The organism is Pseudarthrobacter sp. O4, assembly GCF_050157025.1.
Classification (GTDB): Bacteria; Actinomycetota; Actinomycetes; order Actinomycetales; family Micrococcaceae; genus Arthrobacter.
In genome coordinates, this window is the sequence record NZ_CP189591.1 from 3736244 (window position 1) to 3792679 (window position 56436).

The following is a 56436-nucleotide window of genomic DNA, read 5'->3' on the forward strand; positions in this document are numbered from 1 at the left end:
CGTCTTCATCTCGCACAAGCTCCGCGAGGTCAAGGAAGTCTCGGACACCATCACGGTGATCCGGCGGGGCAAGGTGGTCGGCACCGCCAATCCCGACGCCTCGACGACGGAACTCGCCTCCATGATGGTGGGCCGGGCCGTCAACCTGACCCTCGACAAGGCTCCGGCCCAGCCAAAGGAAAAGACCTTTCAGATCACGGACCTCACCGTCATTGCGGCCAGCGGCCAGCACGTGGTGGACGGCATCAGCTTCGACATCGCCCGGGGCGAGATCGTCGCCGTCGCCGGCGTCCAGGGGAACGGCCAGACGGAACTGACGGAGGCCATCCTGGGCCTGCAGGACCGCGTGCACGGCTCCATCCTGCTCGACGGCGAAGAGCTCGTGGGACGCAGCGTCAAGGAAGTCCTCGGGGCCGGCGTCGGCTTCGTACCGGAAGACCGCTCGGTCGACGGCCTGATCGGGACCTTCTCCATCGCCGAGAACCTGATCCTTGACCGGTACGACCAGGAACCGTTCGCCAAGGGCATCAGCATGAGCCCGGCCAAAGTCCTGGAGAACGCCAGGACCCGGATCGAAGAATTCGATGTGCGCACCCCGTCCGGCTCTCTCGCCGCCGGCACCTTGTCCGGCGGCAACCAGCAGAAAGTCGTCATGGCGCGGGAGCTTTCCCGGCCGCTGCGCCTCTTCATCGCCTCCCAGCCCACCCGCGGCGTGGACGTGGGATCCATCGAGTTCCTGCACAAGCGCATCGTGGCCGAGCGGGACCACGGCACCCCCGTGATGATCGTCTCCACCGAACTGGACGAGGTGATTGAGCTCGCCGACAGGATCGCAGTGCTCTACAAGGGCAAGCTGGTGGGCATTGTCCCGGCCGGCACCGGACGCGACGTCCTCGGACTGATGATGGCCGGGCTGTCCCCGGCCGACGCCCACGCCGACACCGTCAGTAAGCAGCACGCAACAACCCCGGCATCGATCCCGGCGCCCGCCGCCCACCCCGCGCAGGAGCCCGGCTCCGGCGCCGTAGGAGAGCACCATGACTGAACAGAACCCGCCACGACACCCGGCCGAGCAGGGCCCGGACAAGGGCCCGGACGAAGCTCCGGAGACCCAGGCTCCGGACGAAGCTCCGGAGGCGCCCGCCACAGCGCGCGAAACGCCGGCGGCGGCTGCCGCGGCGGCCATCTCGCTCGACACCGCGGGCGGCGCGCTGGCGCCGTCGGCCGTGCCGGTCTCCGCGCAGAGCGGCACGATCCCCGGCGGTCCCGACTCCGTGCTGCGAAGGATCTTCACCGGCGGCGGCCTGGTGTCCGTCCTGGCGGTGCTGCTGGCACTGATCCTCGGCGGGCTGCTGATCGCGAGCACCGACAAGGCTGTCACCACGACGGCCGGTTACCTGTTTGCCCGGCCCGCTGACTTCCTGTCCGCCGTCTGGAACGCCGCCACGCGCTCCTACATCGCCCTCTTCCAGGGCTCGGTGTTCAACCCCCGGGGCACCGGCGTGGCCGGCCAGTTCGCCCCGCTGATGGAAACCCTCACCATTTCCACCCCGCTGATCACCGCCGGTCTGGGCGTGGCTCTGGCCTTCCGTGCAGGCCTGTTCAACATCGGTGCGCAGGGCCAGATCATCATGGCCGGCATCCTCGCGTCCTGGGTGGGCTTCGCCCTGCACCTCCCGCTGGGACTGCACCTGCTGCTGGTCCTGCTGGCCGGCATCGTCGGCGGCGCCGTCTGGGGCGGCCTCGTCGGTTTCCTCAAGGCACGCACCGGCGCCCATGAAGTGATCCTGACGATCATGTTCAACTACATCGCGCTGTACTTCCTGCGGTACCTGCTCAACACTCCGGCCTTCCAGCGCCCGGGGGAGAGCAACCCGATCTCGCCCATCCTGGATCCCAGCGCGGTGTACCCGCAGATCTTCGGCAGCCAGTACCGGCTGCACCTGGGTTTCGTCCTCGCCATCGCTGCCACGTTCCTGGTCTGGTGGATCCTGAACCGCTCCACGATCGGCTTTGAGTTCCGTGCTGTGGGCGCCAACCCGAAGGCAGCCCTGACGGCAGGCATCAACGTGCCGCGGGCCACCATCCTCGTGATGGCGATCGCCGGCGCCCTCGCCGGCATGTCCGGCGTCGCGCAGGTCGCGGGTACCGAAAAAGTGCTCACCGACGGCGTCGCCGCCACCTACGGCTTTGACGCCATCACGGTGGCGCTGCTGGGACGCTCGACGCCGTGGGGCACCTTCGCCGCCGGCCTGCTCTTCGGCGCCTTCCGCGCTGGTGCGGTCCAGATGCAGATCCAGACCGGCACCCCGATCGACATTGTCCTGGTGGTCCAGTCGCTGATCGTGCTGTTCATCGCCGCCCCGCCGCTGGTGCGTGCGGTCTTCGGGCTGAACCCGCGTCAGAAGAAGGCCGCGTCCGCCGGCAAATCCCAGAAGGCAGCAACCACCGGAGGTGCAGCATGAGCACAACAGCAACATCGCCCGTTCCGGGAAAGCCCCAATCGGGAAAGCCCCAATCGGGAAAGCCGCAATCGGGAAAACCGCGGCCGGGAACCCCGCCGGTCAAGGAACAAACACCCGCGGTCACCGCCAAGCCCGTGACCTGGAAGCTGCCGGTGACCCTGCTGGTCCTGGCAGTCGTGGCGTTCGTCTTCTTTGGCCTGCTCGGTCCCCACCAGAGCGCGAAGTTCGGGATTTCCACCGGCAGCGACTTCTTTCAGCTGCCGGCGATCGAAGTTCCGGCCTTCTTCGGCGGGATCGTCCTCTCCGTGTTGATGCTGGCCCTCGCCGGCTATGCCGTCTTCCTCAAGACCAAGAACCGGATCACGCCCGGCTGGTTGACGGTTGTGTTCATCGTGCTGTTTGTCGCGGCCTTCCTGATCTGGGTTGTCGGCGGCGCGCGCTCGACCAGCATTTCCCTCGCCGGGCTCATCGCGGGATCGGTGACACTGGCCGTGCCCCTCGTTTTCGGGTCCCTTTCGGGTGTGCTTTGCGAGCGCGTCGGCGTCGTGAACATCGCGATCGAAGGCCAGCTCCTGGGCGGTGCGTTCACCGCAGCGATCGTTGCGACCCTGACGCACAATGCGTTTATCGGCCTGCTGGCGGCCGCGATGGCCGGAGCCCTGGTTTCCATGGTCCTGGCCTTGTTCAGCATCAAGTACCTCGTCAACCAGATCATCGTCGGCGTCGTACTCAACGTCCTGGTCTCCGGTCTGACCGGCTTCCTGTTCAGCACCGTCATGCAGGCGGACAAGACGAAGTTCAACTCGCCGGCCCACCTGGACCCCATCCCGATTCCGCTGCTTGCGGACATCCCGCTGATCGGTCCGATCCTTTTCAAGCAGTCCCTGATCGGCTACCTGATGTACATCGCGGTCATCGTGGTGTGGGTCGGGTTGTTCAAGACCAAGTGGGGCCTGCGGGTCCGTGCCGTCGGCGAGCACCCGCAGGCGGCGGACACCATGGGGATCAAGGTCAATGCGACCCGGTTCTGGAACGTCACGCTCGGCGGCGCCATCGCAGGCATCGGCGGGTCCTTCTTCACGCTGGTGGCAATCGACAGTTTCACCAAGGAGATCTCCGGCGGCCGCGGGTTCATTGCCCTGGCCGCACTCATCTTCGGGCGCTGGAACCCGATCGGCGCCTTCTTCGCCGCGCTGCTGTTCGGCTTCGCCGACAACCTGCAGAGCATCGTGACGATCATCGGAACGCCCGTGCCGAGCCAGTTCATGGCGATGCTGCCGTACCTGGTGACGGTGCTGGCCGTGGCCGGACTCGTGGGCCGCTCCCGCCCGCCGGCCGCGAGCGGCATACCGTACGTCAAGGGCTGACGGGCGTGGGGAGCAACGACGTCGACTGGGCGGTCCTCGAGGCCGCGGCGGTCGCCGCCATGAAGAACGCGTACGCGCCGTATTCGAAGTTCGCGGTGGGGGCGGCAGCCCTCACCGCGGACGGCCGGATCGTCAGCGGCTGCAACGTCGAGAACGCGAGCTACGGACTCACCCTGTGCGCCGAGTGCGCCCTCGTGGGCAATCTGCACATGACCGGCGGCGGGCTGCTGCGCGCCTTCTACTGTGTCGACGCCGGCGGCAACGTCCTGATGCCGTGCGGACGCTGCCGGCAGCTGCTCTACGAATTCCGGGCTCCCGGCATGGAGCTCATGACCACGCAGGGAATCAAGAACATGGACCAGGTCCTTCCCGATGCCTTTGGCCCCCAACACCTGGAGGAACCCCGGTGACACAAACCCCCAACAAGACCGAAGCGTTCGACGCCGTCGACATCATCCGCATCAAGCGGGACAAGGGCGTACTCAGCCCCGCCCAGATCGACTGGACGATCGACGCCTACACCCGCGGCGCGATCGCCGACGAGCAGATGGCCGCCCTGAACATGGCCATCCTGCTCAACGGCATGGACCGGGCCGAGATCTCCCGCTGGACTGCCGCGATGATCGCCTCCGGTGAGCGGATGGACTTCTCCAGCCTGCGCCGGTCCGACGGCTCCGTGTTGCCCACGAGTGACAAACACTCCACCGGCGGCGTGGGGGACAAGATCACCCTCCCGCTGGCCCCCCTCGTGGCGGTCTTCGGCGTGGCTGTGCCGCAGCTCTCCGGCCGCGGCCTGGGCCACACCGGCGGCACGCTGGACAAGCTCGAATCGATCCCGGGCTGGCGCGCGGCGCTAAGCAACAAGGAAATGCTGGCCCAGCTCCAGGACGTGGGCGCCGTCATCTGTGCCGCGGGCGCCGGGCTGGCCCCGGCCGACAAGAAGCTCTATGCGCTGCGGGACGTCACCGGAACGGTCGAGGCCATTCCGCTGATCGCCTCCTCGATCATGAGCAAAAAGATCGCCGAAGGCACCGGCTCGCTGGTGCTCGACGTCAAAGTGGGCAGCGGTGCCTTCATGAAGGACGAGGCCCGGGCCCGCGAACTGGCCGAGACCATGGTGGCCCTGGGCAAGGACGCCGGTGTGAACACGGTGGCACTGCTGACCAACATGCACACGCCCCTGGGCCTCACCGCGGGCAACGCGATCGAGGTCGAGGAGTCCGTCGAAGTGCTCGCCGGCGGGGGCCCGGAAGACGTCGTCGAACTCACCGTCCGGCTCGCCGAGGAGATGCTGGCCTGCGCCGGGGTCCGCGACGCCGACCCCCGGGCGGCGCTGCGGGACGGCCGGGCCATGGACGTCTGGAACCGGATGATCGAGGCGCAGGGCGGGGACCCCCGGGCCAAGCTGCCGGTCGCGAAGGAATCAGAAGTCATCTACGCCCCGGCCGACGGCGTGCTGGTGGAACTCGACGCCATGGCCGTCGGTGTCGCGGCCTGGCGCCTTGGGGCCGGCCGCGCCCGCAAGGAGGACCAGGTCCAGGCCGGCGCCGGGGTGCGGATGCACGCCAAGCCCGGCGCCACGGTCAAGGCCGGCGAGCCGCTCATGACCCTGCTGACCGACACCCCGGAGAAGTTCGAGCGGGCCAGGGAGGCACTCGAGCACGCCGTGATGATTGCCCCGGAGGGTTCCCGCCCGGCACAGCGGCTGATCATCGACCGCATCGCCTGAGGACCCTGCCGCCGGCCCCCCGGTTGCCCTATCACCTATGGTCGCCAAACCCGCCGTTTAGCCGCCGCATCTGATAGGGCAACCAGTACACTGGCACCACAGCAGTACTCCCAGGCCCGGCCGTGTGATAGGAAACCGTGCAGGCAATCAACGATTTCATCCTGGCAGCCGCAGGCCAACCCTGGGTCCTCTTCGTCGTGTTCGCCTGCTGCGTGATTGACGGCTTTTTCCCGCCCATCCCGAGCGAATCCGTGGTGGTCGGGCTGGCCGCCGTCGCGGCCACGGCAGACGTACCCAATCCGCTCTTCCTGATAGCCACCGCAGCGGCGGGCGCCTTCCTCGGCGACAATACCGCCTACCTGATCGGCCGGCGCACAGGCACCCGCCGCTGGGCGTGGATGCGGGGCCCGCGTATGCAGAAGGCCTTCTCCTGGGCCGGCACGGAACTGCACAAGCGCCCGGCGTCGCTGATCCTCGTGGCGCGGTTTGTTCCCATCGGCCGGGTAGCCGTGAACTTGGCCGCCGGCGTCACGCACTACCCGCGGCCCCGGTTTGTGGGGCTGACAGTCCTCTCGGCGCTGCTCTGGGCCGGGTATTCCGTCGCGATCGGACTGTTCTTCGGGCAGTGGTTCGAACACAACCACCTGCTCGGCGTCATCGTCGCCGTCATCTGCGCGATCGGCCTCGGAATCGTTGTGGACCTTGGCATCAGCCGGCTGCGCGGAAAGGTCCCGGCAGACGCGGACCGGACGCCGCCGCCGGCGGAGGGCTAGGCCGGCAGTGAACCTCCGCGAAACCGTAGCGAAGCGTGCCATCGCCATGGGACACTTAGGAGCGATTTACGTCACTTTCCGCTGGCAGATGTTGTGCCACATTTTCGTCTAGGAGCCATGCCCGCGTGGAGTTCATTAATGAGGTCGTGCTCCACGCAGCTGGCCAGTGGTGGATATACCCCCTCCTCCTGGTCTTCTTCTTTGTGGACGGCTTCGCGATGGTGGTCCCGAGTGAGACCCTGATTGTTGCCCTCGCGGCGTTCTCCGTGCGCGGCGGTCAGCCCAATCTCTGGATCCTGGGCCTGACAGCCCTGGTCGGCGCCATCGCGGGTGACAACATGGCGTACCTGCTGGGCCGGAAGATCGGCCTCGAGCGGTTCCGCTGGATGCGCAAGCCGAAAGTCCAGAAAGCCTTCGGCTGGGCGCGCTACGAACTGGAGAAGCGCGGCGCAGTCCTGATCTTCACCGCCCGTTACATCCCGTGGGGACGCGTCGCCGTCAACTACGTTGCGGGCACCACGGGCTTCCCGCACCGGAGATTCTTCTTCCTGGACGCCTCTGCCTGCGCCACCTGGGTGGTCTATTCCATCGGCATCGGCGTCCTGGCGAGCTCCTTCCCCTGGCTGCATGACAACCCGTTGCTGAGCGCCGGCATCGCAGTGGTGTTTGCGATCGTGCTGGGTGTGCTGATCGATCACGTCCTGCGCTGGTGGCACAAGCGGCTCGGGCGCCACGACGCCGAGGTCGTGGACGAGTGGCTCGACGGCGGGCCCACGCACGAACCGGCCGCCGCCTCCGTCCCTTCACCGATGATCGCCTCCGGGGATGCCGAGGCCGGCAGAAAGTAGCGTCCGGCGCCCTCCGACCCTAAGGTTGGAACGTGACTGAGACTATTCCTGACGCTGCCCCTGACCTCGACTTCGACCTGAAGGGCCTTCCCAAGGTTTCCCTTCACGACCACCTGGATGGCGGGCTGCGTCCGGCCACCATCATTGAGCTTGCAGAGGCCGTGGGCCATACGCTGCCTTCGACCGACCCTGTCGCGCTGGGGGAGTGGTTCCGCGAATCAGCCGACTCCGGCTCGCTGGTCCGCTACCTCGAGACCTTCGACCACACCATCGCCGCCATGCAGACCAAGGAAGGTCTGTTCCGCGTCGCCAAGGAGTTCGTCGAGGACCTGGCCGACGACGGCGTCGTGTACGGCGAAGTGCGCTGGGCACCCGAACAGCACCTGCAGAAGGGCCTGAGCCTGGATGAAGTGGTCGAGGCCGTGCAGGCAGGCCTCGAAGCCGGCGTGGACGCCGTGGCCGAGACCGGCCGCGATATCCAGGTCGGCCAGCTGATCACGGCCATGCGCCACGCCGACCGCGGCCAGGAGATCGCCGAACTGGCCGTCCGCCACCGCAACAACGGCGCCGTCGGCTTCGACATCGCCGGTGCCGAGGACGGCTTCCTGCCCTCCCGCTTCAAGGACGCCTTCACCTACCTGGCCCAGCACAACTTCCCGGCCACCGTCCACGCCGGCGAGGCTGCCGGCCTGGAAAGCATCCAGTCGGCCCTCGTCGACGGCCGCGCCCTGCGCCTGGGCCACGGCGTCCGGATCGCCGAAGATGTCACCGTTGAGTTCGAGGAGGACGAAGACGGTGCCGAATTCAACGACAGCAGTGATGAGGTCAACGACAACATCGGCCTCGTGACCCTCGGCGAGCTGGCCAGCTGGGTCCGCGACCGCGGCATCGCCCTGGAGATCTGCCCCTCCTCCAACCTGCAGACCGGCGCCATCGCCGGCTTCGGTGAGGGAATCGAAAGCCACCCGCTGGACATGCTGTACCAGCTCGGCTTCAACGTCACCATCAACACGGACAACCGGCTGATGAGCGGCGTCACGCTGACGGACGAGTTCGAACTGCTGGTGGAGACCTTCGACTACGACCTCGATGACCTGCTGGAGCTGACGCTCAACGCAGCCGAGGCGGCCTTCCTCCCGCTTGAGGAGAAGGAAGCCCTCGTCGAATACATCAACGAGGCCTACTCCGACCTTGGCTAACGACTCCAACGCGATGGACGCGCTGGTCGGTGTCATTGCCGAGCTGCGCGCCCACTGCCCCTGGATGGGCGCCCTCACCCACGAATCCCTCGTGGAGTACCTCCTCGAGGAGGCTTACGAGGTGGCGGAGACCATCGAGACGGGCGGCGGCGACGCCGAGCTGAAGGCCGAACTGGGCGACGTCCTGCTCCAAGTGGTCCTGCACGCCCGCCTGGCCGAGGAGCACAATGCCTTCGACCTTGACGACGTCGCCCGCGGCCTCAGCGCCAAGATGATCCGCCGCAACCCGCACGTCTTCCGCCCGGACGGCTCCCTGCAGGACTCGTTCCCGGCGACGGTGGAGGAAATCGTTGCGACGTGGGATGCCGTCAAACGCTCGGAACAGGTCCTGCACTCCGGGGTCCCACACTCCGGACCCTTCGACGGCGTCCCCGCCGCCCTTCCGGCGTTAGCGCGGGCGCAGAAGCTGCTGGACCGCGCCGAACGGGCCGGAATCCCGGCGGGCGTGAGCGAAACCGCCGTCGACGCCCCGGCCACGGAGGCGGAGCTCGGTGAGCTCCTGTTAGGCATCGTCGCGGCCGCCCGCCGCAACGGGCTCGACGCCGAACGTGCCCTCCGCGGGGCCGCGCGCCGCTTCCAGGACGGCCAGGCGTCCGCGGCATCGCCATGATGACGTCCGGGGGCCGGATAGGTTTCCGTAACCTGTACCACTCTCGACTAGGCTTAGGCGGACGAGGACGTCGGTTTCAGCTTGATTCCCAGCTAGAGTCCCAGCAGTCAGATTCCCAGCAGACCGCTTCACCCAAAGGAGCCTATCCATGGCGCTTATCGATGCCATCCACGCCCGCGAGATCCTCGATTCCCGCGGCAACCCGACCGTAGAAGTTGAAGTTCTGCTGTCCGACGGCCAGATCGGCCGCGCAGCAGTTCCCTCCGGAGCCTCCACCGGCGAGCACGAGGCCGTCGAGCTCCGCGACGGCGACAAGGGCCGTTACCTCGGCAAGGGCGTCCAGAAGGCCGTCGACGCCGTCATCGACCAGATCGCCCCGGCCCTGATCGGCTTCGACGCCACCGACCAGCGCAGCATCGACCAGGCCATGATCGATCTGGACGGCACCGCCAACAAGAGCAAGCTCGGCGCGAACGCCATCCTGGGCGTGTCCCTGGCCGTCGCCAACGCGGCAGCCGCCTCCGCCGACCTGCCGCTGTACAAGTACCTGGGCGGCCCGAACGCCCATGTCCTGCCGGTCCCGCTGATGAACATCCTCAACGGCGGCTCGCACGCCGATTCCGACGTCGACATCCAGGAATTCATGGTTGTTCCGCTCGGCGCCGAAACCTTCTCCGAAGGCCTGCGCTGGGGCGTCGAGGTCTACCACGCACTCAAGGCCGTGCTGCAGGAAAAGGGCCTCTCCACGGGCCTCGGCGACGAGGGCGGCTTCGCGCCGAACCTGCCGTCCAACCGTGCCGCCCTGGACCTCATCCAGGAAGCCATCAAGAACGCCGGCTACACGCCGGGCAAGGACATCGCCCTGGCCCTGGACGTCGCCTCCTCGGAGTTCTTCACCGACGGCGCCTACCAGTTCGAAGGCAAGGCCCTCAGCTCCGCCGAGATGAGCGCGTACTACGCCGAACTCGTTGCCGACTACCCGCTGGTTTCCATCGAGGACCCGCTGGACGAGAACGACTGGGACGGCTGGAAGGCCCTCACCGACGCCATCGGCGACAAGGTCCAGATCGTCGGCGACGACCTCTTCGTGACCAACCCCGAACGTCTGCAGACCGGCATCGACTCACGCACCGCCAACTCGCTGCTGGTCAAGGTCAACCAGATCGGTTCGCTGACCGAAACCCTCGACGCCGTGTCCCTCGCCCAGCGCGCGGGCTACACGACCATCACCTCGCACCGCTCCGGCGAGACCGAGGACACCACCATTGCTGACATCGCCGTTGCCACCAACGCGGGCCAGATCAAGACCGGTGCCCCGGCCCGCTCCGAGCGCGTCGCCAAGTACAACCAGCTGCTGCGCATCGAAGAAGAACTCGACGACGCCGCACGCTACGCCGGCCGCAGCGCCTTCCCGCGTTTCAAAGGCTAGTAGCGACAAAATCCGGTAACCGGTGGCTATGGTTGAAAAACCATGGCCGCCGGTTCTTTTGGCACCGGGTTGGCGCCTGAGTTGGTGCCGGGTTGGTGCCGCCGGTCCCGGTCACGGTTGTCAGTATGAGTCCAGCATGCCAGCCCAGCAAGGACCGGGCATTACAGGAGTGACATGGCTACCCGCCGCCCTAAGGTACCCCGGGCCACGCCGTCGGCCCCGAAGTCTACGGACACGGGCGACGGCGGCGACGTCATCCTCGCTGATTTCGGCGGCCGTGCGGCCCCGGGCGACGCTGCCGGCACGGCTCCCGGTTCCCGGCACGACGCGCCCCGGCACGACGCCGGCAGAGCTACATCCGGCACAGCCACACCGCACGCGCGGACCACCCCGGCCAAGAAGAGCACCACCAAGTCCAGCGATGCGAAGTCCAGCGATGCGCAGTCCGGCGACGCCAGGACGAGCACTGCCAGGACCCGCGGGACCAAGGACGGCGGCGGCACCAAGCAGCCCGCAGCGGGGCCGGAGGAGACGCCCGTCCCCGCCAGAGCCTTCTCCGGACGCATGCTGGCCCTGTTCGTGGTCATGATTGCCATCACCATCATGCTGGCGCCCACCGTCAAGATCTTCTTCGAGAAACGCGCCGAAATCGCCGCACTTCAGGGCGATATCTCCGCGAAGCAGTCGCAGCAGAACGACCTCAAACGCCAGGTCTCCCGGTGGCAGGATCCGAACTACGTTAAGCAGCAGGCCCGCGACCGGATTAACATGGTTATGCCCGGAGAGACGGGCTACTGGGTATTCGGCAGTGATCTTCCTGCCGGAGAGCCCGGTGGCACAGCCGGAGCAGCATCAACACAAGACCCGGCCAAGCTGCCGTGGGTGGACACTCTCTGGGAGTCCATCCGGCGTTCGGCAACAGACTAAAGCGGCGCCCGCCGCCGGCTTATCCGACCGATAAGCCAGACAGGGCAGGAAAGGTGCCGCGCCAGTGGACGAGAACCGAGTGGACGAGAGCCTCATGGCAGGGGCCGCGGCGGCAGGAAACCCCGATGCAGCCAGCACGTCAGCCGCGCCACAGGAATCCCGCCAGCCCTCACCGCACGACCTTGACGTACTGAGCCGGCAGTTGGGACGCCCCGTCCGTGACGTCGTCGAAATCCCGGCCCGGTGCGTCTGCGGCAACCCGCTCGTCGCGGCCACCTCACCCCGGCTGAGCAACGGCACGCCGTTCCCCACCACTTTTTATCTGACGCACCCGGTCATCACTTCCGCAGTCTCCCGGCTTGAGGCGGCCGGGCTGATGAACGAGATGAACGAGCGGCTGGGCGGCGATGAGACGCTGGCCGCCGGCTACCGTGCAGCCCACCAGGCCTACCTGGCCTCCCGGGCGGAGATCGGCGCCCGGTCCGGCATCGGAGCGGTGCCCGAGATCGACGGCATCTCCGCCGGCGGTATGCCCACCCGCGTCAAATGCCTGCACGTCCTGGTGGGCCATTCCCTTGCCGCCGGACCCGGCGTGAATCCGCTCGGCGACGAAGCCATTGCCGCCATCGCCGAATGGTGGACCAAGGACCGCTGCTACTGCGCCGGCGCCTGGGACACCGGCGGCGAGGTCCCCTCGCAGGACCTCAGCCGGCACGGACCGCAGGGCCTTCCCGAGATCGTGGGCCGGCCGGCCCCCGTCCGCAGCGCCCGCGCGGAGAACGCCGGCAGCGCCGCGTCGCCGGAGGCCGGCCAGTGACCCGCGTCGCCGCCGTCGACTGCGGCACGAACTCCATCCGACTGCTCATCGCAGACGTCCACACTGGGGCCGGCAGTGCCGTGCCGCGGCTCACGGACGTCGTGCGTGAAATGCGTGTCGTCCGGCTGGGCCAGGGAGTGGACGCCACCGGCGAATTCGCCCCGGAAGCCCTGGACCGCACCTTCGCCGCCACCCGGGAGTACGCCGAACTGATCCGCCGCCACGGTGCCGGGAGAATACGTTTCGTCGCGACCTCGGCCACCCGGGACGCCGGGAACCGGCAGGCCTTCATCGACGGGATCCGCGAGCTCCTTGGCGTCGAACCCGAAGTGATCACGGGCGACGAGGAAGCAGCCCTGTCCTTCGCCGGTGCCAGCAGCGTGCTGCCCTCCCGGGGACAGGACCCGGTGCTTGTTGTCGATCTCGGCGGCGGCAGCACGGAGTTCGTGCTGGGAAACGCCGACGGCGTCATCGCCGCCAGGAGCGTCGACGTAGGCTGCGTCCGGATGACGGAGCGCCACCTCCGCAGCGACCCGCCGACGGCGGAGCAGATCGCCGCGGCGGAAGCCGACGTCGACGCCGCCATCAGCGAGGCTGCACGGACCGTGCCGCTGGACCGCGCCACCGCCGTCGTCGGGGTGGCGGGATCCGTCACCACCATCACAGCCCATGCCCTGCACCTTCCCGAGTACTCCCCGGAGGCAATCCACGGCACCGAGCTCCCCCTGGCTGCCGTCCGTCGGGCGTGTACCGAACTGTTTGAAATGACGCGGGCGGAGCGTGCCGCCCTGCCGTACATGCACCCCGGCCGTGCGGACGTGATCGGCGCAGGCGGACTGGTTTGGCGCCGCGTCCTGGAACGCCTGGCGGAAGTCACAGGGGGAAGGATCACCACGGCCGTCTCCAGCGAACACGATATCCTTGACGGCATTGCCCTCAGTATCAGCTAGCCCGGGCATCAGCCGGATCCGCCGTCAACCGGATCTACGTACCGGCCGGACCGGCCGACCGCTCCAACTTGCCGCAGCGCCTCCCGGCCGCGGTGCAACCGCTGTACCGCCGATAGGACCCGAATGACCAGAGCAACAGCCCGGCCCCGCCGGACCGCCTCCGCGTTGATGGCCTTGGCCCTTGTGGGCGGCACCCTCACGACAGCGCTGGCCGGGGTCCCCGCGGCCCACGCCGATTCCTGGCGCGACAAGGAATACTGGCTCGCAGAATCGGGAATCACCAAGGCCTGGGAAGTCTCCAAGGGTGCCAACGTCAAGGTCGCCGTGATTGACAGCGGCGTGGACGGCAGGCACCCGGACCTGGCGGGAGTCCTGGCCGGGGGAGTTGACATCTCCGGTGCCGGCAGCCCGGACGGGCAGACGAGCATCGGTGCCAAACCGGAGCACGGCACCCTCGTGGCCACCATGCTCGCCGGCCGTGGCCACCAGCCCGCAGGATCCACGCCGAGCCCCAGCCCCAGCGCCAGCGCCAGCGCACGGCCCCGCCCCACCGTCGGGCCGGACGGGATCGTCGGCGTTGCCCCCGAGGCCCAGCTGCTTTCCGTCTCCACCTGGCTCGGATCCGCCAACCCCGGCGGCAAGAGTGACCAGGACCAGATCCCCGAGGCGGTCCGCTGGGCCGTGGACAACGGCGCGCGCGTCATCAACATTTCGCTTGGCAGCACCTCCCCGGAGTGGCCGCAGAGCTGGGACGCGGCATTCCTCTACGCCGAGCAGAAGGACGTCGTGATCGTGGCCGCCGCGGGCAACCGGGTAGGCGGCAACGTGCAGGTCGGTGCCCCGGCCACCATCCCCGGCGTGCTGACCGTGGCCGGGCTGGACCGCAAGGGGACGGCCAGCATCGATTCCTCCTCGCAGGGCATCAGCATCGGCGTCGCAGCCCCGGCGGAGAACCTGGTCGGGGGCGTGCCCGGCGTCGGCTACGCCGAATGGGCCGGCACCTCGGGCGCCACCCCCATCGTCGCCGGCGTCGCCGCCCTGATCCGGTCCAAGTGGCCGGACATGACCGCCAGCCAGGTCATCAACAGAATCGTCAGCACCGCGAAGGACGCCGGCGCGCCTGGGAAGGACCCGCTCTACGGCTTCGGTGTGCTTGACGCCGAGGCGGCACTCAAGGCCGATGTGACCGAAACCAAGGCCAACCCGCTGGGTTCCATTTCGGAGTGGATCCGCGTCCACCGGCGCGGGAACCTGGCGACGACGCCGGCCGCGGCAGCCCCCACCCCGACGAGCGCCGCGCCGACCCTGCCCGAGGCAACGGTGCCGGTGGCGGAGCAGCCCTCGCAGCTGGACAGTGCCGTTCCGGCTGTCGTGATCCTGGGCTTCGGCGGATTGTTCCTGTGCATCGTCGGGGCTGCGGTCTTCCAGCTCCGCCGGGCCGTGCGGAACCCTCCGGGGGTTCCGGACGGCTCCGGCGGGCCGGAAACCGGGGTGCTGGATTCGGTGGATTCCGGCAAGCCCAACTAGCCCGCAGTAGTTGTCGTTATGAGCGCTCAAAGCGGCAACTACTGCGAGTCGGTTGGGGGAAATCAGGAGTTAGTGAAGTTTTTCACAAACTACGGTATCCTTGACCAATGGCATCCTCCCCTCAGCTCCAGGACCGTCCCAGGGTACTCGTCGTCGGCGGCGGGTACGTCGGCCTGTACGTAGCCCTCAAACTGCAGAAGAAGATCGCGAATGCCGGTGGCATCGTCACCGTCGTTGATCCCCTGCCCTACATGACCTACCAGCCCTTCCTCCCCGAAGTTGCCGGCGGCAACATCGAGGCACGCCACGCGGTGGTCTCGCACCGTCAGCACCTCAAGCAGACCGAGCTCATCCAGGGCCGGGTTCTCTCCATCGACCACGCCAACCGCACCGCTGTGGTTGCCCCGGCCGACGGCGGCGAAAACTTCGAGGTTCCCTACTTCGACGTCGTCGTTGCTGCCGGCGCGATCACCCGCACGTTCCCGATCAAGGGCCTCGCGGACAAGGGCATCGGCCTCAAGACCATCGAGGAGGCCGTCGCCCTGCGCAACGGTGTCCTGGAGCGCATTGAAACCGGCTCCCTCATGACGGACCCGGCCGAACGCGCCCGCGCGCTGACCTTCGTCGTCGTCGGCGGCGGCTTCGCCGGCATCGAGTGCATCACCGAAATGGAAGATCTCGCCCGCGCTGCCGTCAAGAACAACCCGCGCGTCAAGCAGGAGGAAGTCCGCTTCGTCCTCGTCGAGGCCATGGGACGCATCATGCCCGAGGTCACCGCCTCGCAGGCCGACTGGGTGGTCGAGCACCTGCGCAGCCGCGGCATCGAGGTCCTGCTCAACACCTCCCTCGACAACGCCGAGGGCTCCCTGAAGCTCATCAACCTGCCGGACAAGACCCCCGCCCAGGAATTCGAGTCCGATACCCTCGTCTGGACTGCCGGTGTGCAGGCCAACCCGATGGTCCGCTCCACCGACTTCCCGCTCGAGCCGCGCGGACGCGTCCGTGTCCTCCCGGACCTGCGCATCGCCGGCGACGAAGGGATCATCGAGAACGCCTGGGCTGCCGGCGACGTTGCGGCCGTGCCGGACCTCTCGGGCAGCGGCCTGCCGGACGGTACCTGCGTCCCGAACGCCCAGCACGCGCTGCGTCAGGCCAAGCGACTGGCCAAGAACCTGTGGGCTTCCCGCTGGGACAAGCCGCTGAAGGACTACAAGCACAAGAACCTGGGCGCGGTTGCCGGTTTCGGCGAGTGGAAGGGTGTTGCCAACATCAACCTCCTGGGCCGCATCGGGCTCAAGGGCCCGCTGGCCTGGGTGGCGCACCGCGGCTACCACGGCCTGGCCATCCCGACGTTCGAGCGCAAGATCCGCGTCATCTCCGGCTGGTTCTGGGCCCTCTTCTTGGGGCGCGACACCACCCAGCTGATGGACCTGGACAACCCGCGCGGCGCCTTCGTGACAGCAGCAACCCCGGCACCCAAGCCGGCCGCGGCCCCCGTTGCCCCGGTTGCCCCGGTTGCCCCGGTTGCCGGCAAGTCGGCAGCAGACGCTGCCAGGACCGAAACCAAGGAAGCTGTCCCGGCCGACTCCAAGTAGCCAGCGCCAGCCTTTCGACGGCGGCCGTTCCCCTCCGGGGAGCGGCCGCCGTTTTCGTTTGGGCAGCCGCCGGCAGCTGTTGGAGGACGGCCGGGCACGCCGCGCACCTAGACTGGCTGCATGAGCGCTGACAAGGACCTGAACACTCTTCTGGCTACCATGCGCCCCGAACTCCGCGCGGGCGAGTTCGTCTACGTCCTGTGGCCACATGGTAGACCCCTGGCCGGCGCGATCGCGGCAGCCGTCCGCGAGGCGGAAGGCCTCACCGTGGTGTTGCCGCGGGCCGACGCGGACGGCCAAGGGCTGTCCTATGACTTTGTCGGGGCCTGGATCACGCTCCAGGTGCACTCTTCGCTCGAGGCAGTGGGCCTGACGGCAGCCGTCAGCGCAGCGTTGACCGAGGCGAAAATCAGCTGCAATGTCCTGGCAGGCTTCCACCACGACCATCTGCTGGTCCCCGTGGCGGACGCCGACCGTGCGCTGGAGGTTCTGCACGAGCTGGTCGCCGCCAGCGGAGAGCAGAAGCCGGCGCCGGAACTCGTGCTGCGCAGCGAACAGCCCGCAGACCGCCCCGCCATCCTCGCCCTCACGGCCGCGGCCTTCTCCGTCTCGCCCGTCACCGGGCTGCCGGTCGAAGGCGAACCGGAGGAGGTGCAGCTGCTGGCCCGGCTCTTTGAGTGCGAGGAATACCTGCCGGACTTCAGCATCGTGGCGGAGCTCGACGGCGAGGTCGTGGGCCATGTGATCAGCACCCGGGGCCGGGTGGGGGAGTTGGAACTCCTTGGCCTGGGTCCCATCGGCGTGGTGCCGCGGCTGCAGCGCCACGGCATCGGGTCCGCGCTCATGAAGGAAACTATCTCCCGCGCGAACGCCGCGCGGGAGCGGGGGATCGCGCTGCTGGGAAGTTCCGAGTATTACTCGCGGTTCGGCTTCGTGCCGTCCACCTCCCTCGGCGTCGAGGCCCCGGACCGTGCCTGGGGCGTGCACTTCCAGCTGCTTCCGCTGGCCGTCTGGCCGGGCGGAGTCAGCGGGACCTTCCGCTACGCCGGGCCGTTTGGCTGAACTCCGGCAGGAGCGGAGGGCTGCCCGAGGGGATAGCATGGACCGGGCGCCCCAGTAGCCCAACTGGCAGAGGCAGCGGACTTAAAATCCGCGTGTTGTGGGTTCGAGTCCCACCTGGGGCACAGCAGGATTCCGTTGCTCGCGACAGCGGTTCCGGGTGCGTAGCCGATGCGCGTCTCGACGGTCATTTGAGAGCAGAGCCCGCCTTTCCGCTCCCGGCCGCCCCTGTCCAGGGCCAGCCGGATCACACCGCTGATTTCCTCTATGCAACGAGTGTTATAAGGATGTGACCGTAGTCACTTATGTTCGCGCCAAATTTGCATTAGCTTGAAGTTAAATCAGGAACACCTGATCTTTCGCATCAAAGGCCGTTCGCACCTTTAGATCGAGGAGATTTCTACATGACTTCACTCCCCCAGGTGGCGCCCCGCATCGCTAAGCTCACAGCGCTTAGCATCGGCGTCGCCCTTCTGGCTACGGCTTGTGGTGGCTCGTCCACCCCGACGTCGACAGGATCCGCCACCGCCAAGGCCGCAGGCATCGCCTGCCCGGCCCCCAGTGCAACCGGCAGCGCCACCACTGCGGCCGGCGCTGGCGGTTCCGTGCCTGCTTCCGCCACCACCACCGACACCCCCCTGAAGATCGGCTCGCTCCTGCCGACCACCGGGTCGCTGGCCTTCCTCGGCCCGCCCGAAATCGCGGGTGTCAACCTCGGCATCAAGGAAATCAACGATGCCGGCGGCGTGCTGGGCAAGCCGGTCGAGGTCGTCCACCGCGACTCCGGCGACACCAAGACCGACATCGCCACGCAGTCCACCAACGCGTTGCTTGGCTCAGGCGTCAGCGCAATCGTGGGTGCCGCATCGTCCGGTGTGACGAAGACCGTGATCAACCAAATCACCGGCGCCGGTGTGGTCCAGTTCTCGCCGGCCAACACCTCGCCGGACTTCACCACTTGGGACGACAAGGGCCTCTACTGGCGCACCGCCCCCTCGGATGTGCTCCAGGGCAAGGTCCTGGGCAACTACATGGCCACCTGTGGAGCCCAGACCGTCGGCATGATCGTACTCAACGATGCGTACGGCACCGGCCTCGCGAAGAACGTGAAGGCTGCGTTCGAGGCGGCCGGCGGCAAGGTTGTCGCCGAGGAACTCTTCAACGAAGGCGATTCCCAGTTCAGCAGCCAGGTGGACAAGGTCATCGCGGCCAAGCCGGATGCCATTGCCCTGATCACCTTCGACCAGGCCAAGAGCATTGTCCCGCTGATGACGGGCAAGGGCATCAAGCCCACCCAGATGTTCCTTGTGGACGGCAACACGTCCGACTACAGCAAGGACTTCCAGCCGGGCACGATGAAGGGCGCCCAGGGCACCATCCCAGGCACCTTCGCCAAGGAGGACTTCAAGAAGAAGCTGCTGGCGATCGACCCCGCGCTGAAGGACTACAGCTACGCAGGCGAGTCCTACGACGCTGTGAACCTGATCGCCCTGGCCGCCGAGGCCGCCAAGAGCACCAAGGGCGTCGACATCGCCAAGCAGCTCAAGGCAGTCTCCGAAGTTGGCGAGAAGTGCACCGACTTCCCCTCCTGCGTCACCCTGCTCCGTAACGGCAAGGACATCGACTACGACGGCCAGTCCGGCCCCGTAACGTTCTCCGACGCCGGCGACCCGACGGAAGCCTACATCGGGATCTACGAGTACCAGGATGACAACACCTACAAGGCGTCCAAGGAAGAATTCGGCAAGCTCTAAGCCGCTTCCTCCCGACACCCAAAAGGCCCCCGTCCACTCCGGACGGGGGTCTTTTTGGGTGCGCGGGAGCTGCCGAGGGGCGTCAGGGAGAGCACCGGCGCGTCCGACCATGGAATTCCGGCTACGCCCGCAGGGTGCCCGCCCATAACTCTCGGCACTGCGTGCCGCCGTCGTCATTCTGCCGGGGGAGCGGGCAGGTGAGACAAGCGCTGAGGGCGACGGAGGCAGGCGCTTGTGAAAGCGCCGTTGTTGCGTGAGGAACGAGCGCAGGCGCCGAGCAAGTGGCTGCGGAGGCGCCCGGACGGTACCAGCGCACTTGGAACTACGCCGGGCACGCAGAAGGGCCGCCACCGGCTGCTTGGATTCTAGGGATCGTTGCAACACCTGTTGGTTAGGTGGTTAGTAGTAAATCACGTAAACGCTCGGCTGGAGTATTCCAGCCGAGCGTTTTGCGTGGGCGTCCGTTGAGTTCCTGGGCGACGTGTTCGAGGTCTTCAGGCCCATAGACGGACAGGTCGGTGCCTTTGGGGAAGTATTGGCGGAGCAGCCCGTTGGTGTTCTCGTTGGAGCCGCGTTGCCAGGGGCTGGCGGGGTCGCAGAAATAGACGGGCATGTCGGTGGCAAGGGTGAAGGATTTGTGGGTGGCCATTTCCGCGCCCTGGTCCCAGGTCAGGGATCCTCGCAGGTGCGCGGGCAGGGTGGCCATGGTCTTGACGAGGCCGTCGCGGACGGTTTCGGCGGTGTGGTCATGTGGCAGGTGGACGAGCATCACGTAGCGGGTGGTCCGTTCGACCAGGGTCGCGATCGCTGACTGGTTATAGGCGCCGGTAATGAGGTCCCCTTCCCAATGGCCGGGCACGGCGCGGTCCTCGATCTCGGGCGGGCGCTCGGAAATCATGACCATCGGGTCCAGGAACCTGGGGGTGCGTTGCTCGCCGGTGCGGTGGGGTTTGCGGCGGGTCCGGCCGGTGCGCAGCGCTGCCTGTATCTCGCGTTTGAGGCCGCCTCTGGCCTGGACGTAGAGGGCTTGATAGATCGTCTCTGGGCTCACACGCATCTCCGGGTTGTCGGGGAACTCTTCGACCAGCGTGTGGCTGATCTGCTCCGGAGACCAGCGTAGGAGCAGCTTGTCCTTCACGTAGTCGCGCAGGTCCGAGTCGCCAGCGAGCTTGGCCGTCTTGGGCCGGGCCCGCCGGGCAGCGGCCTTCCGATGCGCCCCGTGCGGCAGGTAGCCCATCCGGGAATCGGTATTCCTGGCCAGCTCGCGGCTGATCGTTGAAGGCGATCGTCCCAGGGCGTGGGCGATCGCCCTGATCGAAGTGCCGGCGGCCTGCAGGTCCCGGATCAGCTCCCGTTCCTGCACGGTCAGGAACCGCGGATCGATAGATTTCTCCAACGCTGATACCGGTACGGGGACCAGGGTCGTTCCGGTCGTGCCGGCGGGAGGGGTCATGGTGGTCACACCACGTTTGTAGTCGACGATTCGGCCATCCGGGTAAATGCGTCGGCCGCCGGACTTACGGATTCCCTGGTCCCACTCTTCGGCGGTCCGGAGATGTATCCCGACCGCTGCGGCAGCTTTGCGCCGACTCACGCCGGTCTTGCGCAGCCGGAAGTACTCATCCCGGCCTGGGTGAGGACCCGTCCCCGTTTTGCCATGGCTTTTCAGCCCGGCTTTACGGACCCAACCGGCGCAAGTTGCGGGATTCAGTCCCAACTCCCGTGCGGCCTGCGTCGTGCTCTTGACGCGGTCGAACACGACGAAGAACTCAGCCTTCTGCGCAGGCGTGTATTTCCTCTGCCCAGCTTCCCGATTCCGTGGGACCCGCTCAGGGAGCCGAGATTTATGGACCCATTGGTAGCACGTCATCTGATTGAAGCCGAGCTCCGCCGCGGCCGCGCTCACACTCCCACACCGGTCCAACACCGAAAAGAACTGAGCCTTCTGCTCCGGCGTGTATTTCCTCCGGCTGGCAGCTTCCTTCGTTAAAGACGACACGGTCGTTGCAACTCCCAAAAATTCTGGGTGTTGCAACGACCGCTAGAACCCGCCCTGGTGACGGCCCTTCTGCGGGGATACTGCCCGGGGAGCTAGTCGACTTCGTCGGCCAGGGTGCCCAGGTACAGCTGGATGACCTTGGGGTCCTTCATGAGCTCCCGTCCGGTGCCCGTGTAGGCATCCTTGCCCTGGTCCAGGACATAGCCGCGGTCACAGATCTGCAGGCAGCGGCGGGCATTCTGCTCCACCATGATGACGGAGACGCCGGCCCGGTTGATCTCATGGACCCGGAGGAACGTCTCGTCCTGTCTGACCGGGGAGAGACCAGCCGAGGGCTCATCGAGCAGCAACACGGCCGGGTCCATCATCAGGGCCCGCCCCATGGCCACCATCTGGCGTTCGCCGCCGGAGAGGGAGCCGGCCCGCTGGGCGCGCCGCTTGCCAAGTTCCGGGAACAGGCCCGTGACGAAGTCGAAGCGCTCGGAGAAGTCCTTGGGCCGCTGGAACATGCCCATCTGCAGGTTTTCCTCGATGGTCAGCGCCGCGAACACGTTGTTGTTCTGCGGTACAAAGCCGATGCCCCGGCTGACCAGCTTGTTGGCCTTGAGCCCGGTGATGTCCTGGCCGCGGACCACGACGGAACCCGAGTGGACCTTGACCAGGCCGAACATCGCCTTCAGCAGGGTCGACTTACCGGCGCCGTTGGGGCCGATGATGCCGATCAGCTCACCCTTGCGGGCCTCGATGCTGCAGCCGTTGAGGATGTTGACGCCGGGGAGGTAACCGGCCACCAGATCGGTGACCTTGACGACCGAGTCCTCATCGTGCACGGTCTGTGCGGCGGGCGCCGCGCTGGTGGCGCTCATTCTGTATCCTTCTCTGTGCGGTTCGGCTCGTCGAGGCTGCGCCGGCCGTGGGCCGTCCCGTTGGCCTTCTGCTCCGTGGCTTCGGCGGCGACGACGTCGAGCGAGATGATGCCGGCATTCTCGGTGCCGACAATCGATTCCTCATCGGCCACCAGTTCCGCGGCGAGCTCCTTGATGCCTTCCGAGTCACCAAGATCCACGTCGTGGTGGGCGCCCAGGTAGGCGTCAATCACGGCCGGGTTCTTCATGACGTCGGCGGGCGGGCCCTCGGCCACGATCTTGCCCTCGGCCATCACCACGACCCAGTCGGCGATGTGGCGGACCATGTTCATGTCGTGCTCGACGAACAGCACGGTCATGCCCTCGGCCTTGAGGTTCTTGATGTGGTCCAGCAGGGACTGGGTCAGTGCCGGGTTGACCCCGGCCATCGGCTCATCGAGCATGACCAGTTTGGGCCGGACCATGAGGGAGCGGGCCATTTCCAGCAGCTTGCGCTGGCCGCCGGACAGCGACGCCGCGTAGTCGTCCTTCTTGGCGTCCAGCTTGAACTTCTCCAGCAGCACTTCGGCCTCGGCCGTGATCTCCTTTTCGCGGCCGCCCCAGATGCCCTTGAAGAGGGCCTTGGAGAGCCGCTCGCCGGACTGGTGGGACGCGCCCAGACGCATGTTTTCCATGACGGTGAGCTTGCCCATGACCTTCGTCAGCTGGAAGGTCCGGACCATGCCCATGCGGGCAACCTTGTACGAGGAAACGCCGGCAATGCTGTTGCCCTCGAACTGCCACGTGCCCGAGTTCGGGATATCGAAACCCGTGAGCAGGTTGAACAGGGTGGTCTTGCCGGCACCGTTCGGGCCGATCAACGCCGTGATCTTGTGCCGCGGGATCTCAAGGTATTCGACGTCGACGGCGTTGATGCCGCCGAAGCTGCGGGTGACGTTCTCCGCCACCACGATGGGATCGCGCTTCTTGCAGCCGGGTACTGCCTCCCCGGCCGCGATCGGGCGGGCGTCCGTCATGTAATCAATGTTGTCAGTGTTGTGGTTTTCGTCTGTTGCTTTTTCGCTCATGCGAACGCCAGCTCCTTCTTATTGCCAAAGACGCCCTGGGGCCTGAAGATCATCAGCAGCATCAGCGCGACACCGACCAGGATGAAGCGGAGCTGCCCGGCCTGGACAGTGTTCAGCCAGGTCACGGCGCCGGATTCGATCAGGCCGAACAGGATGCCTTGTGTGAGTGACAGCACAACCCAGAAGATCATGGCGCCGACAACCGGTCCCAGCACCGTGCCGAGGCCGCCGAGCAGCAGACAGGTGTACAGGAAGAATGTCAGCTCGGTGCCGTAGTTCGCCGGCTGGATCGCGCCGCGGGGGAGAGTGAAGATCATGCCCGCCAGGGCGCCGAGCACACCACCGATGATCAGTGCCTGCATCTTGTACGCGTACACGTTCTTGCCGAGCGAGCGGACCGCGTTTTCGTCTTCGCGGATGCCCTTCAGGACGCGGCCCCACGGGCTGCGCATCAGCAGCCACACCAGCGCGCAGCAGACGATCACGAGTCCCCAGCCGACGACGCGGATGAAGAAGTCCCGGTTGTTCATGCCGAGGTAGGAACCGGCAGGGAACGGGTTCATGGAGTAGAACCCGCCTTCGAAGGCGGCCAGGCCGTTGGCCGAACCGGTCACGGAGGTGAGCTGGTTGGTCGTGACGATGTAGCGCACGATTTCGGCGGATGCGATGGTCACGATCGCCAGATAGTCCGCCCGCAGGCGCAGGGTGGGTATGCCCAGGAGCAGGGCGAAGATGGACGAGGCGACCACGGCGATCAGCAGGCCCACGAAGAAGGGTACGTGGAACGTCAGAGTGGAGATGGCGAAGCCGTAGGCGCCCACCGCCATGAAGCCGGCCTGGCCGAAGTTGAGCAGGCCCGAGAAGCCGAAGTGAACCGCAAGGCCCAGGGCGGCAAGGGCGTACGCCGCCGTCGTCGGGCTGAAAATTTCACTGGCAGCGCTTGAGAAAATGAATCCGAAGTCCATGGCTGTCTCCTAACCCACGCGCTCGCGACGGCCCAAGATGCCCTGAGGCCGGAACAAGAGGACAACAATCATGATGAACAGTGCTCCCACATATTTGAGGTCGGCGGCGAGGCCGAACACGGTAGTCAGCTCCACGAAGATGCCGACGATGACGGATCCGATCAGGGCGCCGAAGACCGTGCCGAGGCCGCCCAGGGTGACGCCGGCGAAGATGAGTAGCAGGATCTGCGAGCCCATGTCGAAGGTGACGCCGGGACGGTAGTACGCCCACAGGATGCCGCCGAGGGAGGCCAGCATGCCGCCGGTGACCCAGACGATCCGGATGACCGAGTCGACGTCGATGCCGGAGGCCGCAGCCAGCGCCGGGTTGTCGGCCACCGCGCGGGTGGCCTTGCCCAGCCGGGTCTTCAGCAGGACGATGCCGAGCAGCGCGATGACGACGGCGCTGATGACAAGCGACCAGAGGTTATTGGGGGAGATGGAGACCGGGCCGATCTGGATCTCCGGGCTCTGGGCGAACGGCAGCTGCTGTGTGGCACCGCCGAAGTAGAACTGGATCACGTAGCGGACGGCCAGTGCGAGGCCGATGCTGACGATCATCATCGGGACCAGGCCGGTGCCGCGGCGCCGCAGCGGCTTCCACAGGCCGGCGTCCTGGACGTAGCCGAAGAGTCCGCCGCCGAGGAGGGCGAGCAGGATGGCCAGCCAGAACGGGAGGTGCATCGCGTTGAAGGCAAAGACCAGGACGGCGCCGAGGGTGACCATTTCGCCGTGCGCGAAGTTGGTCAGGCCGGTGGTGCCGAAGATCAGCGACAAGCCCACGGAGGCGAGGGCGAGCAGCAGTCCGAAGCTGAGGCCCGCCACCAGGCGGTTCAGCAGGTTCTGGCCGAAGTCCTGCTGCTGGATGACGATGCCTTTGCCGAAGGCGAAGATCACCGAGAGGTTGGAAGTCTGGCTGAACGTGACCTTGCGGGGATTCTCCTGGCCGTCGGCGAGCTTGATGCCCTCCGGCAGTGTGGATTCGTCCAGCTGGACCTCGTACGTTCCCTGGGTGGGGACGCCGATGGTCCATGAGCCGTTGGCTCCCGACTTCGTGGTTCCTGTGAAGTCACCGCTCTTGGCGGTGATGGTCACGTCGGCGATCGGGGCGCGGTCGTCGCCGCGGAGGAAGCCGCTGATGCTGTTCTGGAACGTGGTTGCCGACGGGGATGGTGCCGGCGAGGGAGTCGTGGCCTGCGATGCCGGTGCGACGATGAGCAGTAGCGCGGCCGCGGCGGCGAATACGGCCCCCACAGCTTTCAGCAGTCTGCCGCGCCGTCTCTGCGACAGGCCTCTCGGTGTGCTTCTCAAATTGAAAACCTCCACATGGGGGTGGTCTGGGTTGCGCCTTTGCAACCGCTGCGATCGGTCAGGGGACGAGGGGTGGTGCGTGGTGCGATGCGGATGGATAGAAAACGGTATAGCTTGTGATGTTCGTCACCCTGTGTGGCCCATGTTACAGCCCGTTCAGGGCAATGAATGCCGCTGCGAGCAGCGAGAACGTCGCGATCGGGTAACAACCGTGAAGCCCGCCCGTGCTGTGGTTTACCTGCGCTAAAGAAAACTTTTGTTGATTCCGAGTATTCCTAAACATTCGGAGTCTGCGGCGGCCGCAGGGCGGAAAACCGCGCCGGGGAGATCACGGTTGGGTTGCGGCCGGGGCCCCGGGGGAACTATCCCTGCCCGCCAGTCGTGGAAATTGGTAGCGTGGGCTGTAACCATGGACTAACGGCTCACCACCGGATCATCATTCACCCCCTTTATTTGGAGGACACCCGCAATGGCACTTGGCGGAAACCCGATCTTCAACGGAAAGAACTTCCGTGGAGCCACCCAGGCACCGCCTGCCCCGCAGGCCTACGGGCAAGGAGCCTACGGTCAGAACGGCTACGCCCCGGGACAGCACGGCCAGGGTCAGTACGGCCAGGGCGGCTTTGGCGCAGCCCAGCAGGGCATGACCCAAGACCAGCTCCAGGACATGTACAACCGGCCCGCCGCCGGGCCCGCCGATACCGGCCGCATGACCTTTGACGATGTCATCGTCAAGACCGCCGCCTGCCTCGGTGTACTGATCGCCGGCGCAGCCGTGACCCTCGTCGTGGCTCAGGGCCTGGCTTCCATGCTGATGATCGTCGGCGCGCTGGGCGGCTTCGTCCTCGCGCTCGTCAACAGCTTCAAGAAGCAGCCTTCACCGGCGCTGATCCTGGCCTATGCCGGCCTGGAAGGTCTCTTCCTCGGCGGTCTGACGCGGATCCTCGACGGGATGTTCCCGGGCGTGGGCCTGCAGGCCGTCATCGGCACACTCTCGGTCTTCGCCGTGACCCTGGTGCTCTTCAAGAGCGGCAAGGTCCGCGCCACCCCGAAGGCCATGCGCTTCTTCATGATCGCGATGATCGGCTACGCCGTTTTCGCGCTCATCAACATGGTCATGATGTGGACCGGCGCCGTCGATTCCCCATTCGGCCTGCGGACCAGCGTGGAGATCTTCGGCATTCCGCTGGGCGTCTTCATTGGCCTGCTGGCGATCGGCCTGGCCGCGTTCTCCCTGATCATGGACTTCACCAGCATCGAAGCCGGTGTCCACAGCGGCGCCCCGCAGCGCTTCTCCTGGACCGCTGCCTTCGGCCTCACGGTCACCCTCGTGTGGCTGTATGTCGAGATCATCCGCCTGCTGGCGATCCTCCGCGGCGACGACTAACGATCGGCGACGACTAACGATCGGTCCCGGGAACCAGCTGACAGGGGAGCCCCGCCGCAGGGCGGGGCTCCCTTCTGCATGCCGCTCCTGCGGCCCGGGTGGACTGCGGCCCGGGTGGACTGCGGCCCGGGCGCGTTGCGGCTCAGCCCAGCCGTTCGAGGACCACTGCCATGCCCTGCCCGCCGCCGACGCACAGCGTGGCCAGCCCGAGCTGCGCATCCCGCTCCCGGAGTCCGTTCAGCAGGGTCACGGCGAGGCGGGCGCCCGTCATGCCGAACGGGTGCCCCAGCGCAATGGCGCCGCCGTGGACGTTGAGCTTGTCGTGGTCGATCCCGAGCTCCTTGGCACTCGCCACGACCTGGACCGCGAACGCCTCGTTGAGTTCCACGAGGTCGATGTCCCCGATGCCCAGCCCGGCGAGCTTCAGCGCCCGCCGGGTGGCCTCCACCGGGCCCATGCCCATCAGCTCGGGGGAGAGGGCGCTGACGCCGGTGGACACGATCCGTGCGAGCGGCGCCAGCCCGAGTTCGCGCGCCCGCAGGTCGCTCATGACCACGACGGCGGCGGCGCCGTCGTTCAGCGGGCAGGCATTGCCGGCGGTGACGGTGCCTTCGCTGCGGAAGACGGGCTGCAGGGCGCTGACGGACTCGTAGGTGACACCCGCCCGGGGCGAATCGTCCCGGTCGACCACGACGCCGTCCTTCCGGGTGTACGGCGTGATCTCCCGGGTGTAGAAGCCCGAGGCGATGGCCGCTTCGGCGCGGTTCTGGCTGAGCACGGCCCAAGCGTCCTGGTCCGCCCGGCTGATCCCATAGCTGGTGGCGACGTTCTCGGCGGTCTGGCCCATGGAAATGTAGATGTCCGGCATCCGGCCGCCCAGCCGGGGGTCCGTCCACGGCGTGTTGGAGGCGGCGCGGGCCGCCGTGCGCTTCCGGGCGGCGTCGAAAAGCGGATTGTGGGTGCTGGCGTCGGCTTCCCCGGCCCCCGCCCAGTCGCGGCACCGGGACACCGCCTCCACTCCCGCCGAGACAAAGGCCTGGCCTTCGCCGGCTTTGATGGCGTGGAAGGCCATCCGGAGCGTCTGCAGGCTGGAGGCGCAGAAACGGTTGACGGTGGCGGCCGGGACGTTGTCTAGGCCGGCCAGGATGGCGACCACCCGGGCCATGTTGGAGCCTGCTTCACCGCTCGGTTCCGCGCAGCCCAGATACAGGTCGTCGAGGCCCTGGCCGTTCGTGTCCGCGGCGTCGAAGGCTGGTATTTCGGCCAGCGCGGCCGTCACCATGGCGGCAGCCAGGTCGTCGGGCCGCTCGTCTTTCAGCGAGCCCTTGAAGGCGCGTCCGATGGGGCTTCTGGCAGTGGAAACGATGACGGCTTCTGACATGCGCCCAGCCTACGCTCCGGTCATGCCAGGCGCATGGCCCCGGCCGCGGGGCGGACGCTGAAGACGTCCGGCGCGGCGTAGCCGGCCTGCGCAAAAGACCGTTCGACGGCGGTCCGCACCTGCCGTACCGCCCCCACCGGCGTGAGCGCAATCGCGGAGCCGCCAAAGCCGCCTCCGGTCATGTGGGCGCCGAGGGCGCCCGCCGAGCGTGCAGCTTCCACCGCGAGGTCCAGTTCGGGACAGGAGATCTCGAAGTCGTCCCGCATCGAGGCATGGGAGGCATCGAGCAGGGGACCGATCGACTGGGGTCCGGCGCTGCGGAGCAGCTCGATCGTCTGCAGCACGCGGTCATTCTCGGTGACGACGTGGCGGACCCGGCGGAATGTCTCCTCGTCCAGGAGCCCGCCCGCTTCATCAAGATCCTCGAGTCCCACATCGCGCAGGGACGCCACCCCGAGCACCTCCGCCCCGAGCTCGCAGGAGGCGCGCCGGGCAGCGTAGCCACCGCCGGCATGGGAATGCGACACCTTCGTGTCGATCACCAGCATCTGGAGCCCGGCACGGGAGGCGTCGAACGGCACGAGGCGGATGCTTTGGTCCCGGCAGTCGAGGAAGACGGCGTGTCCGGGTGAGCCGCGCAGCGAGGCCGACTGGTCCATGATGCCCGTGGGCGCGCCGACGAACTCGTTCTCGGCGCGCCGGGTGGCCAGCACCATGTCCTCGAAACCCAGCCCGGCGGCCGTGAGCTCGTTCAGCGCTGTAATGACGGCGCACTCGATGGCATGGGAGGAGGCCAGCCCCGCGCCCCGGGGCACGTCCGAGTCCAGGAGCAGGTCCAGGCCGGGAACGGGGAGCCCACGCTGCTGCAGCGCCCACAGCACCCCCAGCGGATACTTCGTCCATCCGCGCGCCGTGGCGCGGTTCAGGGCACCGGCATCCGCCGTCGTCAGGCCCTGGTTGCCGAAAGTGGACAGCAGCCGGAGGGTCGAATCCGGCCGGACCCGGACCGCCACCCGGGCCGTCCTGTCGATCGCGAAGGGCAGTACGAACCCCTCGTTGTAGTCCGTGTGCTCGCCGATCAGGTTGACGCGGCCGGGGGCCTGCCAGACGCCGTCGGGGGCCGCGCCGAAAGTGCCCCGGAACAGCGCGGCGAGTTCGCCGGTGCCGAGGGGGGCGGTCATGGCTGTGCAGCTTTCGAAGTGCGGCTCATGGGTCCAAGGTATACGGCTTGCCGGGCCGGTCTGTACGGTGGTGCGCATGGATCAGACGACGCCCGTTCCCCGCCACGCCTCGGGCCGGCAGTACGAGCTGCGGCGCGGCGACGCCCTCGCCGTCGTGACCGAGCTGGCCGCCGGGCTCCGGCTGTACAGCCGCGGCGGCACCCAGCTGACCGAAAGCTACGGCGACGGCGAGATCCCGCCCGGCGCTACCGGGATCACGCTGGCTCCATGGGCCAACCGGGTGGAAGACGGGCTCTGGTACCTGAACGGCAGGAAGCAGCAGCTCGACATCACCGAGGTGTCGCGCAACAACGCCAGCCACGGGCTGCTGCGCAACACCTCCTACGGCCTCGTGGACGAATCGGAGTTCTCGGTCACGCTCGAAGGCGTGGTCTTCCCCCAGCACGGCTACCCCTTCCTGCTGCGTCACCGGGTCCGCTACGAACTGGCCGGGGACCTGGGGCTGGTGGTCCGGCAGACCCTCATCAACGACTCGCAGGAGCCCGCGCCGGTTGTCCTCGGCGCCCACCCGTACCTGCGGCTGGGGGACGTGCCCAGCGGGGAGCTCACCGTGACCGTCGGCGCCGGCACGAGGCTCGTGACGGACGCCCGGCACATTCCGCGCGGCACCGAACCGGTCAGCGGCGACTTTGACCTGCGCGGCGGCCGGCTTGTCGCCGGGCTGGAGATCGACTCCGCCTACACGGACCTGGAGTTCGACGGCCGCGTCGCCCGCCACACGCTGCACGCGGCGGACGGGCGCAGCGTGAGCCTCTGGCAGGACGCTGCCTGCGGCTACGTCCACGTCTTTATCACCACGGAGTTCCCGGGCCGGGCCAAGGCGGTGGCGATCGAACCCATGACCGGGCCGGCCAACGCCTTCAACAGCGGAGACGGACTGCGCTGGCTCGCGCCGGGGGAGGAGTTCGCGATGAGCTGGGGCATCAGCGCGTCCCTGGGCTAGGCAAGCTACTGCGGGGTTTCCCATCCGGGCGCCGCTGGTGAATCATGGGGCTATGACGCCAGCTGACGCCGCCGAACCGCGCAACGCATCCGATTCCGCCCCACGGGCCGCGCCCCTCCGGGTGATGACGGACCGGGAACTGGACCAGGACATTCCCTACGGCATCCGTATCGCGGCAGCGTGGTCCTGGCGGCTGGGGCTGATCCTGCTGTTCAGCGGAGCCCTCATCTGGTTGCTGGGGCGCATCAGCTTCCTCATCATTCCGGTCATGGTGGCGGCGCTGCTGGCCGGACTGCTCAGCCCCGTCACACGGTGGCTGACGCGGCACCGGGTGCCCACGGGCGGCTCGGTGGCGATCACGGTCCTGGGCTTCATCGGGATCATCGCCGGCGCGCTCGCCCTGGTGGGACGGCAGCTAGTATCCGGTTTTGCCGAGCTGTGGAGCCAGGCGCTCGCCGGAGTGCAGCAGATCCAGGGCTGGCTTTCCGAGGGGCCGCTGCACCTGTCCGCCGCCCAGATCGACCAGTACCTCAAAGATGGCACCGCCGCGCTGCAGAACAACAGCAGCAGCATCCTCAGCGGCGCCCTCTCCTTCGGCAGCACCGCGGGCCACTTCGCCGCCGGACTGGTCCTGTCCCTCTTCGTACTGATTTTCTTCCTTCTCGAAGGCAGCCGGATCTGGGGCTTCCTCGTCCGGCTGCTGCCCCGGAAGGCCCGAGCCGCCACAGACGGAGCCGGCCGGAAGGGCTGGACATCGATGGTCAGCTACGCGCGGATCCAGATGTTCGTGGCCTTCGTGGACGCCGTCGGCATCGGAGCCGGCGCCGCCATCATCGGAGTGCCGCTCGCCCTGCCGCTGGGCGTCCTGGTTTTTCTCGGCTCCTTCATCCCCATTGTCGGTGCGCTCGTCACCGGGGCCGTCGCCGTCCTGCTGGCGCTGGTGGCCAACGGGCCCGTCAACGCGCTGATCATGCTGGGCATCGTGCTGCTGGTGCAGCAGCTGGAGAGCCACATCCTGCAGCCCCTCGTGATGGGCAAGGCCGTCGCCCTGCATCCGGTGGCCGTGATCCTGTCCGTGGCGGCCGGATCCTACCTCGCCGGGATACCGGGGGCGCTGTTCTCCGTGCCGATCCTCGCCGTAGCAAACTCGTCGGTTCGCTACATTGCCGGCAGAACGTGGGAACATGATGAGGTGCTTGCAGCCGCGGGTCATCAGGGCGTCCTTGCCCCTGCCGAGCCCGGCGCCGACAACACTTTCAGAGACGTCCACCTGCCGGGCCGAACGCCCGGCAACCGGGGGGACGCCGCACACCACCATGGTGACCCGGGCAGCGATGCCGGCCGGGGCGCCGGAGCCTGATCCGAAGAAGGAGACTCGTTCGTGATTACCCTTAAGAGCCTGCCCGTCACGCTGGACAATGTCCTGGAGGCGCAGAAGCTGCTCGACGGGATTATTACGCGGACGCCGGTCGAGTCATCCCGTGCCCTCGGCAGCATGGTGGGCGGCGAGGTGATCCTCAAATGCGAGAACCTGCAGCGTGCCGGCTCCTTCAAGGTCCGCGGCGCCTACGTGCGGATGGCAAAACTCTCCCCGGAAGAGAAGAAGCGCGGCGTCGTGGCCGCCTCGGCCGGCAACCATGCCCAGGGCGTGGCGGTCGCGGCCAAGAGCCTCGGCATCAAGGCCCGCATCTACATGCCCCTCGGCGTCGCCCTGCCCAAACTCGCCGCCACCCGCAGCCACGGCGCCGAAGTGGTGCTCCACGGCCACAACGTCGATGAGGCCCTCGCCGAAGCGAAGCGCTACGCCGACGAAACCGGCGCCGTCTTTGTCCACCCGTTCGACGACGTCGACGTCGTTGCCGGCCAGGGCACCGTCGGCCTCGAAATCCTCGAGCAGGTCCCCAACGTCGACACCATCCTGATGGGCGTCGGCGGCGGGGGGCTGCTCGCCGGCGTCGCCGTGGCCGTCAAGGCCCGGGCAAGGGAACTCGGCAGGGAAATCCGCATCATCGGGGTGCAGGCCGAAAACGCCGCAGCCTACCCGCCGTCGCTCGCCGCGGACGCCCTGGTGCCGCTCAAGCGCGTCTCCACGATGGCCGACGGCATCGCCGTGGGCCGGCCCGGGCAGTTGCCCTTCAGCATCATCCGCGAACTCGTGGACGACGTCGTCACCGTCAGCGAGGACGCCCTGGCCCGGGCACTGATCTTCCTGCTGGAACGCGCCAAGATGGTGGTCGAACCTGCAGGGGCCGTCGGCGTCGCCGCGCTGATGGAAGGCAAGATCGAGAACCCCGGAACCGTTGCGGTGGTCCTCTCCGGCGGCAACATCGATCCGATGCTGATGCTCAAAGTCATCCAGCGCGGACTCTCCGCCGCGGGCCGTTACATGACGGTGCGCATGATGCTGGACGACCGTCCCGGCTCGCTGGCCACGATCGCCCGGATCATCGCCGAGAATGACGCCAACGTGACCGGCCTGGACCACACCCGGGTGGGCGGGTCGATCAGCATGGGCGACGTCTCCATCACGGTGAACCTGGAAACCAAGGGCCACGAACACTGCGAACAGGTCCTCGCGGCACTCCGGGCCGAGGGCTTCCAGCCGATCGTGGTGCACTAGGCCCCATGACCCTCGACTCTTCCCGGGACGAACGGCCAGGTGCAGGCAACACCACCGCGGTGCGGGCCCGCATGGGACTGCTTGTGGTGGGCTCCTTCGTGCTGCTGCTGTACGTGATCGAGATCATCAACACCGTGCTGTTCCATTCCCTGAACAGCACCTTCGGGCTGCGGCCGCGCAGCCCGGACGGGATCGTGGACATCCTGACGTTCCCGCTGCTGCACGCCAATTTGGCCCATCTGATCTCCAACACCCTCCCGCTGATCATCTTCGGATTCCTGGTGTTCCTGTCCGGACGGCGGGTCTTCATCACCGCCCTGGCTGCAAGTTGGCTGGGGTCCGGGGCCGTGGTGTGGCTGATCGGCGGGTTCAAGGTGACCGTGGGTGCATCCGGCCTGGTCTTCGGCCTCTTCGCCTTCCTGCTGGTGCGTGGATTCTTCAACCGCAACTGGTGGCAGATCGTGCTGTCGGTCGTGCTGTTCATGAGCTACGGCGGCATCCTCTTCGGCATCCTGCCCACCGTGGCGAGCTTCGTCTCCTGGCAGGCGCACCTCGGCGGGGCGATCGGCGGCGTCGCAGCCGCGCTGCTGCTGAGCACCCGGCGCGCCGGTGCGCTGCGCGCCGGACGGTAGGGCCGGCAGGCACAGAAGAACGACGCCGGCCCTCCCGCGAAAGGGGAGGGCCGGCGTCGTTCTGCGTTAAGGTGTTCCGCCGCTGGGCGGCATGCCCGAGTGCTTAGCCGACGTACGGCTTGGCGGACATGATCTCCACCGTGATGTCCTTGCCGTTCGGGGCGGTGTAGCTGAGCTTGTCGCCCTCCTTGTGGCCGACGATCGCGGCGCCCAGCGGGGACTTCTCGCTGAAGACGTTGAGGTCGGAATCGCCGGCGATCTCGCGGGAGCCGAGCAGGAAGCTTTCCTCATCGCCCGCGATCCTGGCGACAACTATCATTCCGGGCTCCACGATGCCGTCGTCAGCCGGCGACTCGCCGACGTGGGCGTCCCGGAGCAGGGCGGTGAGCTGGCGGATGCGGGCCTCGATCTTGCCCTGCTCCTCCTTGGCCGCGTGGTAGCCGCCGTTCTCCTTGAGGTCGCCTTCCTGCCGGGCAGCTTCGATCTTCTGAACGATTTCCGCCCGGCCGGGGCCGGAGAGGTGGTCCAGCTGTGCCTTCAGGCGGTCAAAAGCTTCCTGGGTGAGCCAAGCTGCCGTTGCGCTGTTGGGGGTAGACACGGACTTCTCCTTTTTGTGGTCAAACAAGCAAAGACCCCGCCACGGTGGCCACTTATGGAACTCAGTAACCAGCTCAGCGGGGGAAAGGTATTAATCCATTGTAGTCAATCCTGTGGATAAACCAAAGAACACTGCGGTGTGGATCACACCGTGTTACGGCCGGCCGGCCCGCTGCCGGGCTATTTGGCGGCGCCGGGAATCCAGCAACTGTCGATGACGCCGGAAACGGCCTGGGATTCGGTGCGGACGATCGCACGGTGCACGGTGGTACGGCCGCCGTCGGTGCCGGCGTCGGCAGCGTTGGGTCCGACGTCGACCACCTTCCAGCCGACCACGGCGAACTTGGCATCCAGTGCCTTGAGGGCGCATTTAGCGTCCGTGGCCGGGTCCTTGGTGACCTGGAAATCGATTTCGGTGAGGGTGGCGTCCGGAGTGCTGTAGCCGATGTCCTTGAAGCTCACCGACGCGGTGGCAGACGAGGTCGAGATCCAGGCCATGAAACCGATCCCCACCGCGAGGGCAGCAATCAGGATGTTGCGTTTGGCCTTGCCGGTCAGCGCGCGCTTTTGGCCGCCGTAACGATTGGCTAGGCTGGTAGATGCCGGCGCGGGCGCGGCAGGCTGATCCTCGGAAGTCACCAGTCCAGTTTAGTGTGGATCGGGACGGGGATTTTCCGGGCCGAGGATCCGGCCCGATCCCATTGCAAGATGACCCGTGTAAGTAGTCCCGAATCCGAAGACCTGTAGAAACCTGTAGAAAGAGGAGCCGTCCCACGATGACAGCGTCCCCCAGCCCGTCAGCGCCGCTCCGACTGCTGGCTGTCCATGCTCATCCCGACGACGAATCGAGCAAGGGCGCCGCCACCATGGCCATGTACGCGGCGGCCGGCATCGACGTCCTCGTGGCGACCTGCACCGACGGCTCCCGCGGTGATATCCAGAATCCCGCCATGGAGGGCGAGCCACACCCCAAACGCGACATGGCCGGAGCCCGCAGGCTCGAAATGAACCGCGCGGCCGAGGTCCTCGGCGTCCGGCAGCGCTGGCTGGGCTTCGTGGACTCCGGACTGCCGGAGGGCGATCCGCTGCCGCCCATGCCGGTGGGCTCCTTCGCCACGCAGCCCCTTGAGCGGGCCGCCGCCCCCTTGGTGCGCCTGGTCCGAGAGTTCAAGCCGCAGGTCATCCTCAGCTACGACGAGAACGGCGGCTATCCGCACCCGGACCACATCATGGCGCACCGCGTGGCGGTCGAAGCCTTCGAGGCCGCGGGCGATCCGGCCCGTTATCCGGGAACCGGTGCGGCCTGGGCGCCGAGCAAGCTCTACTACGACCGCGCCTTCAGCCCCGAACGTTTCCGCGCCCTGCACTTCGCGCTGCAGGAATCCGGCCTCCAGTCGCCCTACGCCGAGCGGATGGCCGCCTGGCTCGAGGCCGATGCGGAAGGACACACCCCACCCGCGCCTACTCACGCCACGACCACCCAGATCGAGTGCGGGGACTTCTTCGAGGCGCGGGATGAGGCCTTGCGCGCACACCGCACCCAGGTGGACCCGGAAGGCTTCTTCTTCGCCGTGTCGCCGGCGATGCAGCGCCGCGTCTGGCCGTGGGAGGATTACTCGCTGATCCAGGCCAGGATCCCGGTGGACCTGCCTGAACAGGACTTCTTCGCCGGGCTAAGATAGAGCCAGAAGGCCAATTCTATGCCGTGTAGAACTATGACGTTTACGTGTCATCCAGAAGCGGTTCAGAAGCGGTTCAGAAGCAGCCATTCAGAAGTAGCCCCGCAGGAACGGCCCCGGCGTCGGGGCCGCCGTCAGTCCCCACAGAAGGTTCTCACCGTGCATTCCTTGCTCATCGCCCTGGCAACATCACCGGCGCCTGCTCCTTCGCCGTCGCTGCGCCCGGGACTGTCCCAGGACCAGGTGACGCCCGGCCTGCTGGGCTTCCTGCTGACCGCGTTCATCGTGGTGCTGACCGCGCTGCTGATTGTGGACATGGTGCGGCGCATCCGCCGGGTACGCTACCGTGCGCAGGTGGAGGAAGAACGCGCGGCCGCCGAAGAAGCGGCGCTGAACAACGGTGACGCCCCGGCGTCCCCGCTTGCCGGGGGCCTGTTCCCGGACCACGGTCCTTCCGGCGCTGCCGGCACCCGCCCGGAAGCCAACGGTGATGCGGGACCCGGAAACCGCTGACGGCGGAACGCCGCGGACCTTCCCCGAGGCTGCCAATGCCCTGGGGGCAGAGCCCTCTGCCTATCTCCGGCAGCATGCCGGCAACCCAGTCCACTGGCGCCCGTTCGGCGACGAGGCCTTTGCCTTCGCCGCGGCCCGCGACGTCCCGGTGTTCCTCTCCATCGGGTACGCGGCCTGCCACTGGTGCCATGTCATGGCGCACGAATCGTTTGAGGACCAGGCCAGCGCGGACTTCCTGAACGCCAACTTCGTGGCCGTGAAGGTGGACCGGGAGGAGCGGCCCGACGTCGACGCCGTCTATATGGCCGCCACCCAGGCCATCACCGGTGAAGGCGGCTGGCCGATGTCCGTCTTCCTCCTGCCCGACGGCCGCGCCTTCCATGCCGGCACCTATTTTCCGCCCCGGCCGCTGCCGGGCAGGCCGTCCTTCCGTCAGGTCCTCGAGGCTGTGGTCGATGCCTGGCACGAGCGCCGCGACGCGCTGGTACAGAATGCCGACACCCTGGCCCGCGGCCTCGCAGCCTCGCAGCCCGGCTCCGCGGTGCGGCTGGACCGCCCACCCGAGCCCATCGGCGCAGCCCTGCTATCCGAGGCCGTGGAGTCACTGGCGGCCTCGGAAGACCCGTCCCACGGCGGCTTCGGCACCGCACCGAAGTTCCCGCCGTCGCCGGTCCTGGAATTCCTGATCCGGCACGCCGCCGCGCCCTCAACTGCCGTGGGATCGAATGCCTTGCCCTCGACCGCCTTGGGATCCGGAACCGCCGACGCGGCCCGGGAGATGGCGGGCCGCACCCTGGCCGCGATGTCCCGTTCGGCCTTGTTCGACCAGCTCGACGGCGGCTTCGCACGTTACTCCGTGACGCGCGACTGGTCCGTCCCGCACTTCGAGAAAATGCTCTACGACAATGCCCAGCTGCTGCGCCTCTACGTCCACTGGGTGCGGCTCGGCGGCACGGCGGGGTACCCGCCCGCGGAAGCCGCCGATGTGGCCGGCCGCACCGCCGACTGGCTCCTCGCGTCGCTGGGTCTGACAGCTGCGGCTGGTCTGACAGCGCCGCAGGGACCGGCAACGGCTGATGCCGGCGCCGGGGTACTTCCGGACGCCCTGGCCTCCTCCCTCGACGCCGACACCGTGGTGGACGGAGTCCACGCCGAGGGCGCCAGCTATCTGTGGACCCCCGCGGAACTGGCCGGGCTGCTGGGACCGGGCGACGGCGCCGCTGTCGCCCGGCTGATGAACGTGAACGCCCGCGGCACCGTGACCGCCGGAGAATCCCCGCTGCACCCCGCGCGGGAGTTCAGTGCGGAGGACGCCGTGCTCTGGCAGCGGGTGCGGCCGGCACTGCTCGCCGCGCGTTCACGCCGGCCGCAACCGGCCCGGGACGACAAGGTAGTAGCGGGCTGGAACGGGCTGGCCGTCGCGGCGCTTGCCGAAGCCGGCGCCGTGCTGGAACGGCCCGCGCTGGTGGCGGCCGCGGAACGGATCGCGGCGTACCTTGAACGGGTGCACTGGAGCGCAGGCGCCGAGGGGACCCCGGGCAGCCTGGTGCGGGTCTCGCATGACGGCGCCGCCCGGGGCATCGGTGGCCTCCTGGAGGACTACGCTTTCTGCGCCGAGGGACTGCTCGCGCTGCACTCCGTCACCGGCCGGACGCGCTGGTACCGGCTGGCCGAGGACATCCTGGCTGCTGCCTGCGCCCGGTTCGTCACGGAAGGCGCCCTGCAGGACACCGCAGGAGAGTCGGAACAGGTGTTCAACGCCCAGGGCCGCAGGGCAGCGCTGGATCCCTTCGACAACGCCGCCCCCAGCGGCGCGGCCGCCTTCGCCGGCGCGCTGCTCTCCTACTCCGCCCTGTCCGGCTCCAGCAAACACCGGGCACTGGCCGGTAAAATCCTCGGCCTGCTGCCGCCGCTGGCGGTCCGGGCGCCCCGGGCTGCCGGCTGGCTGCTGGCGACGGCCCAGGCAGCGCTCGCCGGTCCGGTGGAGGCAGCGGTCACCGGCCCGGACACGCCGGAGCGTGCCGCACTGCACCGGGAGCTGCTGCTCTCGCCGAGTCCCGGACTCGTGATTGCCGTCCAGGACACGACCCAGCCGGACACTACCCGGCCGGACACCGCCCAGCCGGACGCCGCGCCGGCCGTGCCGCTGTTGCGCGGCCGGGGACCCGCCCCGGACGGCTCGCCGCAGGTGTTCCTGTGCCGCGGGATGGTCTGCGAACTTCCCGTGGGTTCTGCCGCCCAGGTGCTGGCACGCCTCGCTAGCATGGCGGAATGACCTCTTTCAGCCGGCCGTCCCGGTGCGACTTCGAGCTTGTGGTGTTCGACTGCGACGGCGTCCTGGTGGACTCCGAAGTGATCGCTGTCCGGGTGGACCAGCGGGTGCTGGCGGACCTCGGCTGGGAGCTGGGGCTCGGGCAGACCGGTCTCCTGCACCGCTTCGAAGGAAGGATCTTCAGCGCCACTGAAGTCGCAAACGGCAAGCCGGCCCCGGATCTTTTCCTGCATGCCGCGGCTCGGCTCGGAACACCCCCGGAGCGGTGCGTCGTCGTCGAGGACAGCGCCTACGGGGTCCAGGCGGCGCGGGCGGCCGGGATGCATGTCCTGGCCTACGCCGGCGGCGTGACCCCGGCAGAGCGGCTGGCCGGCCCCGGCACCACGGTGTTCCACGATATGCGGCAGCTGCCGGAGCTGGTTGCCGCGGGACGTCCCGCCTGAGTTGGCCTCGTGAGGGAACCGCCCAGGCCCCCGGAACGGCCCAGTCCCGGGCTCAGCTCAGGACCGCGATGGCAATCGCGATGAAGTGCGCGGCAAAGGCGAAAACCGTGAGGGCATGGAACAGCTCGTGGAAACCGAAGTGCTCGTAGCTGAAATTCGGCTTCTTCAAGGCGTAGAAGACGGCCCCGGTGATGTAGAGGACGCCCCCGACGCAGATCAGCACGGCTGAGGCCACATTGGCGGCGAAGAAGTCCGGCAGGTAGAACAGGGAGCCGCAGCCCAGGGCGATGTAGATCGGCACGTAGAGCCAGCGCGGGGCGTGGGTCCACAGCAGCCGGAACAGCACGCCGAGGATGGCTCCGGACCAGATCACCCACAGCAGCAGTTCGGCCTTTGGCCGCTCCAGCAGGGCCCACGCCAGCGGCGTGTAGCTGCCGGCGATCACCAGCATGATGTTCGTATGGTCCAGCCGCTTCAGCACGATCTTAACGCCCGGGGACCAGTTCCCGCGGTGGTAGGTGGCGCTGATGCCGAACAGCAGGACCCCGGTGAAGGCATAGACGGCGGAGGCGATCTTCAGGTCCGGCGTCGGGGCCAGAATCACCAGCACGAGACCGGCTGCCAGCGCCAGCGGGGCCGTCACGGTGTGGATCCAGCCGCGCCATTTAGGCTTGATCATCAGCAGCTCGGCAAGCCGCACCGCGGCGTCGTCCACCGGGGTTCGACGTTCCGCCGGGCGCTCCGGCAGGGGCTCAGGACTGTTGCTTTCCATCCCGCCATAATATCCTACGGCTGAGTAAGTTACTGATCAGTAGCAGCTGCTTCGACGCAACATCGCGACTGCCCTGCACACGCCACCGCCCTCCGGCAGGTAGCCTAGGATGTGCACTGAAGTCGTACAAGGAAGCCAGGTGAATCTCCGGATGGAACTGCCCGGGTTCCTCTATGGCTTCTACGAGCGCAGGCTCCAGCGGTCCCTTGACCCGGGGCGGATCCCCAAACACATCGGCGTGATGGTGGACGGCAACCGGCGGTGGGCCCGCCAGTTCAACGCCCCGACAAGCCAGGGGCACCAGGCCGGGGCCGACAAGATCCACGAGTTCCTTGGCTGGTGCCAGGAGCTCGGCGTCAAGGTGGTCACGCTCTACATGCTCTCCACTGACAACATGAACCGCTCGGGCGAGGAACTCGACCTGCTGATGGGCATCATCGCCAACACCCTGGACCGGCTGGACGACGACGCCGACATTTCGGTGCACGCCATGGGAGCTCCGGAGCTGCTCCCGGACTATCTCGCCGAGCGGCTCAACAACCTCACGGCCCGCACTCCCGTGCGCGAGAAGATCCACGTCAATGTCGCCGTCGGCTACGGCGGACGGCGCGAGATCGTCGACGCCGTCCGTGAGCTGCTGCACGACGCCGTAGCCCGGGGCGCGGACATCGGGAAACTGGCCGACGAGCTCACCGTGGACGATATCTCGCGGTTCCTCTACACTCGCGGCCAGCCTGATCCGGACCTCGTGATCCGCACCTCGGGGGAGCAGCGGCTTTCCGGGTTCCTCATGTGGCAAAGCGCCTACAGCGAATTCTATTTTTGCGAAGCGCTGTGGCCCGCCTTCCGGAAGGTGGACTTCCTCCGTGCCCTGCGCGACTACGCCGGCAGGCAGCGCCGTTACGGCACCTGAGGCGTTCACCCCGAGTTCACAGGACCGCAACAAGAATCGCCGAAAAATAGGCGCGGGAATGCCGCGTTCGGGACGTACGTTAATCCCATCAGCAGGCAAACCGCCGGCTGATCGGGGAGGCCAACACGTGGAGCGGATATTCGCACCGGATGTATGGGAGGCCCGTCCGGCCTCCGGGCCGAGCCGCCTCACCAATAACAAATCCGGGCACGCCCGGGGCTGGAGTCGATGTGGCTAATTCTGAGCAACTGCCCGACGTCATTTCCGACCAGGGAGAGAAAGCTAGCTCTCGCGCCAAGCGAGCCACCACAAAGACCGGTGCAGCAGATTCTGACGCTGCGGCCGGTCTTGCTGTTTCCGGGGAAGAAACAGCAAGCGGAGCCCGGGCCCGGAGCTACGTGATCGACACCTCCGTACTGCTTTCGGACCCGCGGGCTATTCTGCGCTTCGCCGAGCACGAAGTTATTTTGCCAATCGTCGTCATCACCGAGCTCGAAGGCAAGCGGCACGATCCCGAACTCGGCTACTTCGCCCGCAAGGCGCTTCGTCTCCTCGATGACCTGCGGGTGGAGCACGGCGGACTGGACCGGCCCATCCCGCTCGGCGACGACGGCGGCACGCTGATGGTGGAGCTGAACCACATCTCCGCAGAGGTGCTCCCCGCCGGCTTCCGCGGCGGGGACAACGACAGCCGGATCCTCGCCGTCGCCAAGAACCTCGCCAACGAGGGCCGGGACGTAACGGTGGTGTCCAAGGACCTGCCGATGCGCGTCAAGGCCTCTGCCATGGGGTTGCAGGCCGACGAATACCGCAACGAGCTCGTCAAGGACTCGGGCTGGACCGGGGTTGCCGAGATCGACGCCAGCGAGGAGGAAGTCTCCACGCTCTACGGCCACGAGCCGGTCTTCATCCCGGAAGCGGCCGAGATGCCGGCGAACACCGGACTGGTGCTTCATTCCAACCGGGGATCGGCCCTGGGCCGGGTGGGGGCCGACAAGCAGGTCCGGCTCGTAAAGGGTGACCGCGACGTCTTCGGACTGCACGGGCGTTCCGCCGAACAGCGGCTCGCGATCGACCTGCTGATGGACGCTTCCGTCGGCATCGTCTCCCTCGGCGGGCGTGCGGGTACCGGCAAGTCCGCGCTCGCCCTGTGCGCCGGCCTGGAAGCCGTCCTGGAACGCCGGGAACACCGCAAGGTGATCGTCTTCCGGCCGCTCTACGCGGTGGGCGGTCAGGAGCTCGGCTACCTGCCCGGCTCCGAAGCGGAGAAGATGAACCCTTGGGCGCAGGCGGTCTTCGACACCCTCGGCGCGCTGGTCAGCCAGGAAGTCGTGGAGGAGGTGATGGACCGCGGCATGCTCGAGGTGATGCCGCTGACGCACATCCGGGGGCGTTCGCTGAATGACGCCTTTGTGATCGTGGACGAGGCGCAGTCCCTGGAGAAGAACGTGCTCCTCACGGTGATGAGCCGGATCGGCCAGAACTCGAAGATCGTCCTGACCCACGACGTCGCCCAGCGTGACAACCTGCGGGTCGGCCGGCACGACGGCGTGGCCGCCGTCGTCGAGACGCTCAAGGGACATCCGCTCTTCGGCCACATCACCCTCACCCGCTCGGAGCGCTCGCCTATAGCGGCCCTGGTGACCGAGATGCTCGAGGGGGCGGAGATCTAACTGTGTTGACCCGGCCTGGCCTGCCGCCCGCCGTCGGCAGGCCAGGCCCGGGCCCTAGTTGCCGCCCGGAACGGTGCCGATGACCGCGGAGACGGGGATCGGTCCGAAGTCGCGGGAGTCGATGGATGTCTCTCGGTTGTCCCCGAGCACGAACAGCTCCCCGGGCGGTACGGTCACCGGGCCGAAGTAGACGCCGTCGATGGTCTTCTGGTCCACATAGGGTTCATTTGCCGGCGCCCCGTCGACGTACAGCAGGCCGTCCAGGACCGAGACGGTCTGCCCTCCTTCCGCCACGACGCGCTTGAGCAGGATGCCGCCGTCCCTCCATCCGCCGCCGTCCGGTTCACGGAAGACGACCAGCTGTCCGGAACGGATGTCGGCCACATGCGGGGCGACCTTATTCAGCCAGACGACGCTGCCGGCCGCGATCGTGGGTTCCATGCTTACGGAGCTGACCGTGATCGGTTCGAGGACCCAGAGCCGGAGGCACAGCAACCCGCCCAGGCATACGGCCGCCGCGGCCAGCGTCCGGCGGTGCATGGTGATCAGCCCTGGACCGGATCAAAGACCGCCGGGGCCGCCGTGATCGGATCGTTCGGGTCGGCCTGGTCTGCGCGGAGGCCCACCCGGAACTGGAGCATCATGGCATGGTCCTCGTGGGTCGGGTTGTGGCAGTGCACCATGTACCGTCCGCGGTGGGGGCCGAACTGGACCAGCAGCCGGACGCTTTCTTCCTCGCCCACGTACGCGACATCCTTGGGCCCCTTCTCATAGGCGAATGGGGGCTTCCCATTGCGGCTGAGGATCTGGAAGTCCACCAGATGCAGGTGAATGGGGTGGAACCAGCCACCCGCGGTGTTTCGGAACTCCCAGATTTCCACCGCATTCAGGGCGGGCTCCGCCATGACCTTCTTGAAGCCGCTGGCGATGACGTCCTCCCAGGTCAAGTCATCGATGCTCCAGGTGTCATCGTGGCGCTTGACCCGGAACTCGCGGGTCTTGGTGGCGGCAGCTGCCGTGAGGTCCATCGCATGGCTGGAGGCCAGTGTGGTCGGGATCCTGTTCCAGCTTGGATCCTTGGTGTCGACGGCATCGGCAACGACGTCGAACGCCATGATCTTGCCGGTGTTGTCGAAGTCGCGGTTGTTGTCGTTGGAAAGATTGCGGAGTTCGATCCGCGTGCCCGCCGCATACTTACGAAAATCAATCAGGACCTCATAGCGCTCCGCATTTCCGTGGCGCCAGGATCCGACGGTCTGCGCGGCGGGCATCAGTCCGCCGTCAGTGGCGACCATGATGACGGGTTCCCCGTTGCTGAGGGTGAATCTGTAGGACCGCGAGACGGAGGCGTTGAGGATCCGGAAGCGGTAGACGCGCCGTTGGACCTTCATCACCGGCCAGGGCATTCCATTGACCAGGATGACGTCGCCCCACAGACCGGACTGGTCGCGGTCGTCAAACGCAAGCGAGCCGTTGGCTGCAAACATTGCGTCGCTGACGGTCAGTGGAATATCAAAGTTTCCCTGGGGAAGCAGGCCTTTCTCGATCGGATCGCTGATCAGGTACTGGGCGGCGAGTCCGGAGTAGACGTTCTGCGCGGTGAAATGAACGGCGTGATCGTGATACCAGAGGCTCCGCGCCGACTGGAAGTTCGGGTACTGGTAATCCTTGTAGAAGCCGGGCAGGGTGAGGTCATTCGCGTAGCCGTCGAACTGGGGAAGCGACGCGGAACCGTGCAGGTGCGTCGAGGTGGGCAGGGCATGGCCGAGGGTCGGGTGTTTGGCCGGCAGCTGGTTCCGCATGTGGACCACCGCCCGGGTGCCCTGGTCAATCCGGATGGTGGGCCCGGGGAAGATTCCGTTATAGCCGAGGATAGGCGTGGCCAGGCGGGGCAGTATCCGCGCGTTGGCCAGCCTTTCCGTCACGGTGTAGTGCCGGGTCTTGATTCCGTTTGCGTCGACAGTGGTCTGGAACGCCAGCGGGGGCGGAATTGTCAGCGGCGTCCGGTACGGGCGGGGCATGTCGCTGTCACTGAGAGTGCTGGCAGATTTGGCACTGACACCCGAAATCGGGACGGTCACAATGCCTGCGCCGACCATTCCCAGCCCGCTGAAAAGAAGCGCCTGCCGCCGTGTTACGGACATGATGATCAGCCTTTCATTCGGTTACCCGGTTGTTCTTCCGCCAGAGTGGGCCATGGGACTTGGAATAACCTATGCCCGCGCCGCCAGGCCGATTGCGCGGCGGCCCGCGACTTGCTAGCCGCTGTGGTGTGCCAGGCCCAGGGACAGGCGGGAGTCCCCGGGGCCCTCCAGGACGAGGGCGACGGCCTTGTCCGGGACTTCGAAGACCAGGGTTTCGCCGAGTGATTCCCCCTGCCGCAGCCACATGTTCGACGCCGAGCTCCACACCGGCTGCGCCTTGAGGGAGCCGAGGCCGGACACCGAGAAATCGCGGTCATCCAGCTGCACGCCGCCGCTTTCCAGTGCGGTGATCCGGACCACGAGCCGCACCCTGTGGCTCCCCTCCGTCGGGTTGCCGGACAGTGAACCGCCGTCGCCGGCCGGGGCCCAGCCGTCGACTTCCAGCGGGACGATTTCGCTGATGCTTGCCATGCCTCCCGGAACGATAGCCGAAGCGCCCAGTGGAACACTGGGCTCCGGTTTGGCCGTGAGGAACAGGTATGCCAGCGCGATCGCCAGGGCGCACAGCAGCGTGAGGGGGATCAGCAGGGCCCGCCGCCGTCCGGTGGACGGGCGGGGCCTGGTCTCGATCGCTGGGCCGGACATGCGGTCATTCAATCCCGGGCAACTTCGGAAAAGCCTATGCCCGCTTTCCCCGGGCGGGCCCGCGCTAGCTGCCGATGCCCAGGTATTTTGCGGTTGGTTCGTGTCCCTGGACTTCCAGAGTCCAGTCGGGGCGTTTGAACGACTGGGGCGTGAGGCGGACTTTCTGGACGTCCTGCGCCTTGCCGCCCCAGGCGGCGCGTGTGACGCCGTTGAGTTCGTAGCCGAGGGAACGCGAGACGCCAAGGGACTGCTGATTCCACGCTGCGGCCTCGGATTCCGCGACCTCTGCGCCGAGGTGGTCGAAGGCGTACTGGGCGACGGCGGCGCGCATCTCCTTGCCGAGTCCCTGGCCTTGGGCGCTTTGGCGGAGCCAGGAGCCGGTGGTGACCGTCTTCAGGGTAGCGAAGTCCTTGGCCGCGACGTCCTGGCAGCCGATGAACTCGCCGTCGTGCCAAATCCCCAGCAGCAGCGTCCATTCTTCCGGGGACATGCCTCCACGGCAACGCCAGTACCACTGCGCCATATTCGGGCCGAGTTCGTGTGCCGGGGCTTCGGTCCAGGGGTTGCTGAAGGGCCTGCGGCCCGGTTCATGGATGCCGCTGAGGGCCGCTTTGACTGCCGCCGGAATCTCCTCGTCGCGGATGGGCCGGAGTTCCAAACGGGGCGTGGTCAGTGTGAGGCCGAAAGGCGGCCAGTAGGGGGCGAGTTCAGTCATCCCGGAAGCCTAACGGCGCGGGGCTGCGGCTGCCAGTCACACGCCCGGCGACACGTCCCAGCTGATGTGCCGGCGCACATCGGTGAGGTTCATGGATTCGGCGAGGAACAGATCGTCCAGCATGTACTCGTCTACGGCCAGGATCCGCATCCAGTGGCCATAGCCGTCCGAGTCATCCTCAAGCCAGCGGCTCGAGACGCAGACGCCGGTGCCGGCGTCGATCCTTACCAGGGTGCGTCCCGGCCGGCAGAGCGGCGCGTCCGGGTCCGCCGGGCGGTAACCGGCATTGGGCGTGACTGTGGTTTCAAGTGCGGGACGGCCCTCATGGTCCACGTCGGTGATGGCGCCCAGTTCCACGGCGTTGGAGTTGGGGAACTCAAGGGGGACCGGGGCGTTGCCAGCCAGCTCAACAGGGTCCAGGGCGGCGCCGAATCGGCCGTTGCCGAAGCAAGGCTCGCCGTAGGCCGCTTCAGGCCGGCGCCGGACCAGGCCACCGTCATCGTAGACCGGGGTGACGAGTTGCGGCGGCAGCAGCCACGACTTCCGCGTGGAACTGACGTAGAACACGTCGCGGGAATCATTGATGCCCGTGGTGCTGTGGAGGACAAGACCGTCGGCGGTCTCGAGCCGCAGGGCTCCAGGACGCCGCAGCCACGCGCGGACCAGGTCGGGAGCGCCGCCAGCGGCCTCGCCGGACGTCTCCGCGTCGGAACCGGGCAGCGGCCGGTCCAGGTACTCGAACCGCAGCGACTGCCACTTCCACGGCGAGGAACGGCACAGGTTTCGGAAGGCGGCCTGCTCCGCCGGCCCTCCGGGCGTGCGCGGCCCGGGCCGGATCCTGCTGTCCCATGCGGCCATATCCACAGTTTACGCGCGGGCCCGGCCACGGCTGCCGCAAAATCCCGTAGCATCCGAGGGTGATCCAACTGCTCGGGAACCTCGTTCAAGCGGCCCCGCTGGCCTTCTGGCTGGTGGCGGCTGCCTGCGCCTACTTTGCGCTGATGGCCGTGCGGCTCGCCGTGATCGACATCCGTTACCACCTGCTGCCGAACCGGATCGTTTTTCCCTCCTATGCAGTGGCCGGTGTCCTCCTGCTCGGCGCGGCAGCCAGCACCGCTTTCCTGGGCGTGCCGGCAACGGATGTCACATCGGACGTCACCCCGGACGGCGCGGCCGGACTGTTCGGTGTGCCGGGACTGCGCATTGTCGCCGGGGGAGCGGTGTTGTGGCTGTTCTATTTCCTGTTGCGGGCCCTCTACCCGCCGGGCATGGGTTTTGGCGACGTCAAGCTTGCCGGCGTCCTGGGGATGTATCTGGGCTTCCTCGGTTGGCCTCATGTCTTCGCCGGCACCATTGCCGCGTTCCTTTTGGGGGGATTGTGGAGCCTGGGCCTGTTGGCGTTGCGGCGCGGCACCCTGAAATCGAGCATCCCTTTCGGGCCGTTCATGCTGGCCGGCACGGCCGCAGCCATGGTGCTGCTGCCCGCCGCCTGACGCCTCGGCCAAGTCCCTCCCGGACGTCTTCCTTGTGCACCCCGGGAGGCAACGCGCAGACTGGGCTCAACAATGCGGGTGGCCGCAATCGGACACCAATCGACGGGGGAGCCATGGCAGGATCACGGGGGCGCACCACGGGCGAGCGCGGCAAGCTGCGTCAGGTTCTGATCCTTTTTTGGCTGGTGGCCGCCCTTGGCGGCTGCGGAGGGTTGCCGGGGGATTCGGCTCCCGGCCCGCCGGAGCCCATGCGCCCGGGAGGCTCCCCACCAGCGGTTCCGGGTGCTACGCCCGGATCCTCCGCTCCGGACTTGACGTCGGGTTCCAGGTCTCCGGTGGTCTCAGCGTCCTCCACTCCCGGTCCGCAGACCCGCTATTGCGAGGGCGGCCCGTTGGGTTGCAGAATCTACCGCTCAGTCGGTGGGCGGGACGGTTCGGGTGAGCTTGACTGGCTGAGGACGCAGCCGCTGGAAGTGTCGAGTGTGTTCGTTAACGGAACGTGGACGATTGGAGTCAAGACCCCGTGCAACCATCTGGGTGTCGAGGTGGATGTGCGGGCCGGTCAGTTGATCCCGGGCCGGACCATCTCGACAGCCATGGGCTGCCTCGGCCCTGAAAGCGGATACGAAGATTGGGCCATGCAGCTTTTTCGGCAGCCCGTCGACTGGGAACTGGACGGCGCCTCACTCATCCTCCGGAATGGACACGGGACTGTGGAATTCGACGACGCCGGCCCAAACACCCAGCTGTAGTTTCCGTGCCGCACGGCCTCGCGGCAGCGCTTCCGGCGGTTAGGCTGGCGGCATGGCTACCCCCGGCTTCATCCGCAGGCTCCGCGAAAAGATCGGCCACGAGATGCTCTGGCTTCCGGCCGTTCGGGGAGTGGTAATTGACGACGCAGGCCGGGTGCTGCTCGGCCAGCGCGCCGACAACGGCCAGTGGGGCCTGATTACCGGAATCCTCGAGCCCGGTGAGGAGCCGGCCCCGGGCCTGCTGCGGGAAATCCTGGAGGAAACCGGCGTGGTGGCCCTTGCGGAGCGCCTCGTCGCGGTGGACGCGGCGGGCCCGGTGACATACCCGAACGGCGATTTGTGCCACTTTCTTACCCTGGTTTTCCGCTGCCGGCACCTCTCCGGTGAGGCGATGGTCAATGACGACGAATCCCTCGCCGTGGGTTGGTTCCGTCCCGAGGAGTTCCCGGAGCTGACGCCCGGTCACCTCGAGTCGGTCCGGCAGGCGATGGAACAAGATGGTGCCGCCCACTTCCTGCGATGATGCGTTCCCGCCGATTGGACCGACACAGGGAGCCGCACCCACCAACAGTGCGGCGTCCCTGCATGTGGCGTGGCGCCGAGCCGGGCGGCCCAGCTCCGCAGCTTTAGCCGCGCGGGCGCGTCAGCCCGGCGTCGTCCGCGGAAGCCGAAGCCTCAGCGTCCTTGGCGGCCGCGCAGTCCTGGTGGGCGTGGCGTTCGGCTTCCAGCCGCTCGGCCTCTTCGCCCCCCACTGCCTCGCCGCGGGCCACCATTCCGGCGGTGTCCGATAGCGGGATCTGCTTGAGGGTCAGTGCCAGGACCAGGGCGATCGCGAGGAAGGGCAGCAGGTACCAGAACACGGGCGCCAGCGAATCCGCGTAGGCACCTACGATGGCATCCTTGAGCTGGCCCGGGAGCCGGCTGAGGGCCTGCGGGTCCAACGTCCGGGTGGACTGTGAGGCCTGCTCGGCGGAGGCGCCGGCGCCCGTGAACGCCTTGGCCAGGGACTCGGACAGCCGGGCGGTGAAGATGGATCCGAAGACCGCGACGCCGAGGGAGGCGCCGACTTCGCGGAAGTAGTTGTTCGTGCTGGTGGCCGTGCCGATCTGCTCGGCCGGCACGGAGTTCTGCACCACCAGGACGATCACCTGCATGATCGAACCGAGACCGGCGCCGAACACCAGCAGCTGAACACAGATGACCCAGAGGGGGGTCGCCGCGGTAAGCGTGGTCAGCCAAAGCATCGCGGCGATGGTCAGGGCAGCCCCGAGGATCGGGAACAGCCGGTACTTGCCGGTTTTGGAAATGCGGATACCGGAAAAGATGGCCATGCCCATCAGTCCCGCCATCATGGGCAGCATCAGCAAACCGGACTCCGCGGCGGATGTGCCGGAGGACATCTGCAGGAAGGTGGGGACAAAGGCGATCGCGGCGAACATACCGAGGCCCAGGGTGAAGCCGATCGCCGTGGAGTTCACGAAGATCCGGTTCTTGAACAGGCTCAGCGGGATGATCGGATCCTCGGCACTGCGCTCAACCAGCACGAAGGCGGCGGCGGCCAGCACCGTGCCGGCGCCGAAGGCCCAGGTCAGCGGCGAATCCCAGCCTTCGTCCTTCTTGCCCCCGAAGTCCGTGAAGAAGATCAGGCAGGTGGTGGCTGCGGAGAGCAGCAGCACGCCGAGGACGTCGATGCGCTTCTCGGCCTTCTTGTTTGGCAGCGTGAGGGTGAACCACGCGATGGCGAACGCCGCGACGCCGATCGGGATGTTGATGTAGAAGGCCCATTCCCAGGTCAGGTGGTCCACGAAGTAGCCGCCCAGCAGGGGGCCGGCAACGGCAGAGAGACCGAAGATCGCGCCCAGCGGGCCCATGTATTTGCCGCGGTCCTTGGCCGGAACGATGTCCGCGATGATGGCCTGCGAGTGGATCATGAGGCCGCCGCCGCCCAGGCCCTGGACGGCGCGGAAGATCACGAAGCCCCAGAAATCGGTGGCGAAGGCGCAGCCGAGCGAAGCCAGGGTGAACAGCGCGATAGCGACGAGAAACAGGTTGCGGCGGCCCAGGATGTCACCGAACTTGCCGTAGATGGGCATCACGATGGTGGTGGCCAGCAGGTAGGCGGTGGTGATCCAGGCCTGGTGCTCGACTCCGCCGAGTTTGCCGACGATGGTGGGCATGGCAGTGGAGACGATCGTCTGGTCCAGGCTGGAGAGCAGCATGCCGGCGATGAGGGCGGAGAAAATGATCCAGATGCGTTTCTGGGTCAGCAGCAGCGGTTCGGCTGCCGGTTTGGGGCTGACGGCGGTGCTCATTGCGTTCCTTCGGGGGAAGTTGAGGGGGAAAGTTCAAAAGGCAGCGAAAAGAGGGTGCGTGCGGCTCCGACGTTCTCGAGCAGCATGTCCTTGTACGGGCGCGTGTTGCCTTCGGAGAAGTATGCGGCGCTGGTCTTGCGGGCGATGGTGCCCAGGAGGACCACCGCCATGCGCACCACGGGGTGGTCAGGCGGGACGCCCTCCCGGGCGGAGAGCATCCGGGCGAACTCGGCCTCGCGCTCTTCGGAAGCGCCGATGATCCGCAGCATCAGCTGGGGTTCCTTCTGGATGACGCCGATCAGCTGGCGGGTCTCTTCCTCCGAGGCGCTCATCTGTTCGGACAAGCGGAGCGTCAGTGCCACCAGATCCCGGAAAAGGGTGGAGGAAATCTCCCCGCCCGGGGAACCCGCGCCGCCCCGGATGAAGTCCTCGAAAATTTCGGCCGGGAGTTCGTCGTCGACGTGCCCGATAATCGCGTCTTCCTTGGAACGGAAGTAGTTGAAGAAGGTGCGGCGGGAGATGCCCGCCCGTCCGCAGACTTCCTCCACGGTGTAGCCGTTGAGACCGCGCTCGGCCGTCAGGGACCGCGCGACGGCGGTGATGGCCGCACGCGTCGCGGCGCGCTTGCGCTCGCGGAGGCCGCCCTCGATATTTGCACTGTGACTCATAAAGTGTATTTTTGCACTGAAGTGACATAAGTGCAAAGCGTGAAAGATGATCCAGCGGGCCCTATATTGTCGGTGCCCGGCCGTAGCCTGTTCGTGTCCAGTCATCCGCTGGAACAGTTGGCCCGGGCGTCCGGGCCGGAAACGGGGAAACATGACAGACTCTGCTTTGACACACGTGTACGTCCTCCTGGACCGATCGGGGTCCATGAGTGCCATCGCCGACGACACGGTGGGCGGATTCGCGGCCTTCGTCCGTGAGCAGCAGTCGGTGGCCGGCCGCTGCCGGCTCTCCCTTGCACAGTTCGACGACAGCTACGAGCGGGTCTACGCCGCAGTGGACATCCAGGATGTGCCTCCCCTGGACCTGCAGCCGCGCGGCAGCACTGCCCTGCACGATGCCATGGTCCGGCTGATCGGGGAGGCCGGCGCGGAGTTGGCCGCCCTGCCGGAGGACCGGCGACCCGGCACGGTTCTCGTGGCCGTCCTGACTGATGGCCACGAGAACTCGTCGCGGGAGGCCACGGGCGCCATGGTCAAGTCGCTGGTCGAACGTCAGCAGAGCCAGTGGGGGTGGCAGTTCACCTACCTGGGCGCAAACCAGGACGCCGTGCTGACGGCCAGCGGCCTCGGAATCCGGGCAGAGGACGCTTTGACGTATGCCGCGGGAAACGTGGACGCGGCCTTCTCGGTCCAGTCGGCCAAGACCCGCCGGCTGCGTGAGGCCCGGATCGGCGGCGCCAGCATGGCGGATGCGGCCGCGGCAGCGGCCTACACGGCGGAGGAGCGGGAGGCAGCCGGGGGAGATCCGCCCGGGGTCTGAGGAGAGGCGCCTTGGCCGGGGTCCGGCGGCCACGAACGACGTCGGCCGGCAACCTTCAAGGAAAGCTGCCGGCCGACGTCGGACGTTCTTACGGAGTGCGGGTGCCGCCCGCGGTCACTACGACTTCGCGGTCACTAGGCCTTGTGCGGCGGACGCGTCATGGACATGACGTCCAGTGCGGTGTCCAGCTGCTCCTCGGTCAGTTCGCCGCGCTCCAGGAAGCCCATGGCCACCACGGTCTCGCGGACGGTCAGGCCCTCGGCCACGGCCTTCTTGGCGATCTTGGCGGCGTTTTCGTAGCCGATGAACTTGTTCAGCGGGGTAACGATGGACGGGGAGGCCTCGGCCAGGAAGCGGGCGCGTTCCACGTTGGCGGTGATGCCGTCGATCATCTTGTCCGCCATGACGCGGCTGGTGTTGGCCAGAAGGCGCACGGACTCGAGCAGGTTGGCGGCCATCACGGGGATGCCCACGTTCAGTTCGAAGGCGCCGTTGGTGCCGGACCAGGCGATGGCGGTGTCGTTGCCGATGACCTGGGCGCACACCATGATGGAGGCTTCGCAGATGACCGGGTTGACTTTGCCCGGCATGATCGAGGAGCCCGGCTGCAGATCCGGGATCGCGATTTCGCCGAGGCCGGTGTTGGGGCCGGAGCCCATCCAGCGCAGGTCGTTGTTGATCTTCATGAAGGAGATCGCGATGTTGCGCAGCTGGCTCGAGGCCTCGATCAGGCCGTCGCGGTTGGCCTGGGCCTCGAAGTGGTTGCGGGCCTCGGTCAGCGGCAGGCCCGTGTCGGCGGCGAGCAGTTCGATCACGCGCTCCGGGAAGCCGGCCGGGGTGTTGATGCCGGTGCCGACGGCCGTGCCTCCGAGGGGAACTTCGGCCACCCGGGGAAGGGAGGCGTTGATGCGTTCGATGCCGTAGCGGACCTGCGCGGCGTAGCCGCCGAACTCCTGGCCCAGAGTGACCGGGGTGGCGTCCATGAGGTGCGTGCGGCCGGACTTCACGACGTCCTTGAACTCGACGGCCTTGCGTTCCAGCGAATCCGCCAGGTAGCCGAGGGCCGGGATCAGGTCGTTGATCAGCGCGGACGTGGCGGCCACGTGGACCGAGGTGGGGAAGACGTCGTTGGAGGACTGGGAGGCATTGACGTGGTCGTTCGGGTGGACCACCTTGCCGCTGCCGGCGGCCTTGAGGGCCCGGGAGGCAAGCTCCGCGATGACCTCGTTGGTGTTCATGTTGGAGGACGTGCCGGAGCCCGTCTGGAAGACGTCGATGGGGAAGTCGCCGTCGTACTTCCCGGCGGCAACCTCATCGGCAGCGTCGGCGATCGCCTGGGCCAGCTCGCCGTCGAGCACGCCCAGTTCTGCGTTGGCCTGGGCGGCAGCCTTCTTGACCCGCGCGAGGGCCTCGATGTGGGCGCGCTCCAGGGTCTTGCCGGAGATGGGGAAGTTTTCGACTGCACGCTGCGTCTGGGCGCGGTACAGGGCGTTCACGGGGACGCGGACTTCGCCCATCGTGTCGTGTTCAATGCGGAACTCTTCAGTGTTCAACTCTTCAGTGGAAGTCATGGGGCTAGCTTATTGGGAGGGGGCGCCCCATCGAAAACCGTGAACCGGCTGGCGGAAGGCGGCCGCCGGCGGGACTACAGTTCGCCGATTCCAGAAACGCGGTCGGCATGGCCGTCGGCCAGGCTGTAGGCGAGCCCGATCACGGCGGCACGGCCGCTGTCGATGGCGTCCGAGATCACGCGCGAGCTGTCCACCAGCCGCCGGGAGGTCTGCTTGACGTTCTCGACCACCATGTCGTTAATGCCGTCCTGATTGTTACGCAGTGAGGCCAGCACCGAGGGCGTGATCCGCTCGACCAGGCTGCGCATGAAGCCGACCGGCATCTCCCCGGTTTCCACGGCTTTTTTGGTGGCCGTCACGGCGCCGCAGTTATCGTGGCCGAGTACCACGATCAGCGGCACATCCAGGACGCTGATGCTGTATTCCAGCGAGCCGAGCACGGCGTCGTCGATCACCTGCCCGGCGGTGCGGACCACGAAGGCGTCCCCCAGGCCGAGGTCGAAGATGATTTCGGCGGCGAGCCGGGAATCGGAGCAGCCGAAGATCACGGCGAAGGGGTGCTGGTTCTCCACGAGGGAGGAACGGCGCGAGGCGTCCTGGTTGGGATGGGAGGATGCGCCGGTAACAAAGCGCTCGTTGCCTTCCCGGAGGCGCTGCCAGGCTAGGGCGGGAGTCAGGTAAGTGGCCACGGCAATACCTTACGGTGATGGAGGGGCGGAGGGTGAAACTGTTGCTTCGGGATTGTTGTCCAGGGACGTCACGACGGCGGCGGCCAGCACCGTGAACTCGTCGAGCTGCGCCGGGCCGCTCAGGATGACGGTAGTGCCGCGGTGGACGAGCACCATGCTCTTTTCGCCCTTGCCGGTGTCCCGGAGTTCCCAGTCGCGTCCCCCCGCGTTCCTGGTCCCCGTCAGGGGAGCATTTTTCACCTGCTGCAGCAACCACGTGGGATTGGACTGCCGGGTCTGCACCAGGCCGATGAAGGACTGCTTGGGCGTGATGTAGCCGACCTCCCAGGTCGCGACACCGGTACCCGTGCCGGACTCCCACCGGGCGTAATTCGGCCGGAATGCGTCGCCCGTGGAGGGGGCCGCCGGTGTGAATCCCGCCACACCTGCGGCATTCTTCGCAATGCCGCTGACATCGATGTCCGGCCGGTAGCCGTCGCTCTTCGGCGACGGGTTCAGGAGGACGATCGGCAGGAAAACGGCGATGCTCAGCGCCAGCGCAATGAACATACCGATCACCGAGGCGTTCGCGCGTTTCGCCGCCCCGGCGGCGATGACGGGCTTGACGGGCGGCTGGCCGGCCTCGGCCGGGGCTCCCTGCGCGGCTCCGCCGGCGGGGGGCACTGGGGCTGCGGGGGACGTATCCTGCATTTCACTCACCCCTCTATAGTCGCCCATCCCGGTGCCGATCTCACATTCGGGAGTACCGGCCCGTGGCAGAGTGAGGTGTTTCACGGCGTGGTCATGCCGAGACGTAGCATTCCCGGCGCGACTATGATCAGTAACAGACGAATCACCGCGACGGATCGATCTTGGCCGTCCGGGTTCAACGATCGCCACTCGAAGAAGAGGTTCACGTGTCACCAGCGTCCATGACCCAGAAGTACTCCACGCTTTCCCCGTCTCTCGCCGTCGGGATCGACGAGCCTGACCGCAACCTTGCACTGGAACTGGTCCGCGTCACCGAGGCCGCGGCCATCGCCGGCGGCCACTGGGTTGGTTTCGGCGACAAGAACAAGGCAGACGGCGCCGCCGTCGACGCCATGCGCTCCTTCCTTCAGACGGTCCACTTCAACGGCGTTGTGGTCATCGGTGAAGGCGAGAAGGACGAGGCCCCGATGCTCTTCAACGGCGAGAATGTCGGTGACGGCACAGGCCCCGAGTGCGACGTCGCCGTCGACCCCATCGACGGAACCCGCCTCGCTGCCCTCGGCATCAACAACGCCTTGGCCGTCCTGGCCGTGGCGGAGCGCGGCTCCATGTTCGACCCCTCCGCGGTCTTCTATATGGAAAAGCTCGTGACCGGCCCGGAAGCGGCCGACATGGTGGACCTGCGCCTGCCGGTCAAGCAGAACCTGCACCTCATCGCCAAGGCCAAGGGCGTCAAGGTCAACCAGCTCAACGTGATGATCCTGGACCGGGACCGCCACCGTGGGCTCGTGGAGGAAATCCGCGAGGCCGGTGCCCGCACGAAGTTCATCATGGACGGCGACGTCGCCGGTGCTATCGCTGCCGCGCGCGCCGGTACCGGTGTCGATGCCCTGATGGGTATCGGCGGTACGCCGGAAGGCATCGTCTCGGCCTGCGCCATCAAGTCCCTCGGCGGCGTGATCCAGGGCCGCCTGTGGCCCACGAGCGATGACGAGAAGCAGAAGGCCATCGACGCCGGCCACGACCTGGACCGTGTGCTGTCCACCAACGACCTCGTCTCCAGCGACAACTGCTACTTCGCGGCCACCGGCATCACCGACGGTGACCTCCTCAAGGGCGTGCGCTACTCCAAGGACAAGGTCCTCACGCAGTCCATCGTGATGCGCTCGAAGTCCGGCACCATCCGGTTCGTGGACGGCGAGCACCAGGCCAGCAAGTGGGAAGGCTACGCCCGCAAGAACTAGGCCGCTCCCTTCAGGTAGCGCGAACGTACGCTTGGGGCCCCGGATCGACGCGATTCGGGGCCCCAGCTGTACGCTCGCGCTGTTCTTGGCGGCCCAATGCGGCCCGGACCTTTTCGACGACGAACGGGTGGTCTCCCTCCAGGTCGTCCTTGGAAACCCTGATCTCCCGCCAGCCAAGGCGTTCGGTCGCCGTCTGGCGCAAGATGTCGAGCCTGTACTGCTGTGGGTCCCCGTGGTGTGCGCCGTCGTACTGCAGGGCGATCCGGTGTTC

General features: G+C 67.2%; 54 protein-coding genes and 1 tRNA gene (2 of these 55 only partly in view). 34 read left to right on the forward strand and 21 right to left on the reverse strand.

Features of this window, described 5'->3' with window-relative positions:
- The 18 genes from ACQCSU_RS17385 to ACQCSU_RS17470 all read left to right on the forward strand — a co-directional run.
- A protein-coding gene (locus ACQCSU_RS17385; RefSeq protein WP_426976498.1) for an ABC transporter ATP-binding protein crosses the window boundary here: on the forward strand, positions 1-1045 show its 3' portion. Its footprint begins 575 nt before the window's first position; 1045 of the gene's 1620 nt are visible here — the last part of the coding sequence; its start codon lies off the left edge, out of view; the stop codon is at positions 1043-1045.
- Positions 1038-2465 carry an ABC transporter permease gene (locus tag ACQCSU_RS17390; RefSeq protein ID WP_426976499.1) on the forward strand — a complete coding sequence of 476 codons (1428 nt, stop codon included), beginning with the start codon at positions 1038-1040 and terminating at the stop codon, positions 2463-2465. The genes ACQCSU_RS17385 and ACQCSU_RS17390 overlap by 8 nt, the downstream gene beginning before the upstream one ends.
- Positions 2462-3832: an ABC transporter permease gene (locus tag ACQCSU_RS17395; protein ID WP_426976500.1), complete on the forward strand. Its 1371-nt coding sequence runs from the start codon at positions 2462-2464 to the stop codon at positions 3830-3832. The genes ACQCSU_RS17390 and ACQCSU_RS17395 overlap by 4 nt, the downstream gene beginning before the upstream one ends.
- Before the next feature lie 5 nt (positions 3833-3837).
- Positions 3838-4242 (forward strand): cytidine deaminase, encoded by a 405-nt coding sequence (locus ACQCSU_RS17400; RefSeq protein ID WP_426976501.1) that lies wholly within the window; start codon positions 3838-3840, stop codon positions 4240-4242.
- Positions 4239-5561 (forward strand): thymidine phosphorylase, encoded by a 1323-nt coding sequence (locus ACQCSU_RS17405; protein WP_426976502.1) that lies wholly within the window; start codon positions 4239-4241, stop codon positions 5559-5561. Before ACQCSU_RS17400 ends, ACQCSU_RS17405 begins: the two co-directional genes overlap by 4 nt.
- A 137-nt stretch (positions 5562-5698) precedes the next feature.
- On the forward strand, positions 5699-6334 hold the full coding sequence (locus ACQCSU_RS17410; protein ID WP_426976503.1) for a DedA family protein: 636 nt from the start codon (positions 5699-5701) through the stop codon (positions 6332-6334).
- A 125-nt stretch (positions 6335-6459) separates the two neighbouring features.
- Positions 6460-7182: a DedA family protein gene (locus tag ACQCSU_RS17415; protein WP_426976504.1), complete on the forward strand. Its 723-nt coding sequence runs from the start codon at positions 6460-6462 to the stop codon at positions 7180-7182.
- Positions 7183-7214: 32 nt separating this feature from the next.
- Positions 7215-8381: an adenosine deaminase gene (locus ACQCSU_RS17420; protein WP_426976505.1), complete on the forward strand. Its 1167-nt coding sequence runs from the start codon at positions 7215-7217 to the stop codon at positions 8379-8381.
- A 64-nt stretch (positions 8382-8445) separates the two neighbouring features.
- Positions 8446-9051, forward strand: coding sequence for a MazG nucleotide pyrophosphohydrolase domain-containing protein (locus ACQCSU_RS17425; protein WP_426979828.1), 606 nt, complete (start codon positions 8446-8448; stop codon positions 9049-9051).
- Positions 9052-9199: 148 nt separating this feature from the next.
- Complete coding sequence (gene eno / locus ACQCSU_RS17430) at positions 9200-10480, forward strand: phosphopyruvate hydratase (protein WP_426976506.1); 1281 nt, start codon at positions 9200-9202, stop codon at positions 10478-10480.
- 174 nt (positions 10481-10654) lie between these two features.
- Positions 10655-11407, forward strand: coding sequence for an FtsB family cell division protein (locus tag ACQCSU_RS17435; protein WP_426976507.1), 753 nt, complete (start codon positions 10655-10657; stop codon positions 11405-11407).
- 94 nt (positions 11408-11501) lie between these two features.
- The gene (locus ACQCSU_RS17440) at positions 11502-12224 is read left to right on the forward strand and encodes a DUF501 domain-containing protein (RefSeq protein ID WP_426979829.1); all 723 of its coding nucleotides are present in this window, start codon (positions 11502-11504) and stop codon (positions 12222-12224) included.
- A complete protein-coding gene (locus ACQCSU_RS17445) occupies positions 12221-13174 on the forward strand; it encodes an exopolyphosphatase (RefSeq protein ID WP_426976508.1) in 954 nt (317 codons plus the stop codon). The genes ACQCSU_RS17440 and ACQCSU_RS17445 overlap by 4 nt, the downstream gene beginning before the upstream one ends.
- Positions 13175-13297: 123 nt before the next feature.
- Positions 13298-14701, forward strand: a complete 1404-nt coding sequence (locus tag ACQCSU_RS17450) for a S8 family serine peptidase (RefSeq protein WP_426976509.1) — start codon at positions 13298-13300, stop codon at positions 14699-14701.
- A gap of 107 nt (positions 14702-14808) precedes the next feature.
- Complete coding sequence (locus tag ACQCSU_RS17455; protein ID WP_426976510.1) at positions 14809-16296, forward strand: NAD(P)/FAD-dependent oxidoreductase; 1488 nt, start codon at positions 14809-14811, stop codon at positions 16294-16296.
- Positions 16297-16416: 120 nt separating this feature from the next.
- A complete protein-coding gene (locus ACQCSU_RS17460) occupies positions 16417-17358 on the forward strand; it encodes an N-acetyltransferase (RefSeq protein WP_426976511.1) in 942 nt (313 codons plus the stop codon).
- 48 nt (positions 17359-17406) lie between these two features.
- A tRNA-Leu gene (locus ACQCSU_RS17465) sits at positions 17407-17480 on the forward strand.
- Between the two features lie 279 nt (positions 17481-17759).
- On the forward strand, positions 17760-19109 hold the full coding sequence (locus ACQCSU_RS17470; RefSeq protein ID WP_426976512.1) for an ABC transporter substrate-binding protein: 1350 nt from the start codon (positions 17760-17762) through the stop codon (positions 19107-19109).
- 391 nt (positions 19110-19500) lie between these two features.
- Here ACQCSU_RS17470 and ACQCSU_RS17475 read toward each other — a convergent pair whose 3' ends face one another.
- From ACQCSU_RS17475 to ACQCSU_RS17495, 5 genes are all read right to left on the reverse strand, one after another.
- Positions 19501-20703 (reverse strand): IS30 family transposase, encoded by a 1203-nt coding sequence (locus ACQCSU_RS17475; RefSeq protein WP_426976513.1) that lies wholly within the window; start codon positions 20701-20703, stop codon positions 19501-19503.
- A gap of 497 nt (positions 20704-21200) precedes the next feature.
- Positions 21201-21974 (reverse strand): ABC transporter ATP-binding protein, encoded by a 774-nt coding sequence (locus tag ACQCSU_RS17480; RefSeq protein ID WP_426976514.1) that lies wholly within the window; start codon positions 21972-21974, stop codon positions 21201-21203.
- Positions 21971-23041, reverse strand: coding sequence for an ABC transporter ATP-binding protein (locus ACQCSU_RS17485; RefSeq protein WP_426976515.1), 1071 nt, complete (start codon positions 23039-23041; stop codon positions 21971-21973). The genes ACQCSU_RS17480 and ACQCSU_RS17485 overlap by 4 nt, the downstream gene beginning before the upstream one ends.
- Entirely contained in the window at positions 23038-24006 is a 969-nt protein-coding gene (locus tag ACQCSU_RS17490; RefSeq protein WP_426976516.1) for a branched-chain amino acid ABC transporter permease, read from the reverse strand. The genes ACQCSU_RS17485 and ACQCSU_RS17490 overlap by 4 nt, the downstream gene beginning before the upstream one ends.
- 9 nt (positions 24007-24015) lie before the next feature.
- Positions 24016-25299 carry a branched-chain amino acid ABC transporter permease gene (locus ACQCSU_RS17495; protein ID WP_426976517.1) on the reverse strand — a complete coding sequence of 428 codons (1284 nt, stop codon included), beginning with the start codon at positions 25297-25299 and terminating at the stop codon, positions 24016-24018.
- Between the two features lie 526 nt (positions 25300-25825).
- On the opposite strand from ACQCSU_RS17495, the gene ACQCSU_RS17500 reads away from it, so the two are divergent.
- Complete coding sequence (locus tag ACQCSU_RS17500; RefSeq protein ID WP_426976518.1) at positions 25826-26743, forward strand: Bax inhibitor-1/YccA family protein; 918 nt, start codon at positions 25826-25828, stop codon at positions 26741-26743.
- Positions 26744-26885: 142 nt separating this feature from the next.
- Here ACQCSU_RS17500 and ACQCSU_RS17505 read toward each other — a convergent pair whose 3' ends face one another.
- Together ACQCSU_RS17505 and galK are read right to left on the reverse strand one after the other, a co-directional pair.
- Positions 26886-28124, reverse strand: a complete 1239-nt coding sequence (locus ACQCSU_RS17505; protein WP_426976519.1) for an acetyl-CoA C-acetyltransferase — start codon at positions 28122-28124, stop codon at positions 26886-26888.
- A 20-nt stretch (positions 28125-28144) separates the two neighbouring features.
- The gene (gene galK, locus ACQCSU_RS17510) at positions 28145-29305 is read right to left on the reverse strand and encodes a galactokinase (RefSeq protein ID WP_426976520.1); all 1161 of its coding nucleotides are present in this window, start codon (positions 29303-29305) and stop codon (positions 28145-28147) included.
- Between the two features lie 76 nt (positions 29306-29381).
- On the opposite strand from galK, the gene ACQCSU_RS17515 reads away from it, so the two are divergent.
- Genes ACQCSU_RS17515 through ACQCSU_RS17530 form a run of 4 tightly spaced genes read left to right on the forward strand, consistent with a single transcriptional unit; the run spans position 29382 to position 33560 of the window.
- Positions 29382-30308, forward strand: a complete 927-nt coding sequence (locus tag ACQCSU_RS17515; RefSeq protein WP_426976521.1) for an aldose 1-epimerase family protein — start codon at positions 29382-29384, stop codon at positions 30306-30308.
- A 52-nt stretch (positions 30309-30360) separates the two neighbouring features.
- On the forward strand, positions 30361-31668 hold the full coding sequence (locus ACQCSU_RS17520) for an AI-2E family transporter (RefSeq protein ID WP_426976522.1): 1308 nt from the start codon (positions 30361-30363) through the stop codon (positions 31666-31668).
- A gap of 21 nt (positions 31669-31689) precedes the next feature.
- The gene (gene ilvA, locus ACQCSU_RS17525; RefSeq protein WP_426976523.1) at positions 31690-32928 is read left to right on the forward strand and encodes a threonine ammonia-lyase; all 1239 of its coding nucleotides are present in this window, start codon (positions 31690-31692) and stop codon (positions 32926-32928) included.
- 5 nt (positions 32929-32933) lie between these two features.
- Entirely contained in the window at positions 32934-33560 is a 627-nt protein-coding gene (locus ACQCSU_RS17530) for a rhomboid family intramembrane serine protease (RefSeq protein WP_426976524.1), read from the forward strand.
- A gap of 103 nt (positions 33561-33663) precedes the next feature.
- Here ACQCSU_RS17530 and greA read toward each other — a convergent pair whose 3' ends face one another.
- Both greA and ACQCSU_RS17540 read right to left on the reverse strand, forming a co-directional pair.
- Positions 33664-34158: a transcription elongation factor GreA gene (gene greA, locus ACQCSU_RS17535; protein WP_426976525.1), complete on the reverse strand. Its 495-nt coding sequence runs from the start codon at positions 34156-34158 to the stop codon at positions 33664-33666.
- Between the two features lie 179 nt (positions 34159-34337).
- Complete coding sequence (locus tag ACQCSU_RS17540; RefSeq protein ID WP_426976526.1) at positions 34338-34796, reverse strand: DUF4307 domain-containing protein; 459 nt, start codon at positions 34794-34796, stop codon at positions 34338-34340.
- Between the two features lie 137 nt (positions 34797-34933).
- On the opposite strand from ACQCSU_RS17540, the gene mca reads away from it, so the two are divergent.
- The 4 genes from mca to ACQCSU_RS17560 all read left to right on the forward strand — a co-directional run bounded on the left by mca (position 34934) and on the right by ACQCSU_RS17560 (position 39064).
- On the forward strand, positions 34934-35839 hold the full coding sequence (gene mca / locus ACQCSU_RS17545) for a mycothiol conjugate amidase Mca (RefSeq protein ID WP_426976527.1): 906 nt from the start codon (positions 34934-34936) through the stop codon (positions 35837-35839).
- Between the two features lie 156 nt (positions 35840-35995).
- The gene (locus ACQCSU_RS17550) at positions 35996-36349 is read left to right on the forward strand and encodes a hypothetical protein (RefSeq protein ID WP_426976528.1); all 354 of its coding nucleotides are present in this window, start codon (positions 35996-35998) and stop codon (positions 36347-36349) included.
- Positions 36327-38624 (forward strand): thioredoxin domain-containing protein, encoded by a 2298-nt coding sequence (locus ACQCSU_RS17555; protein ID WP_426976529.1) that lies wholly within the window; start codon positions 36327-36329, stop codon positions 38622-38624. The genes ACQCSU_RS17550 and ACQCSU_RS17555 overlap by 23 nt, the downstream gene beginning before the upstream one ends.
- Positions 38621-39064, forward strand: a complete 444-nt coding sequence (locus ACQCSU_RS17560) for an HAD-IA family hydrolase (RefSeq protein WP_426976530.1) — start codon at positions 38621-38623, stop codon at positions 39062-39064. Before ACQCSU_RS17555 ends, ACQCSU_RS17560 begins: the two co-directional genes overlap by 4 nt.
- Positions 39065-39116: 52 nt before the next feature.
- Here the strand turns inward: ACQCSU_RS17560 and trhA are convergent, their stop codons facing one another.
- Positions 39117-39836, reverse strand: coding sequence for a PAQR family membrane homeostasis protein TrhA (gene trhA / locus ACQCSU_RS17565; protein WP_426976531.1), 720 nt, complete (start codon positions 39834-39836; stop codon positions 39117-39119).
- A 151-nt stretch (positions 39837-39987) separates the two neighbouring features.
- Here trhA and ACQCSU_RS17570 point away from each other — a divergent pair, with 151 nt between their 5' ends.
- Positions 39988-40749, forward strand: coding sequence for an isoprenyl transferase (locus ACQCSU_RS17570; protein WP_426979830.1), 762 nt, complete (start codon positions 39988-39990; stop codon positions 40747-40749).
- 230 nt (positions 40750-40979) lie between these two features.
- Positions 40980-42422 (forward strand): PhoH family protein, encoded by a 1443-nt coding sequence (locus ACQCSU_RS17575; RefSeq protein WP_426976532.1) that lies wholly within the window; start codon positions 40980-40982, stop codon positions 42420-42422.
- Positions 42423-42476: 54 nt separating this feature from the next.
- On the opposite strand, the gene lepB is transcribed toward ACQCSU_RS17575, so the two are convergent.
- From lepB to ACQCSU_RS17600, 5 genes are all read right to left on the reverse strand, one after another.
- On the reverse strand, positions 42477-42962 hold the full coding sequence (gene lepB / locus ACQCSU_RS17580; RefSeq protein ID WP_426976533.1) for a signal peptidase I: 486 nt from the start codon (positions 42960-42962) through the stop codon (positions 42477-42479).
- 5 nt (positions 42963-42967) lie between these two features.
- Positions 42968-44566 carry a multicopper oxidase family protein gene (locus ACQCSU_RS17585; RefSeq protein WP_426976534.1) on the reverse strand — a complete coding sequence of 533 codons (1599 nt, stop codon included), beginning with the start codon at positions 44564-44566 and terminating at the stop codon, positions 42968-42970.
- Positions 44567-44680: 114 nt separating this feature from the next.
- Positions 44681-45211, reverse strand: a complete 531-nt coding sequence (locus ACQCSU_RS17590; protein ID WP_426976535.1) for a hypothetical protein — start codon at positions 45209-45211, stop codon at positions 44681-44683.
- Between the two features lie 64 nt (positions 45212-45275).
- A complete protein-coding gene (locus tag ACQCSU_RS17595; RefSeq protein ID WP_426976536.1) occupies positions 45276-45926 on the reverse strand; it encodes a GNAT family N-acetyltransferase in 651 nt (216 codons plus the stop codon).
- A gap of 36 nt (positions 45927-45962) precedes the next feature.
- Entirely contained in the window at positions 45963-46784 is an 822-nt protein-coding gene (locus ACQCSU_RS17600; protein WP_426976537.1) for a hypothetical protein, read from the reverse strand.
- Positions 46785-46843: 59 nt separating this feature from the next.
- On the opposite strand from ACQCSU_RS17600, the gene ACQCSU_RS17605 reads away from it, so the two are divergent.
- From ACQCSU_RS17605 to ACQCSU_RS17615, 3 genes are all read left to right on the forward strand, one after another.
- The gene (locus ACQCSU_RS17605; protein ID WP_426976538.1) at positions 46844-47419 is read left to right on the forward strand and encodes a prepilin peptidase; all 576 of its coding nucleotides are present in this window, start codon (positions 46844-46846) and stop codon (positions 47417-47419) included.
- Positions 47420-47667: 248 nt separating this feature from the next.
- Positions 47668-48171 carry an META domain-containing protein gene (locus ACQCSU_RS17610; RefSeq protein ID WP_426979831.1) on the forward strand — a complete coding sequence of 168 codons (504 nt, stop codon included), beginning with the start codon at positions 47668-47670 and terminating at the stop codon, positions 48169-48171.
- Between the two features lie 52 nt (positions 48172-48223).
- Entirely contained in the window at positions 48224-48694 is a 471-nt protein-coding gene (locus ACQCSU_RS17615) for an NUDIX hydrolase (protein ID WP_426976539.1), read from the forward strand.
- A gap of 103 nt (positions 48695-48797) precedes the next feature.
- On the opposite strand, the gene ACQCSU_RS17620 is transcribed toward ACQCSU_RS17615, so the two are convergent.
- Positions 48798-50483: an MDR family MFS transporter gene (locus ACQCSU_RS17620; RefSeq protein WP_426976540.1), complete on the reverse strand. Its 1686-nt coding sequence runs from the start codon at positions 50481-50483 to the stop codon at positions 48798-48800.
- Positions 50480-51151 carry a TetR/AcrR family transcriptional regulator gene (locus ACQCSU_RS17625; RefSeq protein ID WP_426976541.1) on the reverse strand — a complete coding sequence of 224 codons (672 nt, stop codon included), beginning with the start codon at positions 51149-51151 and terminating at the stop codon, positions 50480-50482. Before ACQCSU_RS17625 ends, ACQCSU_RS17620 begins: the two co-directional genes overlap by 4 nt.
- Positions 51152-51302: 151 nt before the next feature.
- Between ACQCSU_RS17625 and ACQCSU_RS17630 the strand changes: the two genes are divergently transcribed.
- On the forward strand, positions 51303-51971 hold the full coding sequence (locus tag ACQCSU_RS17630; protein ID WP_426976542.1) for a VWA domain-containing protein: 669 nt from the start codon (positions 51303-51305) through the stop codon (positions 51969-51971).
- Between the two features lie 134 nt (positions 51972-52105).
- Here the strand turns inward: ACQCSU_RS17630 and ACQCSU_RS17635 are convergent, their stop codons facing one another.
- The 3 genes from ACQCSU_RS17635 to ACQCSU_RS17645 form a co-directional block, all read right to left on the reverse strand.
- Entirely contained in the window at positions 52106-53542 is a 1437-nt protein-coding gene (locus ACQCSU_RS17635; protein WP_426976543.1) for a class II fumarate hydratase, read from the reverse strand.
- A gap of 74 nt (positions 53543-53616) precedes the next feature.
- Positions 53617-54231, reverse strand: coding sequence for a carbonic anhydrase (locus ACQCSU_RS17640; RefSeq protein ID WP_426976544.1), 615 nt, complete (start codon positions 54229-54231; stop codon positions 53617-53619).
- Positions 54232-54240: 9 nt separating this feature from the next.
- Positions 54241-54921, reverse strand: a complete 681-nt coding sequence (locus ACQCSU_RS17645; RefSeq protein ID WP_426976545.1) for a DUF4245 domain-containing protein — start codon at positions 54919-54921, stop codon at positions 54241-54243.
- Between the two features lie 221 nt (positions 54922-55142).
- Between ACQCSU_RS17645 and glpX the strand changes: the two genes are divergently transcribed.
- Complete coding sequence (gene glpX, locus ACQCSU_RS17650; RefSeq protein ID WP_426979832.1) at positions 55143-56165, forward strand: class II fructose-bisphosphatase; 1023 nt, start codon at positions 55143-55145, stop codon at positions 56163-56165.
- A 10-nt stretch (positions 56166-56175) separates the two neighbouring features.
- On the opposite strand, the gene ACQCSU_RS17655 is transcribed toward glpX, so the two are convergent.
- Positions 56176-56436, reverse strand: the final stretch of a protein-coding gene (locus ACQCSU_RS17655) for an endonuclease domain-containing protein (protein ID WP_426976546.1). 729 nt of this gene lie beyond the right edge of the window; the window shows 261 of its 990 coding nt (coding positions 730-990); its start codon lies off the right edge, out of view; it ends in the stop codon at positions 56176-56178.

Coding starts and splice junctions, on each gene's coding strand:
- ACQCSU_RS17390 (WP_426976499.1), top strand. CDS start 1,038: ATGACTGAACAGAACCCGCCACGACACCCGGCCGAGCAGGGCCCGGAC.
- ACQCSU_RS17395 (WP_426976500.1), top strand. CDS start 2,462: ATGAGCACAACAGCAACATCGCCCGTTCCGGGAAAGCCCCAATCGGGA.
- ACQCSU_RS17425 (WP_426979828.1), top strand. CDS start 8,446: ATGGGCGCCCTCACCCACGAATCCCTCGTGGAGTACCTCCTCGAGGAG.
- eno (WP_426976506.1), top strand. CDS start 9,200: ATGGCGCTTATCGATGCCATCCACGCCCGCGAGATCCTCGATTCCCGC.
- ACQCSU_RS17435 (WP_426976507.1), top strand. CDS start 10,655: ATGGCTACCCGCCGCCCTAAGGTACCCCGGGCCACGCCGTCGGCCCCG.
- ACQCSU_RS17440 (WP_426979829.1), top strand. CDS start 11,502: ATGGCAGGGGCCGCGGCGGCAGGAAACCCCGATGCAGCCAGCACGTCA.
- ACQCSU_RS17450 (WP_426976509.1), top strand. CDS start 13,298: ATGACCAGAGCAACAGCCCGGCCCCGCCGGACCGCCTCCGCGTTGATG.
- ACQCSU_RS17455 (WP_426976510.1), top strand. CDS start 14,809: ATGGCATCCTCCCCTCAGCTCCAGGACCGTCCCAGGGTACTCGTCGTC.
- ACQCSU_RS17460 (WP_426976511.1), top strand. CDS start 16,417: ATGAGCGCTGACAAGGACCTGAACACTCTTCTGGCTACCATGCGCCCC.
- ACQCSU_RS17470 (WP_426976512.1), top strand. CDS start 17,760: ATGACTTCACTCCCCCAGGTGGCGCCCCGCATCGCTAAGCTCACAGCG.
- ACQCSU_RS17480 (WP_426976514.1), bottom strand. CDS start 21,974: ATGAGCGCCACCAGCGCGGCGCCCGCCGCACAGACCGTGCACGATGAG.
- ACQCSU_RS17485 (WP_426976515.1), bottom strand. CDS start 23,041: ATGAGCGAAAAAGCAACAGACGAAAACCACAACACTGACAACATTGAT.
- ACQCSU_RS17490 (WP_426976516.1), bottom strand. CDS start 24,006: ATGGACTTCGGATTCATTTTCTCAAGCGCTGCCAGTGAAATTTTCAGC.
- ACQCSU_RS17500 (WP_426976518.1), top strand. CDS start 25,826: ATGGCACTTGGCGGAAACCCGATCTTCAACGGAAAGAACTTCCGTGGA.
- ACQCSU_RS17505 (WP_426976519.1), bottom strand. CDS start 28,124: ATGTCAGAAGCCGTCATCGTTTCCACTGCCAGAAGCCCCATCGGACGC.
- galK (WP_426976520.1), bottom strand. CDS start 29,305: ATGACCGCCCCCCTCGGCACCGGCGAACTCGCCGCGCTGTTCCGGGGC.
- ACQCSU_RS17515 (WP_426976521.1), top strand. CDS start 29,382: ATGGATCAGACGACGCCCGTTCCCCGCCACGCCTCGGGCCGGCAGTAC.
- ACQCSU_RS17520 (WP_426976522.1), top strand. CDS start 30,361: ATGACGCCAGCTGACGCCGCCGAACCGCGCAACGCATCCGATTCCGCC.
- ACQCSU_RS17530 (WP_426976524.1), top strand. CDS start 32,934: ATGACCCTCGACTCTTCCCGGGACGAACGGCCAGGTGCAGGCAACACC.
- mca (WP_426976527.1), top strand. CDS start 34,934: ATGACAGCGTCCCCCAGCCCGTCAGCGCCGCTCCGACTGCTGGCTGTC.
- ACQCSU_RS17555 (WP_426976529.1), top strand. CDS start 36,327: ATGCGGGACCCGGAAACCGCTGACGGCGGAACGCCGCGGACCTTCCCC.
- ACQCSU_RS17560 (WP_426976530.1), top strand. CDS start 38,621: ATGACCTCTTTCAGCCGGCCGTCCCGGTGCGACTTCGAGCTTGTGGTG.
- trhA (WP_426976531.1), bottom strand. CDS start 39,836: ATGGAAAGCAACAGTCCTGAGCCCCTGCCGGAGCGCCCGGCGGAACGT.
- ACQCSU_RS17570 (WP_426979830.1), top strand. CDS start 39,988: ATGGAACTGCCCGGGTTCCTCTATGGCTTCTACGAGCGCAGGCTCCAG.
- lepB (WP_426976533.1), bottom strand. CDS start 42,962: ATGCACCGCCGGACGCTGGCCGCGGCGGCCGTATGCCTGGGCGGGTTG.
- ACQCSU_RS17585 (WP_426976534.1), bottom strand. CDS start 44,566: ATGTCCGTAACACGGCGGCAGGCGCTTCTTTTCAGCGGGCTGGGAATG.
- ACQCSU_RS17590 (WP_426976535.1), bottom strand. CDS start 45,211: ATGTCCGGCCCAGCGATCGAGACCAGGCCCCGCCCGTCCACCGGACGG.
- ACQCSU_RS17595 (WP_426976536.1), bottom strand. CDS start 45,926: ATGACTGAACTCGCCCCCTACTGGCCGCCTTTCGGCCTCACACTGACC.
- ACQCSU_RS17600 (WP_426976537.1), bottom strand. CDS start 46,784: ATGGCCGCATGGGACAGCAGGATCCGGCCCGGGCCGCGCACGCCCGGA.
- ACQCSU_RS17610 (WP_426979831.1), top strand. CDS start 47,668: ATGCGCCCGGGAGGCTCCCCACCAGCGGTTCCGGGTGCTACGCCCGGA.
- ACQCSU_RS17615 (WP_426976539.1), top strand. CDS start 48,224: ATGGCTACCCCCGGCTTCATCCGCAGGCTCCGCGAAAAGATCGGCCAC.
- ACQCSU_RS17620 (WP_426976540.1), bottom strand. CDS start 50,483: ATGAGCACCGCCGTCAGCCCCAAACCGGCAGCCGAACCGCTGCTGCTG.
- ACQCSU_RS17625 (WP_426976541.1), bottom strand. CDS start 51,151: ATGAGTCACAGTGCAAATATCGAGGGCGGCCTCCGCGAGCGCAAGCGC.
- ACQCSU_RS17630 (WP_426976542.1), top strand. CDS start 51,303: ATGACAGACTCTGCTTTGACACACGTGTACGTCCTCCTGGACCGATCG.
- ACQCSU_RS17635 (WP_426976543.1), bottom strand. CDS start 53,542: ATGACTTCCACTGAAGAGTTGAACACTGAAGAGTTCCGCATTGAACAC.
- ACQCSU_RS17645 (WP_426976545.1), bottom strand. CDS start 54,921: ATGCAGGATACGTCCCCCGCAGCCCCAGTGCCCCCCGCCGGCGGAGCC.
- glpX (WP_426979832.1), top strand. CDS start 55,143: ATGACCCAGAAGTACTCCACGCTTTCCCCGTCTCTCGCCGTCGGGATC.